This is a genomic window from Paraburkholderia sp. BL21I4N1 (genome assembly GCF_002973525.1).
Lineage (GTDB): Bacteria > Pseudomonadota > Gammaproteobacteria > Burkholderiales > Burkholderiaceae > Paraburkholderia.
Genome location: NZ_PVEN01000028.1, coordinates 1 through 57,671, shown reverse-complemented (window position 1 = coordinate 57,671; position 57,671 = coordinate 1). Strand labels below are relative to the sequence as shown.

Genomic DNA, 57,671 nt, shown 5'->3' with positions numbered 1-57,671 from the left:
AAGGCGTGGCTTGAGCTTGGCGAGACGCCGCTCGGAAATGTCGAAGGCGTACAGACGGCCGGTGGAGCGCATCGCCGCGCCCAGCGCCAGCGTCTTGCCACCCGCGCCCGCGCAGAAGTCGACGATCATCTCGCCGCGCTTGGGCGCGACCAGCGAGCACAGCAGCTGGCTGCCTTCGTCCTGCACCTCGACCCAGCCGTGCTGGAATGCGTCGAGCTTGGTGAGCGGCGGCTTGCCGACCACCCGTACGCCGAACGGCGCGAACGGCGTTTCGCCGCCCTCGATACCGGCCTTCGACAGCGCGTTCAGCACGTCTTCGCGGCTCGCCTTGATCGGATTCGCGCGCAGGTCCAGCGGCGCCGGGTAATTCAGCGCGGCGGCCAGCTGCGCCAGTTCGGCGGCCTCGAAACGCTTGGCCAGCGCCTGATAAATCCAGTCGGGAAGATTCAGGCGAATTCGCAGCGGCAGGCTTTCCGGGTCGATCTTCGACACGTGTTCGAGCCAGCTCAGCTCCTGGTCCGTCACGAACGGCTTGAGCGCGTTACGCCCCGCCGTTTGCATCAGGCCTAGCAGCGCCATGCGGCGAGCCGGGCTGCCGGCGCCGCTTTCGGCCAGATGGGCGAATTCCATCCGGCGACGCAGCACCGCGAACACCGCTTCCGCGATGACGCCGCGCTCGCCGTGCCCGAGCTTCGGATGAGCGCGGAAAAAGCGGCTGGTCGTGGCATCGGCCGGGCCAGTGAGTTTCAGGACTTCAGCCAGCAAAGTCTCAGTTTGTCCAATCAAAAAACCATGTAATCTCATGCGCCCTCTCCGGCGGTATGACCGGCAAAGAGCCATTGCGGCTCTGACGGCGTGAGCGTGACACGCAGGCCGTCGAGAGCAAGGCGCCCTTCGACGAACCAGCGCACCGCGCGTGGATAAATAATGTGTTCGATGGCCAGCACGCGTTCGGCGAGCATGGCGGGCGTGTCGCCGTTTTCCACGGGAACCGCCGCCTGCGCGACGATCGGCCCGTGGTCCAGTTGCGACGTGACGAAGTGCACCGACGCGCCGTGCAGCCGCACGCCGGCGTCCAGCGCCTGCTGGTGGGTTTTCAGGCCCGGAAAGCTCGGCAGCAGCGACGGGTGCACGTTCAGCATGCGCCCGGCGTAACGGTCGACGAAACCAGCCGTGAGCACGCGCATGAAGCCCGCGAGCACCACGAGATCCGGCGCGAAGCCGTCGATCTGCTGGGCCAGCGCCGCGTCGAAGCTGTCGCGGTCCGGATACTGGCGGTGGTCGACCACCGCCGTGGCAATACCGTGCGACGCCGCGAACGCAAGGCCCGCGGCGTCAGGACGGTTGGCAATCACGGCGGCGACTTGCGCCGGCCAAACCTCGTCCGAGCAGGCTCGAACGATGGCTTCCATGTTGCTTCCCCGCCCCGAAATCAGGATGACGAGTTTTTTCATCCGCGGATTTTATCATTCGGGGGACCCTGAAACCGCGACGCGCCGCCGTCTCGCGCGCCGAGCGTTTATAATCGTTTGTTTTGCGGCACCCCGCCCGCCCTATTCCAACGCGCTATCGTGAGAGTCTTCCGCGGTCTTCCCAATGCTGAAAGCCGTGCGCCCTGCGCACTGACCATCGGCAACTTCGACGGTGTCCACCGCGGCCATCAGGCTCTGCTCGCGCACGTGCGCGCGGCGGCCGACGCGCGCGGCCTGCCCGTCTGCGTGATGACCTTCGAGCCGCACCCGCGCGAATTCTTCAATCCGGCCGGCGCGCCGCCGCGAATCGCCATGCTGCGCGACAAGCTCGAGGCGCTGCGCACCAATGGCGTCGATCGTGTGGTGGTCGAGCATTTCAACCACACGTTCGCGAGCCAGTCGCCGGATACGTTCGTCGAACGCATCATCGTCAACGGGTTGCACGCGCGCTGGGTGATGATCGGCGACGACTTCCGCTACGGCGCCAAACGCGCCGGCGATTTCGCGTCGCTCAAGGCCGCGGGCCAGCAATACGGTTTCGAAGTCGAACAGATGGCCACCGTGGCCGATCCGTCCGGCGCGCGCATTTCCAGCTCGGGCGTGCGCGCCGCGCTGGTGGCGGGCGACCTCGATTCGGCACGGGCCGCGCTGGGCCGCGATTATCTGATCAGCGGCCATGTCGTGCACGGCATGAAGCTCGGCCGCGATCTCGGCTTCCCCACGCTGAACCTGCCGATCGCCCACAAGCGGCCGGCGCTCGCGGGCATTTTCGTGGTGCGCGTGCACGGCGTGGCGGACGAGCCGCTGCCGGGCGTCGCGAGCCTCGGGCTGCGCCCCACGGTCGACGATTCCGGCCGCGTGCTGCTCGAGGTGCATCTGCTCGACTGGCACGGCGACGCCTATGGCAAACTCGTGCGCGTCGAATTCCTGAAGAAGCTGCGTGACGAGGAAAAGTACGTCGACCTCGAAACGCTGACCGCCGCGATCGCGCGCGACGTCGCCCACGCCCGCGCCTGGTTCGCGGCCGTCGGCGCCGGCACGCCGGGCAGCCGTTCCACCGGCTTCGCCACCTCGGCCACCGACCGAATTAGATAGCCGCCGCGGTCCATGCGCGCGCACCGAACGCCGCCTGGACCCTCGCCGCGCGCATCGAAGGGCGTCCGTGGATCACGCGACATGCCTGCCGGGCGCGCCCCACGCCCACGCACAACGTGCGCATTCCGCGCCCCGCTGTGCACAGAACGAATTCACCGCGACCACATCATGAGCAACAAGAAAGCCGATTCGAAACCGCAGTCACGCTATCCGGTCAACCTGCTCGACACGCCGTTCCCGATGCGCGGCGACCTGCCCAAGCGCGAGCCGCAATGGGTCAAGGAATGGCAGGAAGGCAAGATCTACGAAAAGATCCGCGCCGCCAGCAAGGGCCGCAAGAAGTTCATCCTGCACGACGGGCCGCCGTATGCGAACGGCGACATCCACCTCGGTCACGCGGTGAACAAGATCCTCAAGGACATGATTGTCAAGGCGCGCAATCTGGCGGGCTTCGACGCGGTCTACGTGCCGGGCTGGGACTGCCACGGCATGCCGATCGAAATCCAGATCGAAAAGCAGTTCGGCAAATCGCTGCCGGCCGCCGAAGTGATGCAGAAGGCGCGCGCCTACGCGACCGAACAGATCGAGAAACAGAAGGTCGGCTTCCGTCGTCTGGGCGTGCTGGGCGACTGGGACAATCCGTACAAGACCATGAACTTCACGAACGAAGCCGGCGAAATCCGCGCGCTCGCGAAGATCCTGGAAAAGGGCTACGTGTTCCGCGGCCTGAAGCCGGTCAACTGGTGTTTCGACTGCGGCTCGGCGCTGGCTGAAGCGGAAGTCGAGTACGCGGACAAGAACGATCCGACCATCGACGTGCTGTTCAGCTTCGCCGAACCGGAAAAGACCGCGCAGGCCTTCGGCTTGGGCGCACTGCCGCGCGAAGAAGGCGGCATCGTGATCTGGACCACCACACCGTGGACCATCCCCGCCAACCAGGCGCTGAACCTGCATCCGGAAATCGTCTACGCGCTGGTGGATACGCCGCGCGGCCTGCTGATCCTCGCGCAGGAGCGCGTCGAAGCCTGCCTGAAGCAATACGGCCTGGAAGGCACGATCGTCGCCACGGCGCCGGGCGCGAAGCTCGTCAACCTGCGCTTCAATCACCCGCTCGCGGCCGCGCATCCGGCTTACAAGCGCACCGCGCCGGTCTATCTCGGCGACTACGTGACGACCGAAACCGGTACGGGTGTCGTGCACTCGTCGCCGGCGTACGGCGTGGAAGACTTCGTGTCGTGCAAGGCGCACGGCATGGCCGACTCCGACATCATCAGCCCGGTGATGGGCGACGGCCGTTACATCGAATCGCTCGCGCTGTTCGGCGGCCTGTCGATCTGGGCGGCCAATCCGCAGATCGTCGAGGCGCTGCAATCGGCCGGCTCGCTGATGCGCACCGAACGGTACACGCACAGCTACATGCACTGCTGGCGCCACAAGACGCCGATCATCTACCGCGCGACCTCGCAATGGTTCGCCGGCATGGACGTGAAGCCGAATGACAGCGACAAGACGCTGCGTGAGACCGCACTCGAAGGCATCGAAAACACCGCGTTCTATCCGGCGTGGGGCAAACAGCGTCTGTTCAGCATGATCGCCAACCGCCCGGACTGGACCCTGTCGCGTCAACGCCAATGGGGCGTGCCGATGGCGTTCTTCGTGCACAAGGAAACCGGCGAACTGCATCCTCGCACGGTGGAACTGCTCGAACAGGTCGCGCAACGCGTCGAGAAGGCCGGTATCGAAGCGTGGCAAACACTCGATCCGCGCGAATTGCTCGGCGACGAAGCCAATCTGTACGAGAAGAACCGCGACACGCTAGACGTGTGGTTCGATTCGGGCACCACGCACTGGCACGTGCTGCGCGGCTCGCATAAAGACGAACTGCAATTCCCAGCCGACCTGTATCTGGAAGGCTCGGATCAGCACCGCGGCTGGTTCCACTCGTCGCTGCTGACCGCGTCGATGCTCGACGGCCGCCCGCCGTACAACGCGCTGCTGACCCACGGCTTCACCGTCGACGGCGAAGGCCGCAAGATGAGCAAGTCGCTCGGCAACGGTATCGACCCGCATGAAGTGGCGAACCGTCTGGGCGCGGAAATCATCCGCTTGTGGATCGCGTCGACCGACTACTCGGGTGAACTGGCGATCTCGGAAGAAATCCTGAAGCGCGTCACGGAAAGCTATCGCCGGATCCGCAACACGCTGCGCTTCCTGCTGGCGAACCTGTCGGACTTCGACTTCGCGCAGCACGCGCGTCCGGTCGAAGACTGGCTCGAGATCGATCGCTACGCGGTCGCGCTGTCGGCGAATCTGCAAAACGACATCCTCACGCACTACGACAAGTACGAGTTCCATCCGGTGGTCGCCAAGCTGCAGACGTTCTGCTCGGAAGACCTCGGCGGTTTCTACCTCGACGTGCTGAAGGACCGCCTGTACACCACGGCGGCGGATTCAGTCGCGCGCCGCTCGGCGCAGACCGCGCTGTATCACATCGCACACGGCCTGCTGCGTCTGATGGCGCCGTTCATGTCGTTCACCGCCGAAGAGGCGTGGAAGGTGTTCCAGCCGAACAGCGAAACCATCTTCACCGAGACGTATCACGCGTTCCCGGCCGTGCCGCAAGCGGGCGAACTGCTCGACAAGTGGACGCTGCTGCGTGCGGCGCGCGGCGACGTGACGAAGGCACTGGAAGAAGCGCGCGGCGCGAACCTGATCGGTTCGTCGCTGCAGGCGGAAGTCGAAGTTCGTGCGAGCGGCGCGCGTTACGACGCGCTCGCGAGCCTTGGCGAAGACCTGAAATTCGTGCTGATCACGTCGGCGGCGAATGTCGTGAAGGTTAGCAGCGAAGCGGAAGAAGGCGTCGAAGTGATCGCGTCGAAGTATCTGAAATGCGAACGCTGCTGGCACTACCGCGAGGACGTCGGCGCGCACGCCGATCACCCCACGCTGTGCGGCCGCTGCTTCAGCAATCTGTTCGGCGACGGTGAAACGAGGAGCGCGGCATAATGGCACGAACCCTGTCCAAAGCATCGAGCGGCAATAGTTCGCTGGCGCCCTGGCTGGGCGTCGCGCTGATCGTGATTCTGTTCGATCAGTTGACCAAGATCGCGATCCAGAAGGTGTTCGCCTACGGTGTCCCGCATGAGATCACGCCGTTTTTCAACCTGATCCTCGTGTACAACCGCGGCGCGGCATTCAGCTTCCTCGCCATGGCCGGCGGCTGGCAGCGCTGGGCGTTCACGGCGCTCGGCGTGATCGCGGCGCTCGTGATCTGTTATCTGCTCAAGCGCCACGGCGGGCAGAAGATGTTCTGCACGGCGCTCTCGCTGATTCTCGGCGGCGCGCTCGGCAATGTGATCGACCGGCTCGCGTACGGCCACGTGATCGATTTTCTCGATTTTCACGTGCGCACCTGGCACTGGCCGGCGTTCAATCTCGCCGACAGCGCGATTACCGTCGGCGCGATCCTGCTGGTGCTCGACGAGTTGCGGCGCGTCCGCGGCGCGTCACGCTAACGCCGCACACGCCGGCGCCCGGGTTCGTCTGAATTCGCGCGCCGGGGTCCGGTTCGAAAGACGCGGCGGCCCGGGGTGCAACGCCCCACCGCGCCGCCCGCCACCACGCTTTATCGGAGGCTTCGTTGGCAACCGCAGAACTCGCAGGAAAACACCTCGTCCTCGGCATGACGGGCGGCATTGCCTGCTACAAGATCGCCGAACTCACGCGTCTCTTGACCAAGGCCGGCGCGACCGTACAGGTCGTCATGACCGAAGCGGCCACGCAGTTCATCACTCCCGTCACCATGCAGGCGCTCTCGGGCCGTCCGGTCTACACGAGCCAATGGGACGGCCGCGTGCCGAACAACATGGCGCACATCGATCTGTCGCGTGAAGCGGATGCGATCGTGATCGCGCCCGCCTCCACCGACTTCCTCGCCAAGCTCGCGCACGGCATGGCCGACGACCTGTTGTCCACGCTGTGCGTGGCGCGCGATTGTCCGCTGCTGGTCGTGCCGGCGATGAACCGGCAGATGTGGCAAAACCCCGCTACCCAGCGCAACGTCACGCAACTGCGCGCGGACGGGCTGCAGGTGCTCGGCCCCGATTCCGGCCCGCAGGCGTGCGGCGAAGTCGGCGACGGACGCATGCTCGAAGCGGCCGCCACGTATGAAGCGATCGCGTCGTTTTTCTCGCCCAAGATTCTGGCCGGCCGGCGCGTCCTGCTGACTGCCGGACCAACCTTCGAACCGCTCGATCCGGTGCGCGGCATCACCAACCGTTCGAGCGGCAAGATGGGTTTCGCGTTGGCGCGTGCCGCGCAACAGGCCGGCGCCGAGGTGCATCTGGTGGCCGGCCCCGTCGCGCTGGAAACGCCGTGGGGCGTGTTCCGCGAAGACGTGCAAACCGCGCAGCAAATGCACGATGCGGTCATGCGCTCGGTCGCGGATGCCGACATCTTTATCGGCGTGGCCGCGGTGGCCGACTGGCGTGCCGATCACGCGAGCGAGCACAAGATCAAGAAGACGGCGGAGCGCACGCTGCCTACCTTCACGTTCGTCGAAAATCCGGACATTCTGGCCACGGTCGCGAAACTGCCTCATCCGCCGTTCGCGGTCGGCTTCGCGGCGGAAAGCGGCGATCTCGAAGTGCACGGCGAAGAAAAACGTGCGCGCAAGAACGTGCCGTTGCTGATCGGCAATCTCGGCCCGCTGACTTTCGGCCTCGACGACAACGAAGTGATCCTGTTCGAAGCCAGCGGCGCGACGAAGTTGCCGCGCGCCGACAAGCAGACGCTCGCGCGCACGCTGATCGCGGAGATCGCGAAACGCTTGCCCGAACCAAGTCCGATTCGCTGAACGCCGCTCATCCAATCATCCAAGGTTGACCTCCTGGCCAATTCGCCTTCACGAGGTCAACGCCGAGCGACGTGATTCATCTGGAGCCGTGCTGACATGACGCTACTATCCGTGCTCGATCAAACGCCCGTGATCGCCGGGCACTCGGTGGCGGACGCGATCGCCGCCACCGTGGAACTCGCGCAACTCGCCGACGACCTCGGCTACACGCGCTACTGGTGCGCCGAACACCACGGCTTGCGCGGCGTATCGAATCCTTGTCCCGAAGTGATGCTGGCGCGCCTAGGCAGTGTGACCCAACGCATTCGCCTCGGCTCTGGCGGCGTGATGCTGCCTTACTACAGCCCGTTCAAGGTCGCCGAGCAATTCATGATGCTCGAGGCGCTGTTTCCGAACCGCATCGACCTCGGCGTAGGACGCGCACCGGGCGGCGACATGCGCACCGCGCAGGCAGTCGCGGCCGGCGACTACAACCGCGGCGATATCTTCCCGCAGCAGGTCGCGGATCTAGTCGGGCTGATGCATGGCACGCTGCCCGACGATCATGTCGCACAGGGCGTGCTGCTGCAGCCGCAGATCGCGACGCGTCCGCAATTGTGGATGCTCGGTTCGAGCGAATTCGGCGGCTTGCTCGCCGCACAACTCGGTATTCGCTTCGCGTTCGCGCATTTCATCAACGCGCATTTCGGGCATCAGGTGGCGCAGGCTTATCGCGAGCGCTTCAAGGCCAGTCAGGAAGCGCAACAGCCTTATCTCGCTGCCGCCGTCTTCGTGATCTGCGCGGATACCGAACAGGAAGCCGCCGATCTGGAAAAGGCCGTCGATCTGCGCCGCGTGCAAATGGCGTACGGCCTGAACGAACCCATTCCGACGATCGAACAAGGCATCGCGCAGGAGTACGGCGAGCGCGAGCAACTGGTGATCGCGCGGGAACGCCCGCGCAGCGTTGTCGGTACGCCGGAGATCGTCACTGAGCGCCTGCATGCGCTGCAGGAGCAGTTCCAGGCCGACGAGCTGATCGTGCTAACTGTGGCGGGCAGCTATCGCGCTCGTCTGCGCTCTTATGAACTCCTTGCCGATGCGTTCCAGTTGACGCATTGAGTCCTAACCTCTCCTTTCACCCTCTCCAACCTGCATGAAACTCGACCTCAAGATTCTCGATGCGCGCATGCGCGACCAACTCCCGGCCTACGCCACCACCGGCAGCGCCGGCCTCGATCTGCGCGCGTGCCTCGACGCACCGCTGACGCTCGAACCCGGCCAGACGGCGCTGGTGCCGACCGGGTTGGCGATTCACGTCGGCGATCCGGGTTATGCGGCGTTGATTCTGCCGCGTTCGGGGTTGGGACATAAGCACGGCATCGTGCTGGGCAATCTGGTCGGTCTGATCGATTCGGATTACCAAGGTCAGTTGATGATATCCACGTGGAATCGCGGCGAGACCCCGTTCGTGCTGAATCCGATGGAACGCCTCGCGCAACTCGTGATCGTGCCGGTCGTGCAAGCCGAGTTCAATATCGTCGACGACTTCGAGACGAGCGATCGCGGTGCGGGCGGCTTCGGTAGCACGGGCAAGCATTGAACGCGTAGTCGTCGATCGGAACCGAGGCCGGAGCGCACATAAAAAAACGGCGCGGGTTTAAAACCCGCGCCGTTTTTTTTACTGGCTTGGCTCAGCCGTGTAACGCCTGAAACTTACTCGACTTCAACCGCTTCCGGATTCGGATTGCGCGGCGCCGGATGCTCGTCGAAGGTCAACTGCACCTTGTCTTCCGCATCGACGTCGACCGATACGCGGCCGCCGTTCATCAGCTTGCCGAACAGCAGCTCGTCGGCCAGCGCACGACGGATCGTGTCCTGGATCAGACGCTGCATCGGCCGTGCACCCATCAACGGATCGAAACCGTGCTTGGCGAGATGCGCGCGCAACGCGTCGGTGAAGAGCGCGTCGACCTTCTTCTCGTGCAACTGATCTTCCAGTTGCATCAGGAACTTGTCGACCACACGCATGATGATTTCTTCATCGAGCGAACGGAAGCTGATCGTTGCGTCCAGACGGTTACGGAACTCCGGCGTGAACATGCGCTTGATGTCGACCATCTCGTCGCCGGTTTCCCGACGATTCGTGAAGCCGATCACCGACTTGCCCATTGCCTCGGCGCCCGCGTTCGTCGTCATGATGATGATGACGTTGCGGAAGTCCGCCTTGCGGCCGTTGTTGTCCGTCAGCGTGCCGTGGTCCATGACCTGCAGCAGCACGTTGTAGATGTCCGGATGCGCCTTCTCGATCTCGTCAAGCAGCAGCACGCAATGCGGCTTCTTCGTGACGGCTTCGGTCAGCAGACCGCCCTGATCGAAACCGACGTAGCCCGGCGGCGCGCCGATCAACCGGCTAACCGCATGACGCTCCATGTATTCCGACATGTCGAAGCGGATCAGTTCGATACCCAGCGTGAACGCCAGCTGCTTCGCCACTTCCGTCTTGCCGACGCCCGTGGGGCCGGAGAACAGGAACGCGCCGATCGGCTTGTCCAGTTTGCCGAGACCCGCACGCGCCATCTTGATCGCGGCCGACAGCGCGTCGATAGCCGGGTCTTGCCCGAACACCACGCTCTTCAGATCGCGATCCAGCGTTTGCAGCTTGCTGCGATCGTCTTGCGACACGCTTTGCGGCGGGACGCGCGCGATCTTCGAAATGATCTCTTCGATCTCGTTCTTGCCGATGGTCTTCTTCTGCTTCGACTTCGGCAGGATGCGTTGCGCGGCGCCGGCTTCGTCGATCACGTCGATTGCCTTGTCCGGCAAGTGACGATCCGTGATGAAGCGTGCCGACAACTCAGCCGCTGCCGACAGTGCGCCCGACGAATACTTCACGCCGTGATGCTCTTCGAAACGCGACTTCAGACCACGCAGAATCGCCACTGTCTGTTCGACGGTCGGCTCGGTCACGTCGACCTTCTGGAAACGACGCGACAGTGCCGCGTCTTTTTCGAAGATGCCGCGGTATTCCGTGAACGTGGTCGCGCCGATGCACTTGAGCGTGCCCGACGACAACGCCGGCTTCAGCAGATTCGACGCGTCCAGCGTGCCGCCCGATGCGGCGCCCGCGCCGATCAGCGTATGAATCTCGTCGATGAACAGGATCGCGTGCGGACGTTCCTTCAATTCCTTCAGGACCGTCTTGAGACGCTGTTCGAAGTCGCCACGATATTTGGTGCCGGCCAGCAGCGCGCCCATGTCGAGCGAGTACACCTGCGCATCCGCGAGAATGTCGGGCACTTCGCCGCGCGTAATTCGCCACGCCAGACCCTCGGCGATCGCGGTCTTACCCACGCCCGCCTCACCGACCAGCAGCGGATTATTCTTGCGCCGGCGGCACAGTACCTGGACCACACGCTCGACTTCCGACTCGCGCCCGATCAGCGGATCGATGCGGCCGTCTTTCGCCATCTGGTTCAGGTTCTGCGTGAACTGGGCGAGCGGCGTTTCCTTCTGCGCGGCGGCTTCGTCGGACTCGGCATTCGCGTCGCTCGCTTTCGCGGCGTCCGTGCTGCTCGTCTTGGCGATGCCGTGCGAGATGAAATTGACCACGTCCAGACGCGTCACGCCCTGCTGTTGCAGGTAGTACACCGCGTGCGAATCCTTCTCGCCGAAGATTGCGACCAGCACGTTCGCGCCGGTCACTTCCTTCTTGCCATTCGAGGTGGACTGCACATGCATGATCGCGCGCTGGATCACACGCTGGAAACCCAGCGTGGGCTGCGTGTCGACGTCGTCCGTGCCAGGCACGGTCGGCGTGTTGTCATGTATGAAGTTGCGCAGGTTCTGGCGCAGATCCTCGATATTGGCCGCGCATGCACGCAACACTTCCGCCGCTGTCGGATTGTCCAACAGTGCCAGCAAAAGATGTTCGACCGTTATGAACTCGTGCCGCGCCTGGCGTGCTTCCATGAACGCCATGTGCAGGCTGACTTCCAGTTCCTGGGCAATCATGCTTCCTCCATCACACACTGCAGCGGATGCCCGGCCTGCCGTGCGTGGGTAACGACTTGCTCGACTTTGGTCGACGCGATGTCCCGCGTATAGACCCCACAAACTCCCCTGCCCTCGCGATGCACCTTCAACATAACCTGTGTTGCGGTTTCACGATCTTTATTAAAGTATTCCTGCACGACCATCACGACAAATTCCATCGGCGTGAAGTCGTCATTCAGCAGCACCACTTTGTACATGGCCGGCGGCTTGAGTTTCTTCTCTTGCCGCTCCAGTACGGTGCCGTCCTGCTTGTCCGGGATAATCGCCATACACCCATTCTAAACAACTAGGACAGGCCCGCAATCCTGTCAAAACCCGGCCGACCGGCCGGTGAGCCCGTTCGCTACTGCCTGATGAGTCACCACCCACCAGGTGTGCGCCATTCGACGAGCCGTTTGCGGAGCCGGCCCCCTATCCTGATGCATCGCGGCCTTGCTGCACCGCAGTCGGATCGAGTATCGCACAACCTGCCGGAGCTGGCTGGAAGGCTCGCCCGTGCCAATCGGCGGCGGCCGATCCGCAGAACAGCATGTGAGTCGATTATGCGACTTTTCAAGACAGCCCGCTTGCGCAACCGCACATAACGAAAGCGGGAAAAACCCTGGAAAGCGCCTGTTTGCAACGGCTCGACTAGCGTCTCAAAATTTTCTTGACACCCGAATAAAGAGCCTCAACAATCAAGCTGGCACTTTTTTCACTGAGCCATAAATCGAAAAAATGCCGATGGTGAGCTTGTGAGGAGGGAGCGGCTGCTCGCGCGGTCGTCGAGCTTTTCGAGGGCTCGTGGTAGTGACATGAGTTACAGGGGAAGTTGGAATGGCAACTGGTACGGTCAAATGGTTCAATGACGCAAAAGGTTTCGGATTCATCACGCCTGATGAAGGTGGTGAGGATCTGTTTGCACACTTCTCGGCCATCCAGATGAATGGGTTCAAAACCCTCAAGGAAGGCCAAAAGGTAACCTTCGAGGTCGTGCAAGGCCCGAAAGGCAAACAGGCATCGAACATCCAGGCACCTGCCTGATACGGTTCGTTACCCGTCCTTTGAAACCCGGCTTCGTGCCGGGTTTCTTTTTTTGGGGCGCCGCATCGGTGTCACAGGCGTCCCAACTATCGGACGACTGATTGTTTTGATGCGCACTGCATCATTAGAGTGTCCCCTCTCGCCGTCACCGCATCCTCAAAAACAAAAACCCCGACGGCATATCGTGCCCATCGGGGTTTGCCAAATCGCCTCGGAGCGCGCGAGGCGCGCTCACCGCACTTACATATTCTCGATCAACACCTGACCGAAACCTGAGCACGACACCTGCGTCGCGCCCTCCATCAAACGCGCGAAGTCGTACGTGACGCGTTTTTGCAGAATGGATTTTTCCATCGACTTGATGATCAATTCCGCCGCCTCGAACCAGCCGAGGTGACGCAGCATCATTTCCGCCGAGAGAATTTCCGACCCCGGATTCACGTAGTCCTTGCCCGCGTACTTCGGCGCGGTGCCGTGCGTCGCTTCGAACATCGCGACCGAATCCGACATGTTCGCGCCCGGAGCAATGCCGATCCCGCCGACTTGCGCGGCCAGCGCATCCGAGACGTAATCGCCGTTCAGATTCAGCGTGGCGATCACGTCGTATTCGGCCGGGCGTAACAGGATCTGCTGCAGGAACGCATCCGCGATCACGTCTTTAAGGACAATATCGCCACCCGTCTTCGGATTCTTGATTTTCATCCACGGGCCGCCGTCGATCAGTTCCGCGGCGAATTCTTTCTGCGCGAGTCCATAACCGTAGTCGCGGAACGCGCCTTCGGTGAACTTCATGATGTTGCCCTTGTGCACCAGCGTGACCGAGCGGCGATCGTTGTCGATCGCGTACTGGATCGCCTTGCGCACCAGGCGCTCGGTGCCTTCGCGCGACACCGGCTTGATGCCGATCCCCGACGTGTCCGGGAAGCGGATCTTCTTCACGCCCATCTCTTCCTGCAGGAACTTGATGACTTTCTTCGCCTGCTCGGACTCGGCCGGCCATTCGATACCGGCATAGATGTCTTCCGAGTTCTCGCGGAAGATCACCATGTTGGTTTTTTCAGGCTCACGCACCGGCGAAGGCACGCCCTTGAAATACTGCACCGGCCGCAAGCACACATACAGATCCAGCTCCTGACGCAACGCGACGTTCAACGAACGGATGCCGCCGCCGACGGGCGTGGTGAGCGGCCCCTTAATCGACACGACATATTCCTTGAGCACCTGCAGTGTTTCTTCCGGCAGCCACACGTCGGGACCGTACACCTTGGTCGACTTCTCGCCGGCATAGATTTCCATCCAGTGGATTTTCTTCTTGCCTGCGTACGCTTTTTCTACCGCGGCATCCACGACCTTGATCATCACCGGCGTGATGTCGAGACCCGTGCCGTCGCCTTCGATAAACGGAATGATCGGCTGGTCGGACACGTTGAGCGAGAAATCGGCGTTGACGGTGATTTTGTCACCGTCGGTGGGGACCTTGATGTGCTGATACGGCATGATCGGACTCCAATGAAGGCTAGGCTGAAAGCTGATGGGAGACTGCGAAAATGGGCGCTTCCTCGCTACGCGCAATGCCGGACGCCTGCAAGCGGCCTTGGCCGTTATTCTAGCCCACGCGGCCGGCGCGACACGGCCGCTGCGGCTCGGGGTTTTCCAACATGACGGCATGGTGGCGAGACGTCGACGGCACGCCTGATTCGCGAAGCATAGGTCTTATGTCTTATATAAGACAATGGGCTTATCGCTGCGGATTATGCATTATCATCCCGCCATTGACTATCCGGCCAAACGCCTTGCCACGCTTAAGCGGCATGGCTCACCGCCCCCCTCGCGCCGCGTGACTTTTACCCTGCTCTCCCCATGCGTCTGCTCGCTCTGAACAAACCGTTCGGCACCATCTGCCAGTTTTCCCCTCACGAGACGCGCGCGTCGCTGGCCGACTGGGTCAAGGTGCCGGGCGTCTATCCTGCGGGCAGACTCGATTCCGATAGCGAAGGCCTGCTGCTCCTCACCGACGACGGCGCATTGCAGGCGCGTATCGCCGAACCGCGTCACAAGCTGGTCAAACGTTATTGGGCGCAAGTGGAAGGGGCGGTGGATGCCGCCACGCTGAAGAGACTCGCGCGCGGTGTCGACCTCGGCGACTACGTGACGCAGCCATGCCGCGCCGACTTCGTGGAACCGACCGACACGCTATGGACCCGCACGCCGCCGATCCGCTATCGCGCCGCGACCCCCACCACGTGGATCGAGTTGTCGATCACCGAAGGCAAGAACCGCCAGGTACGCCGCATGACGGCCGCGGTGGGATTTCCGACACTGCGTCTGGTGCGTGTGGGGATCGGTGCGCTCGACATTCTTTCACTCGGACTCCAACCGGGGCAAAGCGTCGAATTGCCGCTGAAGGCGCCATGGGAAGGCGTCGCCTGACGCATCGAACCCGCGCATCGAATCTGACTCGCACGCTGTGGATAAGCGGACTAACTCGTTGTATCCGCAAACAAATAAGCGTATGAAACTCGCATTAAAAAAGCGTGAAACAAACGCGTCCGCGACACGCTCGCGCTAGTCCATTTGCTTCAACTCAACGGCCTATCAATTTTTCAGAAAAATTACGTCAACCGCGCTGTGAGCTCACGCGTTATTCGACGCAGATGCCGCCCAAAGCTGTCCGGCATTCAGCCTTAAGGGCCTTTGCACAAGCCGTTCACACGGTCAAAGCGAGGAGTCTGAGCGCTAAGCAGACGCGTCGAAAAATTTGTTCGATGCGCTGTCAACCGAAAGGTGGATGGCACGTTTACCGACATGACTCTTACATAACCGGGTCATTTGGTTAATTAACTAAAGCTGAGGATTCTCAAAATGAACAAACTGATCGCCGCTCTGGTCGCTGGCCTCTTCGCAACGGCAGCATTCGCACAAGCATCGGCACCGGTCGCAGCAGCGTCGGCACCGGCAGCAGCTTCGTCGGCAAAGAAGACCACGAAGAAGGCAGCACACAAGAAGTCGCACAAGAAGGCAGCTGCTGCAGCAGCAGCTTCGGGCGCTTCGGAATAAGTTTGTAAAAACGCAGTCAAGAACTAGCTTTATTGCCGTTCTTACGGCGTTGAAAGGCAGATCACCGCAAGGCGATCTGCCTTTTTGTTTTTGACGCGCTCGCGTAACATTCGCGGGTTAATTTCCAGCAAGGAGTCATGCCGTGCGATTTCCCATGCGCTCGTTGATTGCGCGCTTCGCTGTTGCCGTTGCACTGCCGCTCGCCGCGCTTTCGTTCGCCGCCAGCACCGCCGCCCCTGCTCACGCGCAGGACATGCCGCCCGGTGCGAAGCAGCCCAGCGAATTTCCGCGCGCCAGGCTGACCGCCGGCATGTTCGTGATCGACGCCGCGGTCGCCGCGAACGACGCGGACCGCGAACAAGGTTTGATGTATCGCACGACCCTCGCGCCGAACGAAGGCATGCTGTTCGTCTTCAACGAACGGGCCGTGCATTGCTTCTGGATGAAGAACACGTTGATCCCGCTGTCGATCGCGTTCATGCGCGCCGACGGCACGGTCACCGACATCGACGAAATGCAGGCCGAGACCACCGACAATCACTGCCCGAAGAACAACGGCATGTACGCGTTGGAAATGAGCAAAGGCTGGTTCACGTCGAAGGGCATCAAACCGGGGATGAAGATCCAGGGTTTGCCGGCCGCGCAATAAGCCGCCGGTCGACTCCGCCGCTTCATCCCACCGCTTTCGAAAAAGCCGGTGCCTGCAAAACAGGCACCGGCTTTTTTATTCGCTACGTGTCCCCATATCGTAGCCACGCGCGCGGACGGCAAGCGCCGGAACCCCGCCGGCAGGCCGTTGAGCCGCCTGGCAAGATTCCTGCAAAAGCCGGTCCGACGCGCTATCCTAGTAATCTTAGTAAAGCAGCACCCTGCTCCCCGGGTAGCACAAGGCTGCCGCCCGGCGAGCGTTTCTGGCGCGCCATTCCAAGGAGGTTCACGTGCCCCGCAAGACTCCCATCGAGCGCTACCGGAATATCGGCATCAGCGCTCACATCGACGCCGGCAAAACCACCACCACTGAACGCATCCTGTTCTACACAGGCGTGACCCACAAGATCGGCGAGGTTCACGACGGTGCGGCAACGATGGACTGGATGGAACAGGAGCAGGAGCGCGGCATCACCATCACGTCGGCGGCGACCACCGCTTTCTGGAAGGGCATGGCCGGCAACTACCCTGAACATCGGATCAACATCATCGACACGCCGGGACACGTCGACTTCACGATTGAAGTCGAGCGTTCCATGCGCGTGCTCGACGGCGCCTGCATGGTGTACGACTCGGTCGGCGGCGTGCAGCCGCAGTCCGAAACCGTGTGGCGTCAGGCGAACAAGTACAAGGTGCCGCGCATTGCGTTCGTCAACAAGATGGACCGCGTCGGCGCGGACTTCTTCCGCGTGCAGCGGCAGATCGGCGATCGCCTGAAGGGCGTCGCGGTGCCGATCCAGATTCCGGTCGGCGCGGAAGATCACTTCCAGGGCGTGGTCGATCTGGTCAAGATGAAGGCGATCTACTGGGAAGAAGAGAACCAGGGCATCAAGTTCGAGTACCGCGATATTCCGACGGAACTCGCGGCCACCGCGAAGGAATGGCACGACAAGATGGTCGAAGCCGCGGCGGAAGCCAGCGAGGAACTGCTCGAGAAATACCTCGGCGGCGAGACGCTAACGGAAGAGGAAATCAAGTTCGGCATTCGCACCCGCTGTATCGCCAACGAAATCGTGCCGATGCTGTGCGGCAGCGCGTTCAAGAACAAGGGCGTGCAGGCCATGCTCGACGCGGTGATCGACTATCTGCCGTCGCCGGTGGATGTCCCCGCGATCACCGGTCACGACGAATACGACAAGGAAATCGAGCGTCATCCGACCGACACCGATCCGTTCTCCGCGCTCGCCTTCAAGATCATGACCGACCCGTTCGTCGGCCAGCTGATTTTCTTCCGCGTCTATTCCGGCGTGGTGAATTCGGGCGACACGGTCTACAACGCCATCAAGGAAAAGAAGGAACGCCTTGGCCGGATCCTGCAGATGCACGCCAACGAGCGCAAGGAAATCAAAGAGGTCTACGCCGGCGACATCGCCGCGGCCGTCGGCCTGAAAGAAGCAACCACGGGCGACACGCTGTGCGATCCCAACAACGTCATCATCCTTGAAAAGATGATTTTCCCGGAGCCGGTGATCTCGCAGGCCGTCGAGCCGAAGACCAAGGTCGACCAGGAAAAGATGGGCATCGCACTGAACCGTCTGGCGCAGGAAGACCCGTCGTTCCGCGTGCAGACCGACGAGGAATCCGGCCAGACCATCATCTCCGGGATGGGCGAGTTGCACCTGGAAATTCTGGTCGACCGCATGAAGCGCGAGTTCGGCGTTGAAGCCACGGTCGGCAAGCCGCAGGTCGCGTATCGCGAAACGGTGCGCAACAAGGTCGAAGACGTCGAAGGCAAGTTCGTCAAGCAGTCGGGCGGTCGCGGTCAGTACGGTCACGCGGTGGTCACGCTCGAACCGGCGGCGCAGGGCAAGGGCTATGAATTCGTCGACGCGATCAAGGGTGGCGTGATTCCGCGCGAGTACATTCCGGCGGTGGACAAGGGCATTCAGGAAACGCTGAAGGCCGGCGTGCTAGCGGGCTATCCGGTGGTCGACGTGAAAGTGACGCTGACCTTCGGTTCGTACCACGACGTCGACTCGAACGAAAACGCGTTCCGGATGGCCGGTTCGATGGCGTTCAAGGAAGCCATGCGTAAAGCCAAACCGGTGCTGCTCGAACCGATGATGGCCGTCGAAGTGGAAACGCCGGAAGACTTCATGGGCAACGTGATGGGCGATCTTTCGAGCCGTCGCGGTCTGGTGCAAGGCATGGAAGACATCGCCGGTGGCGGCGGCAAGCTGGTGCGCGCCGAAGTGCCGCTCGCGGAGATGTTCGGTTATTCCACGTCGCTGCGTTCGGCCACGCAAGGCCGCGCCACCTACACGATGGAGTTCAAGCACTACGCCGAAACGCCGAACAACGTCGCCGAAGCGGTGATCAACGCGAAGCACAAGTAAGCGTTGCGATAGCAGGCACGCCTCGTGCGCGTTAAGTTGTGTCATGCGCAAGCAGGCGGCTCATAGGCGAACGACTCGACTAAGCCCGTCCCTTGTGGACGGGCTTTTTTCTTTCACGGCCGCATGCACGGCCCCACGTTCACCTGCCGCTTTGCGAACGTGCAAAAATGCAGGACGGCGCCATGCCGATCGGCGGGACCGACGCCCACGAGGAGACGCATCATGAGCCAGGATCACGAACATCCGCATTACAAGCCCGAGCAACCCACGGCGCCAGTCGATTGGCGCGAGCACGGCGTGAAGGTCATCAAGGGCGATCAGCTCGACAGCAATACCGCGCAAACGCCGGGCATGAATCGCGCGGCCGCGATCAACGCCGCGCGGGTCGGCGCGCAGAAAATCTGGGCCGGCACCGTAACGATTCATCCGAACGCGAAGACCGGTGCGCATCATCATGGCGCGCTCGAAAGCGTGATCTACGTGGTACGCGGCCAGGCGCGCATGCGCTGGGGCGAACACCTCGAGTTCACCGCCGAAGCCGGTCCCGGCGACTTCATCTTCGTGCCGCCGTACGTGCCGCATCAGGAGATCAACGCGAGCACCGACGACCCGCTCGAATGCGTTCTGGTGCGCAGCGACAACGAGGCGGTCGTGGTCAATCTGAACATCGATGCGGTGGAAGCGCCGGAAACCGTGTTCTGGGTCGATCCGATTCACAAGCATCCGCACGACCATTGACTCGCGGCGGCCGCTGCGAGGCGGCTTCGCGGAACGTTGTGATGGCGATACACAGCAACCGTTTTATCCGCCCATCCGCAACCCGGCAGCGCGGCACGCGCGCCGAATCGCAGAGCAATCGCTTACACTGAAGCCGTTTGACGCAGCTTTTGGCTACCCCACGTACGCCGCTGCGCTTTTTTCACCGCTCAAACGTCGCCGCTCGCGCGCGTCTCGTGCGGTCCTTCAGAACCGGCAGCAGAAACGGACTGGACACTCCATCGATGAAGACTCCCGCGGACCGATTCCCCGACCTCGACCTCAATGCAGCCCGCCTCACCGCCGACGCGTACGGCCACCACGCCCTCGACGAATTCGTCGCCGGCCGCCTCACGCGCCGCGAACTGCTGCGCTATGCGAGCGTGATCGGTTTGTCGCTGGTAGGCGGCGGCGTGCTGAACGCACCGCGTGCACGCGCCCAGGGCAATGCGGCCGCGTCGAATCAGACGATCCGCGTGGCCCACCTGACGCCCGCGGGCGCGGTCGATCCGCTCACCGTGACGGACGCGGCTAGCCTTGCGCTACTGAACCAGACCGGCGAATTCCTGATCGACGACGACGGCGAGAAACTCGTGCTGAGGCCGGCGCTCGCGTTGTCGTGGAAGCCAAACGACAAGGGCGACGTGTGGACCTTCAAGCTGCGCCCCAACGTCAAATTCCACGACGGCCAGGTATTCGGCGCCAAAGACGTGGTCGCCACCTTCGACCGCCTCGCCGATCCGGCGAGCGGCTCGGCGGCGCTCTCGGTGTTGAAGGGCGTGCTGTCGAAAGGCGGCGCGAAAGTGGTCGACGATCACACGGTCGCGTTTCATCTGGATGCGCCGAACGGCAACTTCCCGTACTACGTTTCCTCGGACAATTACAACGCCGTGATCCTGCCCGCCAACTACGCGGGCGGTTATGAAAAGAGCTTCATCGGCACGGGTCCGTTCAAGCTCGAGAAGTATCAGGCCAAGGTCGGCGCGTCGTTCGTGCGCAACCCCGATTACTGGGGCGATAAAGCGTTACCGCAACGCGTACAGTTCTCCTTCTATGCCGACGAACAGGCGCAGCTGCTTGCCCTGCAAGGCCATCAGGCGGACGTGATGGGCACCTTCACCGTACAGGGCGGCGCCAGCATTCTGAACAATCCGGAATACAAGGCCGTCGGCGTGAAGTCGAGCGCGCATCGGCAGATTCACATGCGCAACGACAGTCCGCTGTTCAAGGACAAGCGCGTGCGCCAGGCGCTGGCGTTGTCGCTGGATCGCGACGTGCTGGTGCGCGGGCTCTTCAAGGGCCGCGCGCAGCTCGGCAACGACAGTCCGTTCGCGCCGGTGTTTCCGTCGTCGGATGCGGGCGTGCCGCAACGCAAGCTCGACGTCGCGAAAGCGAAGCAACTGCTCGCGCAGGCCGGCGTGCCGAACGGCTTCGACGTGACGCTGACCACCGAAAAATACATGGAGATTCCCGATCTCGCCGTCGTCGTGCAGAACGCGGCGAAGGCGATCGGCGTGCGCATCAATCTCAAGGTGGAAAGCCAGTCGCTGTATTACGGCGCCGGCACGCCGGGCAAATCGGATTGGCTCGACTCGCCGCTCGGCATCACCGACTACGGTCATCGCGGCGTGCCGAACGTGTTCCTGAATGCGCCGCTCACGAGCACCGGCACGTGGAACGCCGCTCATTTCAAGAACCCGCAATACGATCAACTGGTCGCGCAATTCGTCGCTGCGGTCGATCTCGGCACACAGAAGAAAATCTCCGGGCAGATCCAGACGCTGTTGCTCGACGAAACGCCCGTCATCATTCCGTTCTTCTACGATCAACTGATCGCGATGCGTAAGGGCGTGAACGGCGTGCGCTTCACCGCGCTCGCGCAACTCTATTTCGACCGCGCGGTGTTGAGCGCGTAAGCGCCGGCGCGTTTTCGGCAGGAGCTCACGATGTCGACCACGGTGACCCCGCCCAGTTCGCCCTCTTCCCCCGCCTCGCCCGCGCGCTCGGTCTCCGGCGGCAACGCGGCGCGCGTCGTGCGTTTTCTCGCGACGCGCGTGGGCTTGTCGCTAATCACGCTATGGCTGCTGTCGGTGATCGTGTTCGCGGGCGGCCAGTTGCTGCCCGGCGATATCGGCCGCGCGGTGCTCGGGCCGCTCGCCGACGCGCGCGCGGTCGCCGCGCTCAATCATCAGCTCGGCGCGGACCGGCCGCTGCTCACGCAATACGTCGAGTGGATTTCGCATTTCGTGCGCGGCGATATGGGGCTGTCGTACGCGTATCGTGAGCCCGTCGGGCCGTTTATCGCCGATGCGCTCGCGCATTCGGCCAGGCTCGGTTTGCTCGCCTTTATCGTGGTCGTGCCGCTCGGCATTGCGGGCGGCGTGTGGTCCGCCATGCATGCGGGGCGCTGGCTCGATCGCACGATCAGCATTACCGGTTTGTCGGCGACCGTGGTGCCGGAGTTCGTTTCGTCGATCGTGCTGATTCTGGTGTTCGGCATCTGGTTGCAATGGCTGCCGATCGAAGCCTCGTATCCTCCCGACGCAAGCGTGTTCGAACAACTGCGCCATCTGATTCTGCCGGTGCTACCGCTGGTGCTGGTGTTCTTCGGCTACATCGCGCGTATGGCGCGGGCCGGCACCGTCGAGGCGCTCGACGCCGATTACACCCGCACCGCGATTCTCAAAGGACTGCCGCGTCGTGTCGTGATCTGGCGGCATGTGCTGCGCAACGCGCTGCTGCCCACCATCACCGTGGCCGCGACGCAGCTCGGCTACATGATCGGCGGCCTGGTGGTGGTCGAGACGCTGTTCCACTACCAGGGCATCGGTTCGCTGATCTACAACGCCGCCAAGGCCAAGGACTTTCCGATGCTCGAAGCGGGTGTGCTGACCATCGGCGTGGTGTACACGGTGGCCAATCTCGTCGCCGATGCGCTGCACGTGCTGCTCAATCCGCGCCTGCGTGTGAGGAGCGCCGAATGAGCACGATCGTCCCGCCCTCGCCTTCGACCCCACGCGCGCTCGCTGAGCCGCGTTTCGATCAATTGCGCGTGCTGCTGCGTTCGCCCACCTTCGTGGTGGGCGTGGTGATCGTCACGTGGTGGATTGTCTGCGCACTCGCCGGGCAATGGATCGTGCGGATCGATCCGTATGCGTCCGATCCGCTCAATTCGCTGATGCCGCCCGATCGCACTCACTGGTTCGGCACCGACCAGCTCGGCCGCGACGTGTTCTCGCGTGTCATCGTGGGGGCGCGCGACATTCTGACCATCGCGCCGCTGGCCACGCTGCTCGGCACCGTGGCGGGCACGACCCTCGGCCTGATCGTCGGCTATTTCGAGGGCTGGGTCGACAACGTGGTGGGCCGCGCGATCGACGCCGTGCTCGCGCTGCCGCTCGTGATCGTCGCGCTGCTTGCGCTGGCCGCGGTCGGCGCGTCGAATTTCACGGTGATCCTCGTGATCGGTATCACCTTCACGCCGATCACCGCGCGCACCGTGCGCGCCGCCGTGTTCGCCGAACGCCATCTCGACTACGTGGCCGCGGCGCAACTACGCGGCGAGCGCGCGCCGTACGTCATGTTCGCGGAGATTCTGCCGAATGTGCTGCCGCCCATCATCGTCGAAGCCACCGTGCGGCTTGGCTACGCGATCTTCGCGGTCGCCACGCTGTCGTTTCTCGGCTTCGGCATTCAGCCGCCTTCCGCCGACTGGGGCCTCGCGCTCTCCGAGTCGTACACGCTGATGGCCGGCGGCGCCTGGTGGACCGTGGTGTTCGCGGCGGGCGCGATCGCCTCGCTGGTGGTCGGCGTCAATCTGATCGCCGACAGCGTGCAAGGCGTGCTCGACCGATGAACGGCCCGCCGCCCTCCTCGTTCCCCGCTTTCGATGTGTCGAAGAGCGACCGCACCGACGCGCTGACCGTCGTCGGCCTGACCGTGACGTACCGGATGCGCGGACGCGATCGTGAAGTGCTGCAGGACGTGTCGTTTCGCGTGCGGCGCGGCGAGGCGTATGGGCTCGTCGGCGAATCGGGCTGCGGCAAATCGACGGTCGCGATGGCCACGCTGCGCTACCTGCCGCGCAACGGCAAGGTGAAGGCGGGCAAGATCGTGATCGCCGGCGAAGACGTGCAGAAGCTCGACGCCGACGCGCTGCGCCAGTTGCGCGCGAATGCGATTTCGATCGTCTATCAGGATCCGGGACGCGCGCTGAATCCGTCGCTGACCATCGCACGGCAAGTCTCCGAAGCGTTCGAGGCGGCCGGCGTCGCGCGCGACGAAGCGCTGCACCGCACGCGCGAGATGCTGCAGCGCGTGCGCATCGCGGCGCCCGAGCGCGTGATGGAGAGCTATCCGCATCAGCTGTCGGGCGGCATGCAGCAGCGCGTGGTGATCGCCATGGCGCTCGCGTCGAACCCCGCACTGCTGATCCTCGACGAACCGACCACCGGCCTCGACGCCACCGTCGAAGCCGAAGTGCTCGACCTCGTCGCGCAGTTGCGCGCGGAACTCGGCACCGCCGTGCTGTTCATCAGCCACAACCTCGCCGTGATCGGGCGCATGTGCGAGCGCGTCGGCGTGCTCTACGCGGGCAAGCTGGTCGAGGAAGGCGCGACTCAGGACGTCTTCACTCGGCCGCGCCATCCTTATACGGTCGGGCTCTTGCGCTGTTTGCCGACAGCCGGGCGCAGCAAGGATAGTGAGCGGCTCGACACGATCGCGGGTAGTCTGCCGTTGCCGGGCTCGGTCACGCAGGGCTGCATCTACGTGGAACGCTGTCGTCTCGCCGACGACCGCTGCCGCCGCGAGGCGCCGCCGCCGTACCGGGTGAGCGCCGCGCATGGCGATCAGATGTCGCGCTGCCATTACCACGAACGCGCGCTTGAATTGCCGCGCGCTGGCGCCGAAGCCGCGTTGCCTGAGCGTCGTCGCGAGTCGCTCGACGTCGAAGCGCGCCCGCTCGTGCTGCGCACCGACAAACTCTCGAAAACGTTCCACGTGGGCGGCGCCCCGCTGCGCGCGGTCGACGCCGTTTCCATCGACCTCGCGAGCGGTGAGACGCTCGGCCTCGTCGGCGAATCGGGCAGCGGCAAGACGACGCTCGCCAAGCTGATGCTCGGGCTGCTCACGCCCGACGCCGGCAGCGTGCTCGAACTCGACGGCGCGCCGCTCGCCGCGCGCGTGACGCGGCGCAACGACGAACAGGTCAAGTCGCTGCAGATCGTGTTCCAGAATCCGGACTCGGCGCTCAATCGCGCGCATTCGGTCAAGCGTTTGATCGGCCGCGCGCTGTCGCGGCTCACGTCGTTGCGCGGGCCCGCGATCGACGAACGGCTCGCCACGCTGACGGCCGCCGTGCGTTTGCCGGAGCGCTATCTCGGCTCGCGTACGCGGCAACTTTCCGGCGGACTCAAACAACGCGTGGCGATTGCCCGCGCGTTTGCCGGCGAACCGCGCGTGGTGGTCTGCGATGAGCCGACCTCCGCGCTCGACGTCTCCGTCCAGGCCGCGATTCTCAACCTGCTCGCCGATTTGCAGCGCGAACGCGGCGTGAGTTACGTTTTTATCTCGCACGACCTGCACGTGGTGCGCTATCTGGCCGATCGCATCGCCGTGCTGTATCTCGGCCGACTGCTGGAAATCGGACCGGCAGCCGCGGTGTTCGACGGGCCGCATCATCCTTATACCGAGGCGTTGCTGTCCTCCGTGCCGACGCTCGATACCACCCACGACGGCCAGGAAGGCGGCGTGGGCCGTCCCGCTCGCGCGCGTATCCGGCTGTCCGGCGATCTGCCGAGCGCAGCCTCGCCGCCGTCCGGCTGCGTGTTCCACACACGCTGCCCACGCAAACTCGGCGCGATCTGCGAAGAGCAGGACCCGCCGTTCGTCGATGCCGGCGGCCTGAATGGCGGACCAGCGGCCGCGCATCGGATCCGCTGCCATATCCCCATCGATCAGTTGCGCACCCTGCAAGCCGCCTCGCGCGACGACGCAGGCACGCTCCCGGGCAACGGCGCCGACAGCGCGCCGGAAAGCGCCGGACGCAGCGAATAACTCGGCCGCGCGCGGTGCCCCCTGAGTTTCGGGGCCGCGCGTTTCATCGCCGAAACGTTTTCCGGTGTTTTTTCGACGCCGGCATCGCACACCCCTATCCGACGCCTGTCGCCGCAAGGCTTTGCGGTCAGTGGCATGGATATCGCTAAGTAGTGTCCAGACAGAGGAACGCCAGCGCGCCTAAAACCGGGCGCGGCAACCGATGGGATTCGGAAGGAACCGGCGAGCGCGTCGCGGCATGACGGCTGCGCTCGCGCGGTTCGAACGACAACGACGAGCGATTGACGAGTATCGGCAAACCCGACTCGGGGGCGCGGCGCAGCCCGCAACAGACAGGTCCGCCGCCGCGGAATCAGCATGAGAGATGGCGGCAGCGAGGCGCCGGCGTTTCCCTCGGGAGAGATGTGATGAAGACCACCAGATATAACCGGCATTACTTCGGGATCCTGCGGAATGCGGCGATCGTGGCAGGCGTCACCGCGTTGGCCACTCAACTCGCCTATCCGGCATCGACCGATGTGATCCCGAAGTGGGTCGTACTCGCCGATGCGCCGCTGCCGGCTAGCGCCACGCACGGCACGACGCGATCGGTCGCGCAAGCCGACGGCGCGATCGCGGGTGAAGCGACGACAGGCATGAGCGCCGGCGAATCGGCGACGGGCATCGCGCCCGGCGACACGACCGCCGCCGACGACGCGGCCGCGATCTTCCAGCCGCAAGGCTGCGAGAGCGTCAATGTGGCCGGCTGCGGCCATCATGGCGGCGGCAGCGGCAGCAACGGTGCGGCGAGCGGAGGCAACAGCGGTGCCGGCGCGAATGGGAGCGGCGCGGCGGGTGGCGCCGCTGGTTCGGGCAGCGGCAGCGGAAGTTCTTCGGGTGCAGGCGGCAAGGGAAGTAGCAGCGGTGGCGGTGGAAGCAGCGGCGGCGGAAGTAGCGGCGGCGGAAGCAGCGGTGGCGGAAGCAGCGGCGGCGGAAGCAGCGGTGGCGGAAGCAGCGGCGGCGGAAGCAGCGGCGGCGGAAGCAGCGGCGGTGGAAGTAGCGGCGGCGGAAGCAGCGGTGGTGGAAGCAGCGGTGGCGGAAGTAGCGGCGGTGGAAGCAGCGGCGGTGGAAGTAGTGGTGGAAGCAGCAGCGGTGGCGGCAGCAGCGGCAGCAGCGGGAGCGCAGGCTGTGGTTGCGGCGGCTCCAGCGGCGGCCCAGGCAGTGGCAAAGGCGGTGGTTTCGGTGGTGGCTTTGGCGGTGGCTTCGGTGGCGGGTTCGGCGGTGGCTTTGGCGGAGGCTTCGGCGGCGGTCACGGAGGCAAGGGCGGCAGCGGTAACGGCGGTGGCAACGGCGGAGGAAACGGGCACTAGCAATCGCCCGTTTCATGGGTAGGGGGCCCCCGCGCCCTACCTTCGCCGACGACACGGCCGGCTACCGTGCGCTGCCCGCTGGCATCGGCGGTGATGTCTCGATCCCCCGGTCGAGCATCACCGCGCGAGGCCGGCTCAATCGGACGGCACGTACCTGGAACCAAACCGCGGCGATCGCCTCATATCAAGTTCAACGTTCGATATGAGGGCACCACAACATGCAACGAAACGTCCCCCCCTTCGCAACACGCGTGGCAACTGGCCTGCTGATGGCCGCCGCGCTGGGCCTCGCATCGCTCGCTCATGCGCAAACACCGGCGCAAACACCCACGCAGCCCGCAGCCACGGCCGCGCCGCTGTCACCCACGCTGTCACAAGCCGCGCCGCCGGTCGACCCCAGCTTCTCCGCCTACTCGCTCGCGCAAACCTGCAAGCGGAAAAACGACAACGTCGCGCAGGGCCAATGCGTCGGCGCGATCCGCGGCATCATCCACGGCTATCAGTACGGCGTGCTGTTCCTCGGTCAGCGTTCCGCGTTGCCGGCCAATGAAACGCAGCGCGTGTCGCTGTGCCTGCGCAACACGCAGGTGTCCGCGATCGTCGACGATTTCATCGCCGACGCCTCGCAAGTCAGCGACGATTCGCTCAGGCACACGCCCGCGGAAGTCGCGGTGCTAGGCTCCGTGCACATGCATCACAGTTGCAATTGATGGCGAACGCGCTCACAGCATTTCGAGCGCCCGCTTGCTGCGCGGCGGTTTGAAGTAGGCGTCGAGCGCCGCGAGTTCATCGGCGCCGAGCCGCAGTTGCGAGGCGCGATGGTTGTCCCGCACGTGCTCGACGCGCCCCGCCTTCGGAATCGCGAACACGCCCGGCTCGCGCAACACCCACGCGAGCGCTACCTGAAACACCGAGACGCCGCGCGCATCGGCGATATCGTCGAGCGGCGAGCGCTTCGGCAAACGCGCGTGATCGACCGGGCTGTAGGCCATTGCCGGCATCTTGTGCGCGGCGAGCCATGGCAGCAGGTCGAACGCCGGCCCGCGACGCGCCACGTTATACAGAATCTGATTGGTCGCGCAGGCGTCGCCGCCGGGTGTCGCGACGAGTTCTTCCATATCGTCGGTGTCGAAATTGCTGACGCCCCAGTGGCGAATCTTGCCGGCCCGCCGCAGCGCCTCGAAACCTTCGACGGTTTCCGCGAGCGGCACCGAGCCGCGCCAGTGCAGCAGATACAGATCGAGCCGATCCGTCTTCAAACGCTTGAGGCTCTGTTCACAGGCCGCGATCACGCCGCGCCGGCTGGCGTTATGCGGATACACCTTGCTGACCAGAAACAGCGGGTCGCGCAAGCCGGCGAGCGCCTCGCCGAGGAGCTGTTCGGTCGCACCGTCGCCGTACATTTCCGCGGTATCGATCAGCGTCATGCCCAATTCGATCCCGCAGCGCAGCGCGGCGATTTCGGCGGCGCGCCGCGTCGGCACCTCGCCCATTTCCCACGTGCCCTGCCCCAGTTTCGGAATGCGTTCGCCGTCGGGCAGGCTCACGCTTGCGATGTCGCTCGTCATGCTGACTCCTCGAAGTGGCTCAATGGTAGGTGAAGCATGGAACGAGTTTAGCGGCTGAACGGGCATGCGATCGGGCACCAGGCAAAAGCCCGCTATAACGCAGCGCGCCGATGTCATAGAATTGCCGCTTGCCCTTCTTGCGTGAGCCCCATGAACTCTGCCTCGGAAGACCGCTGGCGCGATCTGCGCCCGGACCCGGAAAACGACACGCCGCTGTATCTGCAACTTGCCCGCAAGCTTGGCACCGCGATTCACGAAAACCGCTGGAACGCCGGCGAGGCCCTGCCCTCGGAGCGTGTGCTGTCCGAAGCGCTCGGCGTATCGCGCATCACGTCGCGCAAGGCGATCGCATTGCTGGTCGAGCAAGGCCTGATCCGGCGCACGCAGGGCGCGGGCAGTTTCATCACACCGCGCTATGAAGATCCGCTGTCGCGTCTGTCGAGCTTTAGCGAAATGCTGCGGCGCCGGGGTTTCACGCCGAGTTCGAAGTGGCTGTCGCGCGAAATCCTGCCGGCCAATCGCGACGAAGTGATTCAGCTCGGCTTGTCGCCGGCCGCAGCGGTCACGCGATTGCGGCGTTTGCGGCTGGCCGACGGCATCGTGATGGCGGTGGAGAACTCCACCTTCCCTTCCGCGGTGATCCCCGATCCGCAAGCCATCGGCGATTCGTTGTACACGTACCTCGAACAGCGCGGACTGACGATCGTGCGCGCGCTGCAGCATTTCCGCGCCGTGAATGCGAGCGACGAAATCGCGCAGCAGATGAGCATCGCGCCGAACGACGCGTTGCTGCTCATTACCCGCGTGGGCTACACCGCAGACCAGCGGGCAATCGAATTGACCGATACGTATTGCCGCAACGATTACTACGACTTCGTTGCGGAGTTGCGGAAGTAGGCAGCACGAGCGCGGGGCGAAGCCACTACCAGGTGGCCTCGTGCGCACCTAACCGGGCCGGCGGCAATGCAAAAAACGCCGGTGTTTCGTCCAGCTCTTCAGCAGGCAACACGCCCAGCACACGGCCGAATTCGGAGGCCACCGTCCCCAGACAATCGCGCACATCGCCGAGCGACACATCGGGCGCTTTCCAGCCCTCGGCAATCTGCCCGAACGACTGCAACCACCGTCCCGTTTGCGCCAGCGAGAGCCGCACGTGCCAGCTTCCGCCTTCAGTCGCGCGCCGCGCCAACGCGATCATCGCGCCGAACGCGGCGAGGTAGCCGGTCGCGTGATCTAACGCCTGACACGGCAGATGTTTCGGCTCGGTGCAGCCCGCCGCTCGCCGCTCGGTCCACGCAATGCCGCTCGCCGACTGCACCAGGCTATCGAAGCCACGCCGTTGCGACCACGGCCCTTCGTGCCCGTAGGCGGACACCGAGACATACACCATCCCCGGCCGGATCCGCGCCAGCGCCTCGGGACCAAATCCGCGCGCCGCCAGCGCGCCGGGGCGATAAGCCTGCAAGAACACGTCGGCGTCGCCGGCAAGACCGCGCAAGATGTCACACCCGGTCGCCTCGCGCAGATCGAGCAGCGCCGAGCGCTTGCCGCGTCCGTTGTCGATCAGCAGCGGCGCGATGTTCGGCAAATGCGGGCCATTGATCATCAACACGTCCGCGCCGTGCTGCGCGAGCGCTCGCCCCGCCACCGGTCCAGCGATGATGCGAGACAGATCCAGCACCCGCACTCCCGCTAACGCCCGGTTCGCATCACCGAGGCGCGGCGGTTCGGCTGGCGCGTCGCCAATGCGCTCGATCTCGAACAGCGGCAGACCCGCAATCGCCTGCGCCTGCTCGAGCGCGGCCCACTCCTCGGGCGGTCGAATCAACGCCGCGCAGAGGCCCGCATCGGCGAGCGTCTGGTCGAGCGCCGCACCGTCCCACTCGCGAATCGCGGCCGCCACCGCGGCAGGACTGTTCTCGCAGTCGAGCACCGTCAACACCCCTTGCAGGTGGTGCGGAAAATTCGTGTGCAATTGAATCCAGCGGCCGTCGCGCGTCTCGTAGAAACCCATCACCGGATCGCGCAACGCGGGCGGCGGCCCGTCGTCGATACGCAAATAGCGTTCGCTGCGAAACGACGCGAGCGCGCGCCGCATCTGCACCGCGACATGCTGCCGACGGCCGGAGCGCAAGCGATGATATTCGGCGGCCGCGAGGCCGGTCGCGGCGATAGTTGCCGACGCCAGCGTGCCGACCCGGAAGACCGACGGCAACCCCGGATCGTCACCGCTGAGGGTGACGGCGTGCAGCGCAGTCGGGTCGCAGCCCGCGAGCGTCCAGATCTGTTTGAGAGCGAGTTCAGGCGTCATGGCGTGGGTGCCGAAGCGAGGGAAAGTGAAACCGAGTCTAGAATTTCATCCCTTCTCAATCAACCTTGATTATCATAATCAATATATATTGATTTCTTCGGTTCTTATCGATTTCCATGCCCGCTTCCGCGCCCCCTCCCATGCCCGCCTCGAATTTCCTGACCGCACCGGAAGCCGCCGCCGCGCTCGGCATCAGCCTGCCCACGCTCTACGCCTACGTGAGCCGCGGCATGCTCCAGTCGACGCCGGACGCGCAAAGCAAACACCGCCTCTACGACGCCGCCCAAGTGCGGCGCCTCGCCAAACGCAAGGAAGACGGCAAGCGCGCCGGCAAGGTGGCGCAGAAGGTGCTGGACTGGGGCGTGCCGGTGCTCGAATCATCGATCACGCTGGTGGCCGACGGCCGCCTGCTGTATCGCGGGCGTGATGCGATGGAGCTGGCGGGTAACGCGTCGCTCGAGGACGTCGCCGCCTTGCTATGGGAATGCGGCGAGCGCCGCATTGCTCAGGCGCCGGCGGTGCCGTTCGCCGCCGCGCAGTGGAACGCATGGCTGAAACTGTGGGGCGACAGCACGCCGCTCGACCGCGCGCTCGTGCTGCTGCCGGCCGCGGCGGCGCAGATGCCGCGCGTGTGGGCGCTCGGCCGCGATGCGCAACTCGACACCGCGTGCGCCGTGATGCGGTTGCTGGCCGCCGCGATGATCTCGGCGGCGCCGTCGAACGAACCGCTGCATCGGCAACTCGCGTCGGCGTGGCAGGTGCGCAACCGTCAGCAGGCCGGGTTGTTGAGAGCGGCCCTGGTGGCCTGCGCGGATCATGAGCTGAATGCGTCGACGTTTACGGTGCGCTGTATTACGTCGACGGGAACCCATTTGTTCGGCGCGGTGGCGGGCGGACTCGCCGCGTTGTCGGGACCGCGACATGGCGGCGAAACCGTGCGGATCGCCGCGTTGCTCGACGAGGCGTCGCGCGCGCCCGATCTCGACCGTTATCTGGCGAACCGCTTTGCGCGCCTCGAACACGGGGCGCCTGGGCCGACGCTGTCGGGCTTCGGGCACCCGCTTTATCCAGACGGCGATCCGCGCGCGCGGCTCCTGCTGAGCCTGCTCGCCGATTGCGCGCCGGCCCGTTCGCCACTCGGCGAGGTGCTCGCGCTGGCGCGCACGGTGTACGACACGACCGGCGCGCAACCGAACGTGGACTATGCGCTGGTCGCGATCGAACGCGTGCTCGGCTTGCCCGCCGGCGCGGCATTCACGTTATTCGCGGTGGGCCGGGTGGTCGGCTGGATCGCGCACGCCATGGAACAGGCGCGCGACGGCCGCCTGATCCGGCCACGCGCGCGCTACGTTGGGGACTATTAGGCCGGCTCGGGTTATCAAGCCGCGCCCAACCAGCGCGGCAGCCAAGCGAACACGGACAGGCCCGGAACCAGCTTGGCCACCACGTGTTCCGAGCCGCTCGCCACCGCGAAACGCGCCCCGGCCTGACCGGCGCTGATCCACGCCACCGCATGCCGCGGCAACTCGACCGATTCGCCGGTGGCAAGCCAATGATCCATCGTTTCGCCTTCGACGGTCAGCCAGATCTCGCCCGAGATCACCTTGAAAATCGACGGACGCGCGACACGCCAGGCCGCCACGGGTTCGCCCTGTTCCAATTCAAATATCCGGACTTCACGCATCGCCGTTCTCCTTCAAAGATCTTTTCTGTTGTACCGATTATTGACGTAGCATCATCGAATACCCATGCACAGTTCCGAACACTTTCATCGGAACTGTTCAGTCAAAAAACCGGACAGTTGTCAGGTCGAGGCGTCAAGGCATCGTCTCGGCCAACGGTGAAGGAGAGAACCGAATGAAACTCGACATTCAGCTCGATCGGGACAACGGCGTGCCGCTGACCGAGCAGATCGTCGCCGGCGTCACCGGGTGGATCCGGGCGCGCACCGCTCACCCCGGCGCGAAGCTGCCGTCGATCCGCCAGTTCGCCACCGACTACGGCGTGAGCCGCTTTCCCGTGATCGAGGCGTATGACCGGCTGGTGTCGCTCGGCTACGTCGACTCGCGCCACGGTTCGGGCTTCTACGTCGCCGACCGGCAACCGGGAGGCACGACTTGCCAGGGCACCTCGGATCCGCGCCGCGCCGAGGAGGAAACCGACCACCTGCTGCAGCAGTTCAACCACCCGGGCGAAACGCTCAAGCTCGGCAGCGGTTTCATTCCGGAGGCGTGGCGCGACACGGACGGCATCGCGCAAGCGATCCGCCACGTCTCGCGCACCGACCCCGCAAGCATGGTCGACTACGCCACGCCGTTCGGCAACCTGACCTTGCGCGAGCATCTGCAGGCGCGCATCGGTCAGCTGGGGATTCAGGCGGACACGTCGCAGATCGTGATCACCACCGGCGCGAGCGAGGCGTTCGATCTGCTGATGCGCTACATGCTCAAAGCCGGCGACACGATCTTTGTCGAAGATCCCGGTTACTACAATCTGTACGGTCTGCTGAAGCTGCACGGCGTGAAACTGATCGGGATTCCGCGCACCCGCAACGGGCCCGACCTCGACGTCATGCAGGCGCAGTTGAAGTTGCACCGGCCCAAGCTGCTGTTCATCAATACGGTGTTCCACAATCCGACCGGCACCACGGTCTCGCCGCCGGTCGCTTTCCGGCTGCTGCAACTGGCGCGCGAACACGGCTTCAAGATCATCGAAGACGACATCTACGCCGATCTTCAAACCGATATCACCGACCGCCTCGCCACGCTCGACCAACTCGAACACGTGATTTACGTGGGCGGGCTGTCGAAGACGCTGTCGTCGTCGCTACGGATCGGCTGCGTGGTGGCGAGCCCGGCAATCATCAAGGATCTGGTGGACATCAAGATGCTGACGACGATCGGCGGCTCGCGTTTCGCCGAAGCGGTCGCGGCCACGCTACTGGAGCGCGGCGCTTACCGTAAGTATCTGGAGCGTCTGCGCCGCCGCATGCGCGAGGCGCTCGGCTCGACCATCCAGACGCTCGAGAGCGCCGGCTGGGAACTGTTCGAAAAGCCCGTGGGCGGCAAGTTCGTCTGGGCGCGTGTGCCGCATGTCGGCAATGCGCAGCGACTCGTGGAGTGCGGCGCGACGATGGGCGTGACGGTCGCCCCTGGCCATTATTTCCGGCCGGGCCTGGAGGTGAGCCCGTGGACGCGGATCCATATCGCGTTCGGCAACGACCCGCTGGCGCAGGCGTTTTTTCGCGCGGCGGCGGCGTTGCCGGCGTCGGACTGAAGCTGTATGCGGCGGAATTGCCGCTGCGCATGTCGTACTTTGGCCGGACAACCGCGCCGCACGGCCCGTATTGAGCGCATGGCGTGGCTGATGAGTGCCCTTCTCCTTGTCCACCATCGTTCGAGTCTTGCGCCGAGTTCGCGCGGCATGCACGCTGCGGCGCCGCGCGCTTTTCCCTAGAATAGCGAGTCCCTGCCCGTTCCAGCGGGTCTCCGCGTTCCCAGCCGCTCTCCATGACCACGCCGCCGACCCTGCCTACCTCCGACGCCGCCTCTTCGCCGTCCCCCCGCTCACTGACCGTGATGCTGTGGCTCGTTGCCACCGGCTTCTTCATGCAGACGCTGGACTCGACCATCGTCAACACCGCGCTACCTGCCATGGCGACGAGCCTCGGCGAATTGCCCTTACGCATGCAGTCGGTCGTGATCGCGTATTCGCTGACGATGGCGGTCATGATCCCGGTCTCAGGCTGGCTCGCGGATAAGCTCGGCACCCGGCGCGTGTTCTTCAGCGCGATCCTCGTGTTCGCGATCGGCTCGCTGCTGTGCGCGAACGCGCATACGCTGAACCAGCTCGTGATCTTCCGTATCGTGCAAGGCGTGGGCGGCGCGATGCTGTTGCCGGTCGGACGCCTGGCGGTGCTCCGCACCTTTCCGGCGGAACGCTATCTGGCGGCGTTGTCGTTCGTCGCGATTCCCGGTTTGATCGGGCCGCTGATCGGCCCGACGCTCGGCGGCTGGCTCGTCAAGATCGCCTCGTGGCACTGGATCTTTCTGATCAACGTGCCGGTGGGGATCGTGGGCTGTATCACCACGTTTATCTTCATGCCGGACAGCCGCAACGAACATGTCGGCAGATTCGACATGAAAGGCTACTTGCTGCTGGTGCTGGGCATGGTCGCGATCTCGTTCGCGCTCGACGGCCGCACCGAGTTCGGCATTCAGCACGCCACCGTGCTGGTGCTGCTGATTCTGAGTCTCGCCGCGTTCGTCGCGTATGGACTGCATGCGGTACGCGAACCCGCGCCGATCTTCTCGCTCGACCTCTTCAAGATTCACACGTTCAGTGTCGGTCTGCTCGGCAATCTGTTCGCGCGGATCGGCAGCGGCGCGATGCCTTATCTGATTCCGCTGCTGCTGCAGGTGAGTCTCGGCTACAGCGCGTTCGAGGCCGGCATGATGATGCTGCCGGTGGCGGCCGCGGGCATGGCGTCCAAACGGCTCGTGACGAAGCTGATCGTGAAATACAGCTATCGCAGCGTACTGATCGTCAACACGGTGCTGGTCGGCCTGACCATGGCGAGCTTCGCGCTCACCAGCGCGGATCAGCCGCTCTGGCTGCGGCTCGTGCAACTGGCGTTCTTCGGCGGCGTCAATTCGATGCAGTTCACCGCGATGAACACGTTGACGCTCAAAGACCTGGGCACCGGCGGCGCGAGCAGCGGCAACAGCTTGTTTTCGCTGGTCCAGATGCTGTCGATGAGCCTCGGCGTGACGGTTGCCGGCGCCCTGCTCGCGACCTTCACCGGCTTGTTGCCGCGCGTGACGGCGGCCAATTCGCTGCCCGCGTTTCACGCGACCTTTCTGTGCGTGGGGATCATCACGGCGGGCTCGTCGTGGATCTTCGCGCAACTGGCGCCGAACATTCGCACGCCCGCGAAAAAGACGGATCCTTCCGAGCGGACCTGAGGACGCGGGCCGCCGACCCGCAACAGGGCGTGCGCCGCACCAGCGAAGTGCGAATCGTGGCCTTCGCGCCCGCCCTGGCGCACAATCGCCGCTGGAGACCGTGGTAAGCGAGCACGCGCAGTGTGTTTCCGCGCGCGCATAGTTCTTGCTCGCCTATCCTGTAAACTCCCATTTAGCGCGTGCGGACTCGTGTCGAGCATGCAGGCGCACCGCCACCTCCACACGACTGACAAGATGAGCATGATCGAACTCGATCCTCCCGGCTTCCAGCCCCCTCGCCCGATGGCCGGCGACGAAGGCTCCCGGCGCACCGTTCTGTACGGCGGCTACACCGTCTTCAGCGTGTTTCAGCCCGTTTTCTCGGTGTCGCACCGGCGCGCTATTGGCTACCACGCTTCGCTGCGCGCGCACGACGAGCACGTGAAGCAAGTGCCCTCGCACGAAGTCTTTACCCAAGCCGCGCGGCGCGGCGACCTGCTGGAACTCGGGCGGCTTGCCGAATCGCTGCATCTGGGCAATTTCAACGCGTTCGACAGTCACGACGAATGGCTCTTTCTGAGCCTGCACCCGGCCGCGCTGATGGACACCAGTTACGGCGACGCACTCCTCGCCGGCCTCAAAGCGTTGGGATTGCCGCCGCAACGCGTCGTGCTGGAAGTCTCCGAACAAGCGGGCGGCGAAACTACGCGCTTTGCTGAAATCATCGACTCGCTGCGCAAATCCGGCTTCCTGATCGCGCTCGACGGCTTCGGCGCCAAGCACTCGAACATTGACCGTGTGTGGAATCTGCGGCCGGACATCGTCACGCTCGACCGCTGCATCCTCGCGCAAGCCAGCGAACATTCGCACATCGAGCGGGTGTTGCCGGGCCTCGTTTCGCTGCTGCATGAATCCGGACAACTGGTACTGATGGGCGGCCTCAGCACCGAGCGCGACGCGCTGATCGCGCTCGAATGCAACGTGGACTTCGTGCAGGGCGCGTTCTTCGCGGGCGCGAGCGTCGACCCGGTCAAGCCGCAGGCCGCGGCCGGCCTGATGGACTCGCTCTCCGCCGCGCTACGCGAACGCGTCGCGGCGCGCGAACGCGCTCAGTCGGCGCGGCTCGCCCCTTATGTCACGGCGCTGGAAACCGCCGCCGCGCAACTGGTTGCCGGCGAGTCGGTTGCGCAGGCCACGGCGCCCCTGCTCACGCTTGGCGAAACGGCGCGTTGTTTCGTGCTGGACGGCTCAGGCCGGCAGATCGGCGACAACGTGCTGCCGCCGGGTCGTGCATCGCAACGCGCGAAGCGATTCCGGCCGCTGCTGCATTCGGAAGGCGCAAGCTGGGAGCGCCGGCCTTACTTCATCCAGGCGATGCGCGCGCCCGGCCGAGTGCATCTGACGCCGCCTTATCTGTCGATTAACGAAGCCCACCTCTGCGTAACCGCCTCGATCGCCGCACACACTCCGAACGGCACGCAAGTGCTATGCGTGGACATCAACTGGGAAGTCGCGGCGCACCGCAACTGACACCACCGCTTCCCGCTGGATTCGCGCAAGCAGTTGGATGATCGCCGCGCGGCCCAGCACACGGTTGGCCGATTGCAAACGCGCGGCGCTGGTCACCGCGCGCAATGCGACGATCTTCGGCGAGTCGCTGGGTAAGCCGCCCGTGGACACGTCGATCACGCCGACGACCTCGCCTTCGCATATCAGCGCAATGCAGGTGGCGCCGCCCACCGACACGATCTCCGCATGGCGTGCATGCCGCGCCAGCGACGTGACCTTTTCCATCCAACCCGCTGCTGCCGGTTCGTGTGCTGCGAACAGCGCGGTTGAGATGGGGGTGGGCCGCGTTTGGGGTTGGGGTGCGGAAGCGGAAGCGGAAGCCGAAGCCGAAGCCGAAGCCGATGCCAACGCCTGGGCCGATTCCGATGCCGATACCAACAAAGCCCGTGCCGGCTCGAATGCGGTCAACGGCGCGTCGCTGACCACTTCCGGCGCTTCGCTGAAGAGCCGCAGCAAGCCGGCGCGATCTTGCGCCTCCAGCGCGCAGCGCAACCGCTCGACGATCCGTGCATGTGCAGCAGGATCGGGACGCTCCAACGGCGCGCCGGCACGCCGCAGACGCTCCTTCGCCCGATGGACGATCTGCCGGCAGGCACCCGGCGTGCGTTCGAGAATCTTCGCGATCTCCGCGTAGTCGCAGTCGAAGGCTTCATGCAGCACGAAGGCCGCGCGTTCGTCGGGTTTCAGCCGTTCGAGCAGTAGCATCACGCCGTACGACATCTCCGCGGCGCGCAAGGCCAGTTCCTCCGCCGACGGCGCCACCTCGTCGAGCCAAGGCTCCGGCAACCACCCGGCCGCTAGCGACACCCGCTCGCGCTGCACGTGCCGCAACCGATCGATCGCCGTGCGCGTGGTGAGCGTGGTGAGCCAGGCCGCCGGCGTCTGCACCTCTTGCGTGGCGGCCAGATGCCATTTGAGCCAGACGTCCTGGACCACGTCTTCCGCTTCCGCGCGGCTGCCGAGCATTCGGTACGCCAGCGCGAACAGGCGCGCACGCGCGGCCTGGAAGCTGGATGCCTTGTCGATTACTTGTTCCGTCATGCGTAGACCTCCGGATCGTGCTTATTGGTAAGTGCGCGGCGCCTGCCTGGCTGGCTAACTCGCCGCCTGCGGGATAGTCAGGCGCGCGCTGCAATCAGCATCCTTTTCAGCTTGACGCCCCAGCTACCCCTGATGTGACAGCGGCACGCAAAAATATTCCTGTCACGCTACCGGGTGCCTCGTCGTCATATGAGCAGAAACCGGCGCATCGGGCGCGCGGTTCGACGAATCAGCCGCCGCGCGCCACCGAACCACAGTGTCGCGCCGCCTACCACGAGGCACCCATGCAATCCAGCTACCCCTCCATTACCGGTCTCGGCCTCGTACCCACCGTCATTGAACAGTCCGGCCGCGGCGAGCGCGCTTACGACATCTATTCCCGTCTGCTGCGCGAGCGGATTGTGTTTCTGGTCGGGCCGGTGAACGAACAATCGGCCAGCCTGATCGTCGCGCAGTTGCTGTTTCTGGAATCCGAGAATCCCGACAAGGATATTTCCTTTTACATCAATTCGCCGGGCGGATCGGTATACGACGGCATGGCGATTTACGACACCATGCAATTCATCAAGCCGGAGGTCTCCACGTTGTGCACCGGCTTTGCCGCGAGCATGGGCACCTTTCTGCTGACCGCCGGGCAGCGAGGCAAGCGCTATGCGTTGCCGAACGCGCGCATCATGATTCACCAGCCGTCCGGCGGCAGTCAGGGCACGGCGGCGGACGTCGAGATTCAGGCGCGGGAGGTGCTCTATCAGCGCGGCCGGCTGAATGCCATGATGGCCGAACGCACCGGGCACAGCGTGGAGGAAATCGAGCGCGACACCGACCGTGACAACTTCATGTCGGCACATGACGCGAAGGCATATGGACTCGTCGACGAAGTATTGGAAACGCGTGCGGCGCTGGATAGTCCGGCGCGCCGTCAGGAGATGTAGCCAAGCGCCAAGACCCAAGCGGGGCTGGGCGCACTACCGGAAAAAACCGGTTCCGCAGCACTTGTCCCGTCCCGTATCGGTGCGCCACGAACACAAAAGCTGATCACCTCCGCTGGAATCGCTATCATGGTCGCGATTCGTCGCATTCGACGAATCGCTTCAATGGAGAAATACATGGCGTCATCCAACGAAACCGTCAGCATGGCGCTATTCTGCGACTTCGAAAATGTCGCGCTCGGCGTGCGCGACGCGAAGTACGACAAGTTCGATATCAAGCTGGTGCTCGAACGTCTGCTGCTCAAGGGCAGCATTGTTGTGAAAAAGGCCTATTGCGACTGGGATCGCTACAAGAGTTTCAAAGGCGCAATGCACGAAGCCAATTTCGAATTGATCGAAATTCCGCACGTGCGCCAGTCGGGTAAAAATTCCGCCGACATCCGGCTCGTGGTCGACGCGCTCGACCTTTGCTACACCAAATCGCACGTGAATACGTTCGTCATCATCAGCGGCGATTCGGATTTCTCGCCGCTGGTGTCGAAACTGCGTGAAAACGCGAAGCAGGTGATCGGCGTCGGCGTACAGCAATCCACGTCCGACCTGCTGATCGCGAATTGCGACGAGTTTTTCTTTTACGACGACCTTGTGCGCGAGAGTCAGCGTGCGGTCGCCAAGCGCGAATCGTCGCGTCCGCAACAGGCCGCCCAACCGGCAGCCAAACGCGCGCCCGACGAAGAGAAAACCCGCACCAAGGACGACCTCGAAAAACGCCGCACGAAAGCGGTCGAGATCGCAGTCCAAACGTTCGACGCGCTCGCCTCAGAACGCGGCGACAGCGGCAAGATCTGGGCGTCCGTATTGAAGAACGCGATCAAGCGTCGCAAGCCGGACTTCAACGAGACGTACTACGGTTTTCGCGCCTTCGGCAATCTGCTGGAAGAAGCCCATGCGCGCGGTCTGCTTGAATTCGGCCGCGACGAGAAATCCGGCGCATATGTCTATCGGAGCGCAGCCGCGAGCGCGGCCGGCGAAAATGCGCAGGAATCGGCTGAAGCCGTCGAATCCGTCGAGCAGTTAGATGAACAGCAGGTCACCGAAACGGCACCGGCCGAGTCGGGTGGAAAACACGAATCGCGTCGTCGAACGCGCGGCAATCGCAAGGCAGGCCGTGGTCAGCAGGAAGGCGTCCACGAAGAGCGCGCGAGCGCCGAGCGTACCGTCGCCGTGCAAGCTCAACCGGACCATGCGCATGGTACAGACGACTACGCGCCGTCCGAGGGCGAGCCTGCTTCCTTCGAGCAACCGGTATTCCCTTGGCCTGGACCGGAGAATTTTGAGCCTGCCCCGATCGCCCTGGACGACGAGGAGCAAGGGGAAAAAGAGCAGGCAACCAAGCCGATCGAGCGTCGCAAGCCACGCGCGCCGCGCAAGGCAGCCGCGAAGAAAGCGAAGAAGGGTACGCCGCGAACGATCGAAGACGTCCCGGCGATCGCCGCGCCTGCTGAAGCATCGGCAGCCCCTGCTGAACGCGTTGAGCGCGTCGAGCGCGTGGAAGAGCAAGAAGCGTCTGAAACCGCGAAACAGGCGGCGAAACCTGTCGCGAAGAAAGCCGCGCGCAAAGCGGCGCCGCGTAGTCGTCGTCCGCGAAAGGCAGCCGCGAGCGACGCCGAATAAGCGCATCGCGTTGGGTGCCGCGCATGAATACCCAACGCGCTATCCACCGTAACAAGCACGCCCAACAGGCGAGCCGCGCTAACTACGGCAACGGCGCCAACCGCGCCACAGCGTAACGGCGTCACGACCTCACAGCGCCACGGCGCCAACAAAAAAGCCCCTGCTCACGCAATGAGCAGGGGCTTTTCTCTTCCGAGCCAGCCTACGAAGCACACCACCAAACCACCAACCCACCCCCACCAGCAAGTCCGGCCACAACCCTCACAACAGCCCAAACACCACCACCCCATTCGTCGCCCCAACATAAACCTTCCCACGCGCAATCATCGGCGTGATGAACTTGTTGCCCGCGCCCCATTGATCGCGCGTCCCCGCCTGATTGCTGTTGTACAACTCGTTCGCGAGGTTACTGGCGTTGTACGCATGCAAAGCCCCCACCGTGCCGTTCTCCGCCGCCCACACGATCGCGTTGCTCGACCCATTAGCCGACACAGCCGGTGTCGCTCCGGGATAAGCAAACGTAATCGCACTCTTCGACGCCGCCGTCGTCGCGAGATACGCGCCCGTGATCGGCAATGCCTTCAGGCTATCGTTCCATCCGCCGTAGTACACCACCCCGCCGTAGTAAGCCGGCGATCCCCAGATTCCACCCGCCAGCGTCCCGACCAATTCCTGCCAGATGTTGTTAGCGGTCGGACTGAATTTGCCCATCGAATCGCGATCGAGAATATAGATGTTGTTATCCTTGCCCGCGGTCACCGCGAGGTGCTTGACGACACCCGCCGCAGTGGTCTGATCCGGTAACAGCATCACGCCGCCCGATCCGTAATCGTTGTCCACGTTCGACTCGGCTACGACGTTGTCCATCGCGAAGTAATCGGTGATTTGCAGCGTGCCCAAGGTCATCTTGATCGCCGAGTCGCCATAGTCGCCGTCCACGGGGAAGCCCTGCGCGTTCAGCGTGGTGCCGAACGTCCCATTGGCGCCCACGGCGTATAGCGACGTTCCGTCCGACGACATCCCCGAGCCGGCCATCCAGAACGAGCCCTGACTGCCGTTCGGTGTCACGTCGAGCGCGCTGGTCTGCTGCAGCGTGTCGGCGTTATACGCCATGATCCAGCCGGTGTACGCGCCCGACATGCAGTGCGAAGTCCAGCCCATATAGATGTTGCCGCCGACCAGCGTTAGCGCGGCGCGCTCCGTGTACATCGACGCGCTAAACGCGATGACGCCGTTGACACTGCCCGCACCATTGCCCGGGAAGCTCGCCGCGATCTCCGTTGGCCCGCCGAACAACTCCGCGCCGCTCGCCAGGTCGAGCGCATGCAGACGATGGTGGTAGTTGCCGCTTGCGTCTTTCGTCATCGCCACGGCATACAGCACGCCGTTCGGTCCACGGTTGCGGTCGATGACCGGCGTCGATGTGATGCCGATTTCCGGCGTGAAGTCCTGGCAACTGAAATTGTCGCTGGCGGTTTCGCCGCTCCCGGTCAGCGAGACCTGCCACAGGAGCGCGAAGGTATTGGCGTCGTACGCGTAAAGGCTATCGTGCTCGGACGCGACGTAGACCACGTCGTGCGACGTGCCTCCAATCGACAGGCTGGTGACGAAAAGCGGTTGCGCGTCGACTTTGCCGTCGGCGGCAAGAAACGCGACCTTGCCGAAGGTCGTGGCGTTGACATTGGCGGGCGTGAGCGTGGTTTCGGCGAGCATCTGGCCGGTGCGGCCGAGGTCGTTGTGATGCATCAGCACGTCGGTCGCGAAGGCAATCGTCGTGGTCGTCGAAGGTGTGGGCGTGGTGCCGGTTGAGCCGCTTCCAGTGCCGGTGCTACCGGAGCCCGAACCGGTACCGCCCGTCGTACCGCTACCGCTGCCGCTCGCCGAACCCGACGCCACCGTCGACGAACCGCCCGACCCGCCGCCGCACGAAACAAAGCAGGCCGTGACGAACACCATCGCCAGCCACGCGCGCACGCGCGACCACGCACTCGGATTAACCAGACCGGTTTGCCGTCGCCGCATATTCGCCTCGTTCGCGCGAAATCCGGCTCGCTCCGCACGAAGGGGGCGAAGTCAACAAGCTGATGTGCCGGCCGGAAAGGACTGATGGTGCTGAGCAGGCAGGGCCGTCAGACACCCGGATTGCCGCCCAGCCTCCTTTCAAACCTAGGCGTTTTGCTGGCGGCTTTGCCGCCATCCTGTCGCGCCTTTCCGCCAGACCTGACAAATCTTTGACAGCAATAAACCGGCCCGCTCCGCCGCGCGGATCCGTTGATTCGACAGCGCCGGCATGCCGGTCGAAGCGGCCGCCCGGTTTCAGTAATACGGATACGGTGCGTACATCACCGGCGGCGGTGCGTAGTAGCGCGGCGGTGGCGCGTAATAGTACGGCTGCGGTTGCACATACACCGGCTGATAGGCGGGCTGCGGCTGCGAAATGGTATTGCCCGTGGACGTCATGCATTGGGCGTAAGCGGCGTCGTAGCGTGCCTGCAATCCCGCCGCGGAATACTGCGCGCCGTTCGCGCCATTCGCACCGCCGAGCAGCAAACCGCTGCCCGCACCGATCGCCGCGCCCGCACCCGCGTTGCCGGCAGCCGCGCCGATCAGCGCGCCGACCGCGGCGCCGCCGAGCGTGCCGATTGCCGCGCTGTTCACGCTATTCGTCGTAGCGGCCTGGGAGGCCGTGCCGTTAGGGTCCGTGGACCGGTTCGCATAGTCACGGCAGGCGTAGTCGTCCTGCTGGAACTGGCCGAGCGGTTCACCGCTCCGCGGCATCGCGACCACACTCGGGCCGCTCGGCGGCATCACCGCGCATCCGCCGAGCGCAAGCGCCATGACGGCGACCGGTATCGCAATGCCAATCGATTTAGTGCTGGAGATCATCTTGGGGCGCTTCAGAAGCTATGGGAATTTAAACGTTAGGCCAATAGCTGGAACGCTTGGTTACAGGATCGTTACAGATCGTTTTTCCGCTTACAACCTCGCGACGCCTCGCACCGGCCGCGCGTAGCACGGTGGCGTGGTGCATTACACGCGTGCGGCGAAGACATATCGGGTAACGCTTGTAAGCGCATTCGCAACCTGTTTGCGACGTGAGCGGCCTAAACTGGCCTCCGCGATGGCAGAGACACACGACGCCGGCTCGACGCAACCCGTCTACGACACATCAGGAACGACACGATGAAACGGCTTGTTTTCATAGTGGCTACGGCTTGCGTGGCCTGTATTCCACCGGCCTTCGCCCAGTCGAATCCGGCGTTGCAGAACTCGGTGTTCGCGCAACCGGCCACCACCACCACGTTCTCCAGCGCCTCGGTTGCGCAGAACTTCCAGTACATCAATCATCCGCCGCCGCCCGCGCCGGCTAGTGCGGTCAAACCGAACGGCGGCGGTCGTGGCGGCCATCGGCGCCGGCAAGCGTCGACGGATGCCAGCACGGACAGCAGCGGATCAATACAACCGTAACCGGCGACGCTCGTGCGTACTCTCGGGGGGCCCGGACGCTCTCACACAGCCATCCGGGCGTCGCACCGCAGTTACCAACTGTGACAAAGCTTGCATGTCAAAGCGATCCAGACCCGACGCGAAACCCAAATGGCGCCTCTCAATACGGGCGATTAACACCAACCGTCGGCAGCGACCGCGCCTCACCACCGGCCTCGACGCCACCCACCCGCTCACGCCTGTTTCGCGCGAGACGGCGTGCCTGATCGCACCAATCCCGCCAGACTTTGACATACACCGCTTCGACGTGCTCCGCGAAGCGCGCGCCGTCCATCAGCGGTGACGCCGCGAGACGCGCCCGCAAGCCTGTGCGGATACCGTCCAAACGCGGCAGATCGCGGGCCAATCGAACGGCGATATCGACGAACTGCGCGTCGGTATCCGCAACCAGTTCGCGCAGTCCGAGGTTCGCCGACTGGCTCAAGCCCGCGCGCCCCGCGGCCGTCTCGCCGACCCGCGTGACAACCGGCACGCCCATCCAGTACGAATCGAGACTCGTCGTGTGGCCGTTATACGGAAACGTGTCGAGGCCGAGATCGATCTGGTGATACGTGCGCAGGTAGTCCGCACGCGGCCGGAACGGCGTGAAGGCGATCCGCTCCGCCGCGATGTCCTGCCGCCCGAGCCTCTCGATCAGACTCGCGCGCGCCGCTCCCTCCGGCGCCATCAGCAGCAGACGGGCGTCGGCCACTTCGCGCATCACGCTTCCCCACATCGCGAAGGTCGCGTCGCTCAGCTTGCACGGGTTGTTCAGACAGCCGAACGTCGGATAACCGTTCGATAGCGCGGGCAGCGCGTTGACCTCCGGCCTATCCGTCAGCGGGTCGTAGCACCAGAACGAATCCGGCAGGCGGATCGAGCGCTCGCTGTACATCGTGTCGGCGCCGAGCGGATCGAGCCAGGGGTCGGTCAGGCGATAGTCGATTGCGCCGATGCCGGTCGTCCCCGGATACGCGAGCCACGCAATCTGCACCGGCGCGGGTTTGCGCGCGAACAGGAGCGGTCGGCCATCCGCCATATGCATGGTCAGGTCGATCAGAATGTCGATGCGGTCGTCGCGGATGATCTGCGCGAGTTGTTCGTCATCGAGGTTGCGCACGTCGCGCCAGATATCGGCGTGAGTGGCGACGCGTTGGGTCAGATCGTCGGGCCGCGCGACGCTCGCGTAACAGAAAATCTCGAAGCGTTCGTGATCGTGATGCGACAGCAGCGGCAGCGTGAACAGCGTCTGGCAATGCTCGCGAAAGTCCGGCGACACATAACCGATACGCAAGCGACGCGACGGCGTCGGATCGTTTGAATGCGGCTGGTGCGCGCCGCGAAACGGCGCCTCATGGCGCGCCGACCAGCGGCGGCATTCGTGCAGCAGCGGCTGCGAGTGTTCCGCCTGAAACGTCAGCGCGTAGGCCAGATTGCTATGCGCGACGACATTGCAGGGATCGCAGGTCAACGCACGGCGATAGCTGTCGATGCCGTCCGCGAGACGCCCTTGGTCTTTCAGCACATTGCCGAGATTGTTGTGCGTGACGGAATGATGTGGCTCGACGGCCAGTGCGTCGCGCAGATGCGCTTCGGCATCGGCGAAGCGGCCGAGTGTGCGCACCAGCGTGGCGGCGTTGTTGAGCGCGGCGACGAAACCCGGGCGCAATTGAATCGCCGTGGCGAACGCATTGGCGGCTTCGACGCGCGATCCGGCTTCCTGATAGACGATGCCCAGATTGTTGTACGCGTCAGCATGGGCCGGCGCTTGCGCGATCGCGCGTTGATAGTGGATTACCGCTTCGCGCTTTTTGCCGAGCGCGTGCAACGCATTGGCGAGGTTATACGACGCCTCCCGGAACATGGGATCGATCTCGATCGCGCGCGTCAGCACGTCCGCCGCGCGCGCGAAATCGCCGCGCCGATGCAGCGCGACGCCAAGATTCACGAGTCCGCACGGCGACGCCGGCGCGACCTGCACCGCCGCTTCGAGCAGCACGAGCGCTTCGTCGAGACGACCGAGCGCTTCGAGCAGCGTGCCGAGATTGGTGAGCGCGTTGGCGTCGCCGGGCTGCGCGTCGAGCGCGCGCCGGTAAGTGGCTTCCGCGTGGTTCGCGTTGCCTAGTTGACGGTGACAGTTGCCGAGATTGTTGAGCGCGTCGGCGTGCGTGGCGTCGAGCGCGAGTACCGACGTGTAGGTGTCGATCGCCGCGGGGTAATCGGCGGCGGATTGCTGCGCGGCGGCCAGCGCGAACAGCACGTCGGCGCAAGCGTCGTGTTCGTGCGCCAACGCTAGCCGGTAAGCGGAAATCGCGGCCGTGAACTGTTGTGCGCCGGCCAGCACCTGGCCGCGTACGAAATGGTAACGCGCGTTGTCGGGAACCACACGCAACGCGCTATCTAGCCAGCCGAGCGCGGCTTCGTACGCGCCACACTGCATGTCGAGCACGCCGAGGCGGTACATCCAGTTCGCGTTGCCGGGTTCGATGGCGAGCCCGCTTTCGTACCACTGGCGCGCGGGACCGAACTCACCCGCGACGTGGTGTGCTGTCGCGCGTTCCAGAATCTGCTTGCTGTCCATCGTGCCCCCGGGCGTAACGCTTTTTCATCGATTGCGCGTCGACCGTTCCCGTGTTGCCTTCAGCACGACGAGACGTCGGCTGAACGAACGGGGACGAACGCTCGGGAACGATAGCGAGCCAGCTCTTACCGATGTTTACCGGTTCGTACCGGCGGGAACATTGTGAAACAGTGGGTGGGTGCAGCGAGATCGACGAAGTGCACGCGCGGCAATCGCACGGCGCGGGAGGCAGCGGCCAATCGCAAGCAAGCCAAGGCAGGCGCCGCGGACATAGCCAGCACCGCGCGAGCCCCGCTCAGCCGATGGCGCTGGAAGAAAAGAGTCTTTCGATGCTGAAACACGGGGCTTTCGGCAAGAACCGCCCCATGATGCGATCGGCTGACGAAGCTTGCCCTTTGGAAGAAATACCCGGTAATCCGTAAGTAATAGTGCGTGCGGATACTGCGTTCGCAGCGGGTCGAACTGCGGCAGGAATACGACGGAACAGCTGGCCGCCGCGTTTGCACTGACATCCGTTCAGGCAAACGAAACGCTACAAAACAAAAAAGCCCTCACGGTGGAGGGCTTTCTTTCCGACTTACTTTCGAGCGTGACTCACTCATGGCTCACGCTTCAACCGCTAATCTCACGCGAAGTTCTTCGACGCGAATTCCCAGTTAGCGATGTTCCAGAATGCTTCGACGAACTTCGGACGCGCATTGCGGTAGTCGATGTAGTACGCGTGTTCCCACACGTCGATCGTCAGCAGTGCCTTTGCGTCGGTGGTGAGCGGCGTAGCGGCGTTGCTGGTCGACACGAGGTCGAGCGAACCGTCAGCCTTCTTCACCAGCCATGCCCAACCCGAGCCGAACGTGCCGACTGCGGTCTTGGCGAACTCTTCCTTGAACTTGTCGAACGAACCCCACTTGGCGTTGATCGCGTCGGCCAATGCGCCGGTCGGTGCACCGCCACCTTGCGGCGACAGGCTGTTCCAGAAGAACGTGTGGTTCCACACTTGAGCGGCGTTGTTGAACAGACCACCCGTTGCCTTCTTGACGATCTCTTCGAGCGACAGGTTCTCGAACTCCGTGCCCTTGATCAGATTGTTCAGGTTGGTCACATAGGTCTGGTGATGCTTGCCGTAGTGGAACTCGAGCGTCTCTTCCGACATATGCGGGACGAGTGCGTTTTTCGCGAACGGCAGCGGCGGGAGCGTATGTTCCATGGTGCTTTCCTTTGTCTGTATCTGTTGTGGGGGAGTCTGCGGACTACACTTTTGAGCACTCGATTGTAGGCGAGTTGGAATAACCCCGCAAACCAACGGACTTTATGCCCGGCATCGGCGAACATGCCGCACATAGCGCGTAATTAGTGCTGTCGCATGCGTTGTGCCCGCCTTTTGCGGCGGATAAAAAAGCAATGTTCGAGGACCTTCGGCGGTGGTTCAGAAACCGTCAGTGAGGCGGGCTTGCACATCGGCGATTGCAATATCCGCAGACCCTTCCGCGAGATGCACGGTGAGGCGCCGCCCCGGCTTCAACGACGCCGGCGCGCGCACCGCACGACCGTTCTGCGCGTCGAGTACCGCCGCATAGCCGCGCTCCAGCGTGCGCTGCGGGCTCAGCACTTCGAGCCGCGCGGCCAGCGTGCCGATCTTCGCGCTTTGACGTTCATGCTGGCGTAACAATGCCGCGTCCAGACGTTGCGTGAGATTGCCCAGCTTCGTTTGATGCGCGGCGAGATCGGGACGCCAGCGCTGCCAGCGCATCTGCAACAGCGAAAACCGCGCTCGCGCATCGCGCACCGGACGCGCCCCCGCCGACGCGAGCCGCACGCTCAACTGCTGCAAATGCATGCGTTGCCGCGCCAGACGCTCGGCCGGCGACACGAGCCGGCGCGCCAGCCAGTCGAGTTGCTGGGCGCGCCGCTCCATCATCCGACCGAAGCCGCGCGCGAGCGTGGCATGCCGCTGATCGAGTTCGCGCAGCAACAGCACACGTTGCGGACTAACCAGTTCGGCGGCGCCGGTTGGGGTCGGCGCACGCACGTCGGCGGCGAAATCGGCGATCGTGAAATCGGTTTCGTGACCGACACCGCTCACCACCGGAATCGCGCTTTCGGCGATCGCGCGCGCCAGCACTTCTTCGTTGAAGGCCCAGAGGTCTTCGATCGAGCCGCCGCCGCGGCACACGATCAGCACGTCGACTTCGCGGCGCGCATTGGCGGCGTCCACCATCGCCGCGAGTTTGGCGCTAACGCCCACGCCCTGCACCGGCGCCGGATAGACGATCACCGGAATATGCGGCGCCCGGCGCGACAGCGTGGTCAGCACGTCGCGCAATGCGGCGGCCTGCAATGACGTCACAATGCCGATCGCCCGAGGATGCGACGGCAGCGCGCGTTTGCGTTCGGCGGCGAAGAGCCCTTCGGCTTCGAGCTGCGCCTTCAGACGCAGAAACGCTTCGTAGAGCCGCCCTTGTCCAGTGCGGCGTACCGCTTCGACATTCAGTTGCAACTCGCCGCGCGGCTCGTACATCGTCACGAGCGCGCGCACTTCGATGCGGTCGCCTTCGCGCGGGGTGAACTCGGCGTATTGCGCGCGGCCGCGGAACATCACGCAACGCATCTGCGCTTGCGCGTCTTTAATCGAGAAGTACCAGTGGCCGCTCGCGGCGCGCGTGAAGTTAGACACTTCGCCCGCCACCCAGACGAGCGGAAACGAGCGTTCGAGCATCGTGCCGATCGCGCGATTGAGCGCGGAGACGGGAACGACGACCTCACCGCCGGGCGCGGCGGACGAAGCAAAAGGGCTTTCGGGATTCATGCGAGGAATGTCTGTAACTGGCCGGACAGACGATAGACCGAGCGGCCATCCGCGTCCAGCGTCGCGGGTGAATTGTTAAAAGTGTCCACATGGCGGGAAACGCCTGACAAATCCCGCCAGTGCGCCCGCCAGAGCATGGAAATCCGAAGCATCCCGTTGATTTATATGGCATTTATATCTCTTTAAGGAGAATCATTACCGATGCGGAGCGCTCCGAACGGCCTTCTCCGCCGGTTGGACGGCAGGTTCTCCACAAAGTTATCCACAGGCTGCGAAGCGCGTGCGAAGGGCCGAATTCGCGTCTTTGTCAAGCCGCGCGACTTGCCGGGCTGGACGCTCGCGCGCTAGAGTGGCGGGTTCTGACGGCAAACCGTAAGCCCGGCGAAGCACGGTGTACCGCGTGGATGAGCAAGCTCTGCCACGGGTCGTCGCCCGCTGCTGCCGGACCGTTTCCGCCTCATTTTTTGATTGTCCGGAGAACCGCGTTGATGCTGACCCCGCGTAGTATGTCCGGCCTGACGTCCCGTCTTGCGGCCGACGCCTTCATGCCGCCGCGCCGGCCCGCTTCCGCGGACACCGTGCTGTTCGTCGACACCACTTGCCCATGAGCGACTTCAACGACCGTCTCGAAGCACGCCTCGCGCGCGAATGGCAGCAGCGCGGCCCACTCGCGTGGGCGTTGACGCCCTTCGCTTGCGTGTTCGGCGTGATCGCCGCCGCGCGCCGCGCCGCGTTTTCTCTCGGCTGGCTCAAATCCGTGCGCATCGGCGTGCCTGTGGTGGTGGTCGGCAATGTGACCGTCGGCGGCACCGGCAAGACGCCGACCGTGATTGCCCTGGTGGAAGCCTTGCGCGCCGCGGGCTTCACTCCCGGCGTGGTGTCGCGCGGTTACGGCGCGCGCGTGAAAGCACCGACGCCGGTCACGCCGGCTTCGGCGGCGAGCGTCGGCGGCGACGAACCGCTGCTGATCGCCCGCCGCACCGGTGCGCCGGTCTGGGTGTGCCCCGACCGAGTGGCTGCCGCGCAGGCGCTGTGCGCCGCGCATCGCGAAGTCGACGTGCTTGTCAGCGACGACGGCCTGCAGCATTACCGCCTGAAGCGCGACGCCGAACTGGTGGTGTTCGACCACCGCCTCGGCGGCAACGGTTTTCTGCTGCCGGCCGGTCCGCTGCGCGAACCGCTGTCGCGCCGCCGCGATGCGACGCTCGTCAACGATCCGTATGCACGCACCTTGCCGGCGTGGCCGAACACTTTCGCGCTGCCGCTCGCTCCCGCCGACGCCTGGCACCTGGACAATCCCGCGCTGCGCCGTCCGCTTGCGCAATTCAGCGGCGAGCGCGTGCTCGCCGCGGCCGGCATCGGCGCGCCGGAGCGTTTTTTCGCGACGTTGCGCGCCGCCGGTCTGACGCCGGCTACCCGTGCGCTGCCCGATCACTACGCGTTCGAACGCAATCCATTTACCGACGTCGACGCCGACACGATCCTGATAACCGAAAAGGATGCGGTAAAATTAGGGTCCTGGCACGACGCGCGTATCTGGGTTGTCCCGGTCGAAGCCGCGCTCGATCATCGCCTCATCGCATTAGTTGTGGAGAAAGTCCGTGGACGCTCGCCTGCTTGAAATTCTCGTCTGCCCGATCTGCAAGGGCCCGCTCAGCTACGACCGCGCCGCGCAGGAACTGATCTGCAACGCGGACAAGCTGGCTTATCCGATCCGCGACGGCATTCCCGTCATGCTGGTCGACGAAGCACGGCAAACGGTGGAAGGCACACCGGTCGACCTGAATCCGGGCTCGGTGGCGTAACACGTCTCTCTCCGAATGACTCACGCCAACGCCACTACTCCTCCGTTCATCGCCGTCGTGCCGGCCCGGCTCGCTTCGACGCGTCTGCCCAACAAGCCGCTCGCCGACATCGGCGGTAAGCCGATGGTGGTGCGGGTCGCCGAACGCGCACGCGAATCGGGCGCGCAGCAGGTGCTGATCGCATCAGACGCGCAGGCAGTGCTCGACGCGGCCCGCGAGCACGGCTTCGAAGCGGTGCTCACGCGTGCCGATCATCCGTCGGGCACGGACCGTCTCGCGGAAGTTGCCGCGCAGTTCGGCTGGCGCGACGACACGATCGTCGTCAACGTGCAAGGCGACGAACCGCTGATCGATCCGGCGCTGGTGTGCGGCGTTGCGTCGCACCTCGCGGCGAGCCACGGCTGTGCGATCGCCACCGCCGCGCATCCCATCACCGACGCCGCTGAAATCTTCAACCCGAACGTCGTCAAGGTCGTGCTCGACGCGCGCGGCGTGGCGCTGTACTTCTCGCGCGCGCCGATCCCCTGGGCGCGCGACGCTTACCAGCCGCACTGGCCGGATATCGCGTCGATGCCCGCGCCGCCGGCCCCCGCCGTCGTCTATCGGCATATCGGGCTGTATGCGTATCGCGCGCAATTCCTGCGCACCTACCCCACGCTCGCGATCTCACCGATCGAGCAGGTCGAAGCGCTCGAACAATTACGCGCGATGTGGCATGGCGAGCGCATTGCGGTGCGAGTCACCGACAACGCCCCGCTGCCAGGCGTCGACACCCCCGCCGATCTCGCACGCGTGCAGGCTTTATTCGGGTCTTGAGCAGAAAAACCCATGGCATAATCGGACGGTTGTGCGCGCCTCCCGTTACAAGCGAAAGTCAGGGTTTGCCCGGTCGCGCCGTGGTTATGTTTGCAGCGCCGTCGTCTCGACGAGCAGCGCAAAGTTCACCACGGCAGTCGGCGCGGCCCCCTCGACGCATCGTGGGATGACTGCAGCGCCGCCCCAAGAATTCACATAGATCTGGAGATATCACATGCGTTTGATCCTTTTGGGTGCGCCCGGTGCAGGCAAGGGCACTCAGGCAACCTTCATCAAGGAAAAATTCGGCATTCCGCAAATTTCCACCGGCGACATGCTGCGCGCCGCCGTCAAGGCCGGCACGCCGCTCGGCATCGAAGCCAAGCGTTTCATGGACGCGGGCGAGCTGGTCACCGACGAGCTGATCATCAATCTGGTGAAGGAACGTCTGCAGCAGGCCGACTGCGCGAACGGCTATCTGTTCGACGGTTTTCCGCGCACCATTCCGCAAGCTGAGGCCATGAAGCAGGCCGGCGTCGCGATCGACTACGTGCTGGAGATCGACGTGCCGTTCGACGAGATCATCGTGCGCATGAGCGGCCGCCGCTCGCACGCCGCGTCGGGTCGTACGTATCACGTCAAGTTCAATCCGCCGAAGGTCGAAGGTGTGGACGACGTGACCGGCGAACCGCTGATCCAGCGCGACGACGACAAGGAAGAAACGGTCAAGAAGCGTCTGGAAGTGTACGAAGCGCAGACCAAGCCGCTGATCGAGTACTACACCACGTGGGCCAATAACGGCGACGCGTCGACTTCGCTGAAGGCGCCGCAATACCGTCGCATTTCGGGCCTCGGCAGCGTCGACGAAATTCGCGGCCGCGCATTCGAAGCGCTGAAGTAAGCGCGTCTCGCACCCAGTTTGTCCAATGAAAAACCCGCCCTTGCCGGCGGGTTTTTTCGTTATGCGGCGTGACTTTCATCAAGTTCGCTTTGGGTCGCCGCGATTAGGATTAATTAGCCATCCGTAGCGGTTTTCGGTTGGAAGGCACCAGGCCAACCGACGCAGCCACTGCGCTTTCCGCAATGCAGCATAGCCGTTACAATCGATTATCGAAAAGATATTCGATCCAGATACCACTGAACAAACCGTAGCAAAGGAGAAGACATGGAGATTCGTGACAACGTATTCCTGATCACCGGCGGTGCATCGGGTCTCGGCGCGGCAACGGCGCGCCTGTTCGTCGAGAACGGCGGCAAGGTGGTTCTCGCCGACCTGAACGAAGCGGCCGGCCAGGCGCTCGCGCAGGAACTCGGTGGCGTGTTCGTGAAATGCGACGTGAGCCGCGAAGACGACGCGACACAAGCCGTCGAAGCCGCCACAAAGCTCGGCACGCTACGCGGCCTGATCAATTGCGCGGGCGTCGCGCCGGCCGTCAAAACGGTGGGCAAGGACGGGCCGCATCCGCTCGAGTCGTTCTCGCGCACCATCTCGATCAACCTGATCGGCACCTTCAACATGGTCCGCCTCGCGGCCGCGGCCATGTCGAAGAACGAGCCGAATGCGAATGGCGAGCGTGGCGTCATCGTCAACACGGCCTCCGTGGCGGCGTTCGACGGCCAGATCGGCCAGGCGGCTTACGCGGCGTCGAAGGCCGGTGTGGCCGGCATGACGCTGCCGATCGCCCGCGACCTGTCGCGCAACGCAATCCGTGTGATGACGATCGCGCCGGGCATCTTCGAAACGCCAATGCTGCTCGGCATGCCGCAGGAAGTGCAGGACGCGCTCGGCGCGATGGTGCCGTTCCCCCCGCGTCTCGGCAAACCGATCGAATACGCGATGCTGGCCAAGCAGATTTTCGACAATCCAATGCTGAATGGCGAAGTGATTCGTCTGGACGGCGCGATCCGGATGCAGCCGAAGTAGTTTGATGCGCCGCCGTGCGCCGCCGAATTCGATCGGGCGGCGCGCGCCAATGCAAAAACGCCTGCGCATGATTCATGCACAGGCGTTTTCTATTGCGTTTGCTTGGGATGGGTGAGGCTAATCGCCGTCGTTGTGCTGCGTGCGTTGCCGCAACTCATGCAATTGCGATTCCACGACGGTTGCGTCCTCGGCATCCGGACAATCGCCGAGATAGCGCTCGAGGTCTTCAAGCGCGGGACGCAAATAATCGAGCCGCGCATATGCGAAGCCGCGATCCCGCACCTCTTCGATACTGTTCGGCAGCAGAATCACCAAACGCTGCTGCACCGCCAGCAGACGCTGCCAACGTTCCGTCTGAAGATAGGTGGACTTCAGAGTTCGCAGTATTCGCGCGATGATCTCGCGCCGCGTGGCCGGTTGCAGCAGCATGCGCAACGCGCGACTCACCGAGTCGCTCGCCGATGCCACATACGGCTCCAGCATCTCCACCATCTGCGACTCGGACAGCGAATGTCCGTCGGTCGGGTCGAGCATCACGTCGCCGTCGGGCGTGGTGACGCGCAGCAGGAAATGCCCCGGAAACGACACGCCACGCGCCGGAATACCGATCTGTTCGGCCATTTCCAGATACAGCACCGCGAGCGAAATCGGAATGCCGCGGCGACGCTTGAGCACCGCGTTCAGATGGCTGTTGTCGGGATCTTCGTAATCGTTGAGGTTGCGGGCGAAACCCAGCTCGCGGAAGAAAAAGCGATTCAGAATGCCGACCTTCTGGCGGATGTCGGCGTCGTCAGGCATGCGGCGCTGCAGGCGCACCACCAGTTCGTCGATCTCGGCCAGCGTGCCTTGCAGATCGAGGTCCGGATAAGCGTCCTGCGCTAGCGAGAGCACCGCCTCGGTGAGCGGCAGGCTGTCGTCTTCGGCGACGAGCGTGCTGAAATAGTCGAGAACTCGCGTCATCGTGATCACTTCACTCGTCTTTTGAAATACGCGTACTTGAAGCCCATCAGCCAAAGCATACCGAAATATAACGCGGCGAACAGAACGAGGCACGCCGCCAGCAGCGCGATCCGATCGACCGGACGGTCATGCATGCCGATCCAGTCGAAACTGATGGCCAGCCAGTGCATTGCGCCCGCCAGCACCAGACAGGCGCCCAGCAATTGCACGAAAAACTTGAGCCAGCCGCTCGACGGCATATAGATGCCGCGCTTACGCAAACCCAGAAACAGCAGCAGCGCATTGCCGCACGCGCCGAGCCCGACGCTCAGCGTGAGGCCGGCGTGCGCAAAAATCGGCACGAACACATAGTTGCTCAGCTGCGTCAGCACCAGCACGACCACGCCGATCTTCACCGGCGTTTTGATGTCCTGCTTCGCGTAGAAACCCGGCGCGAGAATCTTGATCAGAATCAGTCCGATCAGACCGACACCGTATGCGGCGAGCGCGCGGCTCACCATGACGACCGAATTGCCGTCGAACTTACCGTAGTGAAACAGCACGGCGGTCAGCGGCTCGGCGAAGAAAAACAGCGCGATCGCGCTCGGCGCGGCCAGCAGGAAGGTGACGCGCAGGCCCCAGTCGAGCAGCGACGAATACTCGTGCGGATCGGCATCGACGTGCGCCTTCGACAGGCTCGGCAGCAAAATCGTGCCGAGCGCGACGCCCAGCAGCGCGGTCGGAAACTCCATCAGCCGGTCGGCGTAGTTAATCCACGACACGGCGCCCGGGCCGATGCGCGACGCGATGTTCGTGTTGATGATGAGACTGATCTGCGCGACCGAAACGGCGAACATGGCGGGCACCATCTTCGCCAGCACGCGTTTCACGCCGCGATGCGCGAGCGCCTTCAGCGGATTCAGGCCGATGCGCGGGATCATGTCGATCTTCTTCAGCCCCGGCAGTTGTACGATGAACTGCAACACCCCGCCGACGATCACCGCCCACGCGAGCGCATAGACCGGCGTTTGCATGCGCGGCGCGACGAACACCGCCGCGGCGATGAACGCGACGTTCAGCAGCACCGGCGCGAATGCGGGCAGCGAGAAGTTCTTGTACGTGTTCAGCACGCCCGACGCCAGCGACGTCAGCGAGATGAAGATGATGTACGGGAACATGATGCGGGTCATGGTGACCGCGAGCGAGTAGGCATGGCCTTCGTGCGCCAGACCCGACGCGACGACGAACACCACGCCGGACGCGAACACCACGCCGAGAATCGACATGACCGCCAACGCCCACGCCAGCACCGTCGACGTGGCGTCGACCAGCGCCTTGGTGGCGTCGTGCCCCTGGCTGTTCTTGAACTCGGCGAGGATCGGCACGAACGCTTGCGAGAACGCGCCTTCGGCCGAAATACGGCGCAGCAGGTTCGGAATGCGGAAGGCGACGTAGAACGCGTCAGTGTATTGACTGGCACCGAACGCGCGTGCGATCAGCGTTTCGCGGGCCAGACCGGTCACGCGCGACAGCAGCGTGAAGCCGCTGACCGTCAGCAGGGCTCGGAATAGATTCATGGGGCGCTTATTATACGGGTGCCGCAAGAGCGGACGACGAGCCGGGGCGCGAATTGGATCGCGCAGACCGCGAATCGGACAGATTTGTCGCGCGGACGTTCGATCCGATCTCAATCTATCTCAATCTAATAGGCATTCCGGGCAAGCGGCCCGAACGCGACGACACATTCCCCGTTGCCACGTGCCTGATTTTGTTGCTATAATCGCCGGTTTCGAAGCTCGCTCAACTTTCGGACGGGGTTCAGGTCGGCGCCACGCCACCTGCTCAAAGCCTCAAATACTCCGGAACACGGCCCGCCTTCGCGTCGTACGATCGAATTTTTTCGACACTTTTGCGCTCTTGGGCAATCGCTTCCAGGAGTTCGGATTAAAAGCAGCACCTCACCATTTGAAGGTCGGGTACTGGAAACAGGAACAGGATAAGGAACCGTCATGGCTAATACCGCACAAGCACGTAAGCGCGCCCGCCAGGCCGCCAAGGCAAACTCGCACAATTCGGCACTGCGCTCGAAGTTCCGCACCGCCATCAAGGCTGTCCGCAAGGCGATCGACGCCGGCGACAAGGCTAAGGCCGCTGAAATCTTCCAAGCGTCGTCGAAGACCATCGACATCATCGCCGACAAGAAAATCGTTCACAAGAACAAGGCTGCTCGCCACAAGAGCCGTCTCGCTGCAGCCATCAAGGGTCTGCAAGCGTCCGCAGCGCAGTAATTCCGGTCAGCCCGCTTCGGTGGGCTACCTCCTGTTTCCGCTGCACAAGAAAGCTCGCTTTGGCGGGCTTTTTTGCTTGGGGTGACCCGTCCTGAAATAAGTTGACACCTGATCCTGCGGGAAGAAGGAGAGTCAAATTGGAAACGGGTTCGAAGCGAACGCAGCGTGATTACACGCTGGCTTTTAAACTGTCGGTGGTCGAGCAGGTAGAAAAAGGCGAACTGAGCTACAAGGATGCCCAGCGTCGTTACGGGATACAGGGACGTTCGACC

General features: G+C 63.9%; 48 protein-coding genes and 1 pseudogene (1 of these 49 running past the window's edge). 33 read left to right on the top strand and 16 right to left on the bottom strand.

Annotated features, from left to right (window positions below):
• Together B0G83_RS36240 and purN are read right to left on the bottom strand one after the other, a co-directional pair.
• On the bottom strand, positions 1 to 804 hold the 5' portion of the coding sequence (locus tag B0G83_RS36240; protein WP_105512088.1) for an RsmB/NOP family class I SAM-dependent RNA methyltransferase. It extends 456 nt beyond the left edge of the window; 804 of the gene's 1,260 nt are visible here — the first part of the coding sequence; it begins with the start codon at positions 802 to 804; its stop codon lies off the left edge, out of view.
• Positions 801 to 1,454 (bottom strand): phosphoribosylglycinamide formyltransferase, encoded by a 654-nt coding sequence (gene purN / locus B0G83_RS36235; protein WP_105512087.1) that lies wholly within the window; start codon positions 1,452 to 1,454, stop codon positions 801 to 803. The genes B0G83_RS36240 and purN overlap by 4 nt, the downstream gene beginning before the upstream one ends.
• 117 nt (positions 1,455 to 1,571) lie before the next feature.
• Between purN and B0G83_RS36230 the strand changes: the two genes are divergently transcribed.
• The 6 genes from B0G83_RS36230 to dut all read left to right on the top strand — a co-directional run bounded on the left by B0G83_RS36230 (position 1,572) and on the right by dut (position 9,004).
• Positions 1,572 to 2,567 carry a bifunctional riboflavin kinase/FAD synthetase gene (locus tag B0G83_RS36230; RefSeq protein ID WP_105512086.1) on the top strand — a complete coding sequence of 332 codons (996 nt, stop codon included), beginning with the start codon at positions 1,572 to 1,574 and terminating at the stop codon, positions 2,565 to 2,567.
• A 168-nt stretch (positions 2,568 to 2,735) separates the two neighbouring features.
• Complete coding sequence (ileS, locus tag B0G83_RS36225; protein ID WP_105512085.1) at positions 2,736 to 5,573, top strand: isoleucine--tRNA ligase; 2,838 nt, start codon at positions 2,736 to 2,738, stop codon at positions 5,571 to 5,573.
• Complete coding sequence (lspA, locus tag B0G83_RS36220) at positions 5,573 to 6,082, top strand: signal peptidase II (RefSeq protein WP_105512084.1); 510 nt, start codon at positions 5,573 to 5,575, stop codon at positions 6,080 to 6,082. The genes ileS and lspA overlap by 1 nt, the downstream gene beginning before the upstream one ends.
• 125 nt (positions 6,083 to 6,207) lie before the next feature.
• Complete coding sequence (gene coaBC, locus B0G83_RS36215) at positions 6,208 to 7,422, top strand: bifunctional phosphopantothenoylcysteine decarboxylase/phosphopantothenate--cysteine ligase CoaBC (protein ID WP_105512083.1); 1,215 nt, start codon at positions 6,208 to 6,210, stop codon at positions 7,420 to 7,422.
• Between the two features lie 96 nt (positions 7,423 to 7,518).
• Positions 7,519 to 8,523 carry an LLM class flavin-dependent oxidoreductase gene (locus tag B0G83_RS36210; RefSeq protein ID WP_105512082.1) on the top strand — a complete coding sequence of 335 codons (1,005 nt, stop codon included), beginning with the start codon at positions 7,519 to 7,521 and terminating at the stop codon, positions 8,521 to 8,523.
• Positions 8,524 to 8,557: 34 nt separating this feature from the next.
• Positions 8,558 to 9,004: a dUTP diphosphatase gene (gene dut, locus B0G83_RS36205; protein ID WP_105512081.1), complete on the top strand. Its 447-nt coding sequence runs from the start codon at positions 8,558 to 8,560 to the stop codon at positions 9,002 to 9,004.
• A gap of 113 nt (positions 9,005 to 9,117) precedes the next feature.
• Here dut and clpA read toward each other — a convergent pair whose 3' ends face one another.
• Both clpA and clpS read right to left on the bottom strand, forming a co-directional pair.
• Positions 9,118 to 11,415: an ATP-dependent Clp protease ATP-binding subunit ClpA gene (gene clpA / locus B0G83_RS36200; protein ID WP_035548100.1), complete on the bottom strand. Its 2,298-nt coding sequence runs from the start codon at positions 11,413 to 11,415 to the stop codon at positions 9,118 to 9,120.
• Complete coding sequence (clpS, locus tag B0G83_RS36195) at positions 11,412 to 11,726, bottom strand: ATP-dependent Clp protease adapter ClpS (protein WP_105512080.1); 315 nt, start codon at positions 11,724 to 11,726, stop codon at positions 11,412 to 11,414. Before clpS ends, clpA begins: the two co-directional genes overlap by 4 nt.
• Before the next feature lie 547 nt (positions 11,727 to 12,273).
• On the opposite strand from clpS, the gene B0G83_RS36190 reads away from it, so the two are divergent.
• A complete protein-coding gene (locus B0G83_RS36190) occupies positions 12,274 to 12,480 on the top strand; it encodes a cold-shock protein (RefSeq protein ID WP_007180614.1) in 207 nt (68 codons plus the stop codon).
• Positions 12,481 to 12,720: 240 nt separating this feature from the next.
• On the opposite strand, the gene icd is transcribed toward B0G83_RS36190, so the two are convergent.
• Complete coding sequence (gene icd / locus B0G83_RS36185; RefSeq protein WP_105512079.1) at positions 12,721 to 13,977, bottom strand: NADP-dependent isocitrate dehydrogenase; 1,257 nt, start codon at positions 13,975 to 13,977, stop codon at positions 12,721 to 12,723.
• A gap of 363 nt (positions 13,978 to 14,340) precedes the next feature.
• Here icd and B0G83_RS36180 point away from each other — a divergent pair, with 363 nt between their 5' ends.
• The 11 genes from B0G83_RS36180 to B0G83_RS36125 all read left to right on the top strand — a co-directional run bounded on the left by B0G83_RS36180 (position 14,341) and on the right by B0G83_RS36125 (position 27,453).
• Positions 14,341 to 14,910 carry a pseudouridine synthase gene (locus tag B0G83_RS36180; RefSeq protein WP_105512078.1) on the top strand — a complete coding sequence of 190 codons (570 nt, stop codon included), beginning with the start codon at positions 14,341 to 14,343 and terminating at the stop codon, positions 14,908 to 14,910.
• Between the two features lie 432 nt (positions 14,911 to 15,342).
• Positions 15,343 to 15,537, top strand: coding sequence for a hypothetical protein (locus tag B0G83_RS36175; protein ID WP_081935744.1), 195 nt, complete (start codon positions 15,343 to 15,345; stop codon positions 15,535 to 15,537).
• Between the two features lie 142 nt (positions 15,538 to 15,679).
• Positions 15,680 to 16,186, top strand: a complete 507-nt coding sequence (locus B0G83_RS36170) for a DUF192 domain-containing protein (RefSeq protein WP_105512077.1) — start codon at positions 15,680 to 15,682, stop codon at positions 16,184 to 16,186.
• 289 nt (positions 16,187 to 16,475) lie between these two features.
• Complete coding sequence (fusA, locus tag B0G83_RS36165; RefSeq protein ID WP_105512076.1) at positions 16,476 to 18,581, top strand: elongation factor G; 2,106 nt, start codon at positions 16,476 to 16,478, stop codon at positions 18,579 to 18,581.
• A 222-nt stretch (positions 18,582 to 18,803) separates the two neighbouring features.
• The gene (locus B0G83_RS36160) at positions 18,804 to 19,319 is read left to right on the top strand and encodes a cupin domain-containing protein (protein WP_105512075.1); all 516 of its coding nucleotides are present in this window, start codon (positions 18,804 to 18,806) and stop codon (positions 19,317 to 19,319) included.
• 263 nt (positions 19,320 to 19,582) lie between these two features.
• Positions 19,583 to 21,253, top strand: a complete 1,671-nt coding sequence (locus B0G83_RS36155) for an ABC transporter substrate-binding protein (RefSeq protein WP_105512074.1) — start codon at positions 19,583 to 19,585, stop codon at positions 21,251 to 21,253.
• A 30-nt stretch (positions 21,254 to 21,283) separates the two neighbouring features.
• Positions 21,284 to 22,321, top strand: a complete 1,038-nt coding sequence (locus tag B0G83_RS36150; protein ID WP_181157177.1) for an ABC transporter permease — start codon at positions 21,284 to 21,286, stop codon at positions 22,319 to 22,321.
• On the top strand, positions 22,318 to 23,193 hold the full coding sequence (locus B0G83_RS36145) for an ABC transporter permease (RefSeq protein WP_105512073.1): 876 nt from the start codon (positions 22,318 to 22,320) through the stop codon (positions 23,191 to 23,193). The genes B0G83_RS36150 and B0G83_RS36145 overlap by 4 nt, the downstream gene beginning before the upstream one ends.
• Positions 23,190 to 25,394 (top strand): ABC transporter ATP-binding protein, encoded by a 2,205-nt coding sequence (locus tag B0G83_RS36140; RefSeq protein ID WP_105512072.1) that lies wholly within the window; start codon positions 23,190 to 23,192, stop codon positions 25,392 to 25,394. Before B0G83_RS36145 ends, B0G83_RS36140 begins: the two co-directional genes overlap by 4 nt.
• 407 nt (positions 25,395 to 25,801) lie before the next feature.
• On the top strand, positions 25,802 to 26,743 hold the full coding sequence (locus B0G83_RS38835) for a hypothetical protein (RefSeq protein ID WP_181157176.1): 942 nt from the start codon (positions 25,802 to 25,804) through the stop codon (positions 26,741 to 26,743).
• A gap of 218 nt (positions 26,744 to 26,961) precedes the next feature.
• Positions 26,962 to 27,453, top strand: coding sequence for a hypothetical protein (locus B0G83_RS36125; protein WP_105512070.1), 492 nt, complete (start codon positions 26,962 to 26,964; stop codon positions 27,451 to 27,453).
• A 12-nt stretch (positions 27,454 to 27,465) separates the two neighbouring features.
• Here B0G83_RS36125 and B0G83_RS36120 read toward each other — a convergent pair whose 3' ends face one another.
• Positions 27,466 to 28,311, bottom strand: coding sequence for an aldo/keto reductase (locus tag B0G83_RS36120; RefSeq protein WP_105512069.1), 846 nt, complete (start codon positions 28,309 to 28,311; stop codon positions 27,466 to 27,468).
• Between the two features lie 150 nt (positions 28,312 to 28,461).
• Here B0G83_RS36120 and B0G83_RS36115 point away from each other — a divergent pair, with 150 nt between their 5' ends.
• Positions 28,462 to 29,208 carry a GntR family transcriptional regulator gene (locus tag B0G83_RS36115; protein ID WP_035548140.1) on the top strand — a complete coding sequence of 249 codons (747 nt, stop codon included), beginning with the start codon at positions 28,462 to 28,464 and terminating at the stop codon, positions 29,206 to 29,208.
• A gap of 25 nt (positions 29,209 to 29,233) precedes the next feature.
• Here B0G83_RS36115 and B0G83_RS36110 read toward each other — a convergent pair whose 3' ends face one another.
• Entirely contained in the window at positions 29,234 to 30,622 is a 1,389-nt protein-coding gene (locus B0G83_RS36110; RefSeq protein WP_105512068.1) for a CoA transferase, read from the bottom strand.
• A 140-nt stretch (positions 30,623 to 30,762) separates the two neighbouring features.
• Here B0G83_RS36110 and B0G83_RS36105 point away from each other — a divergent pair, with 140 nt between their 5' ends.
• The gene (locus B0G83_RS36105; protein WP_105512067.1) at positions 30,763 to 31,986 is read left to right on the top strand and encodes a citrate/2-methylcitrate synthase; all 1,224 of its coding nucleotides are present in this window, start codon (positions 30,763 to 30,765) and stop codon (positions 31,984 to 31,986) included.
• 14 nt (positions 31,987 to 32,000) lie between these two features.
• Here the strand turns inward: B0G83_RS36105 and B0G83_RS36100 are convergent, their stop codons facing one another.
• Positions 32,001 to 32,306 carry a DUF2917 domain-containing protein gene (locus tag B0G83_RS36100; protein WP_105512066.1) on the bottom strand — a complete coding sequence of 102 codons (306 nt, stop codon included), beginning with the start codon at positions 32,304 to 32,306 and terminating at the stop codon, positions 32,001 to 32,003.
• A gap of 173 nt (positions 32,307 to 32,479) precedes the next feature.
• Here B0G83_RS36100 and B0G83_RS36095 point away from each other — a divergent pair, with 173 nt between their 5' ends.
• The 3 genes from B0G83_RS36095 (at position 32,480) to B0G83_RS36085 (ending at position 37,095) form a co-directional block, all read left to right on the top strand.
• Complete coding sequence (locus tag B0G83_RS36095) at positions 32,480 to 33,898, top strand: PLP-dependent aminotransferase family protein (RefSeq protein ID WP_105512065.1); 1,419 nt, start codon at positions 32,480 to 32,482, stop codon at positions 33,896 to 33,898.
• Between the two features lie 233 nt (positions 33,899 to 34,131).
• A complete protein-coding gene (gene mdtD, locus B0G83_RS36090; protein ID WP_105512064.1) occupies positions 34,132 to 35,586 on the top strand; it encodes a multidrug transporter subunit MdtD in 1,455 nt (484 codons plus the stop codon).
• 234 nt (positions 35,587 to 35,820) lie between these two features.
• On the top strand, positions 35,821 to 37,095 hold the full coding sequence (locus B0G83_RS36085; RefSeq protein WP_105512095.1) for an EAL domain-containing protein: 1,275 nt from the start codon (positions 35,821 to 35,823) through the stop codon (positions 37,093 to 37,095).
• Here B0G83_RS36085 and B0G83_RS36080 read toward each other — a convergent pair.
• Positions 37,051 to 38,175, bottom strand: coding sequence for a sigma-70 family RNA polymerase sigma factor (locus B0G83_RS36080; RefSeq protein WP_105512063.1), 1,125 nt, complete (start codon positions 38,173 to 38,175; stop codon positions 37,051 to 37,053). The genes B0G83_RS36085 and B0G83_RS36080 overlap by 45 nt on opposite strands.
• Before the next feature lie 284 nt (positions 38,176 to 38,459).
• Between B0G83_RS36080 and clpP the strand changes: the two genes are divergently transcribed.
• Both clpP and B0G83_RS36070 read left to right on the top strand, forming a co-directional pair.
• The gene (clpP, locus tag B0G83_RS36075) at positions 38,460 to 39,107 is read left to right on the top strand and encodes an ATP-dependent Clp endopeptidase proteolytic subunit ClpP (RefSeq protein ID WP_105512094.1); all 648 of its coding nucleotides are present in this window, start codon (positions 38,460 to 38,462) and stop codon (positions 39,105 to 39,107) included.
• A gap of 174 nt (positions 39,108 to 39,281) precedes the next feature.
• Positions 39,282 to 40,778 (top strand): NYN domain-containing protein, encoded by a 1,497-nt coding sequence (locus B0G83_RS36070; protein WP_105512093.1) that lies wholly within the window; start codon positions 39,282 to 39,284, stop codon positions 40,776 to 40,778.
• Between the two features lie 261 nt (positions 40,779 to 41,039).
• Here the strand turns inward: B0G83_RS36070 and B0G83_RS36065 are convergent, their stop codons facing one another.
• Together B0G83_RS36065 and B0G83_RS36060 are read right to left on the bottom strand one after the other, a co-directional pair.
• Positions 41,040 to 42,800, bottom strand: a complete 1,761-nt coding sequence (locus tag B0G83_RS36065) for a PQQ-binding-like beta-propeller repeat protein (RefSeq protein ID WP_105512062.1) — start codon at positions 42,798 to 42,800, stop codon at positions 41,040 to 41,042.
• A gap of 294 nt (positions 42,801 to 43,094) precedes the next feature.
• The gene (locus B0G83_RS36060; RefSeq protein WP_105512061.1) at positions 43,095 to 43,664 is read right to left on the bottom strand and encodes a glycine zipper family protein; all 570 of its coding nucleotides are present in this window, start codon (positions 43,662 to 43,664) and stop codon (positions 43,095 to 43,097) included.
• 297 nt (positions 43,665 to 43,961) lie between these two features.
• Here B0G83_RS36060 and B0G83_RS36055 point away from each other — a divergent pair, with 297 nt between their 5' ends.
• The gene (locus B0G83_RS36055; protein WP_146120359.1) at positions 43,962 to 44,246 is read left to right on the top strand and encodes a hypothetical protein; all 285 of its coding nucleotides are present in this window, start codon (positions 43,962 to 43,964) and stop codon (positions 44,244 to 44,246) included.
• Between the two features lie 139 nt (positions 44,247 to 44,385).
• On the opposite strand, the gene B0G83_RS36050 is transcribed toward B0G83_RS36055, so the two are convergent.
• The 3 genes from B0G83_RS36050 to xseA form a co-directional block, all read right to left on the bottom strand.
• Positions 44,386 to 46,845, bottom strand: a complete 2,460-nt coding sequence (locus B0G83_RS36050) for a tetratricopeptide repeat protein (protein ID WP_105512059.1) — start codon at positions 46,843 to 46,845, stop codon at positions 44,386 to 44,388.
• 625 nt (positions 46,846 to 47,470) lie between these two features.
• Complete coding sequence (sodB, locus tag B0G83_RS36045) at positions 47,471 to 48,049, bottom strand: superoxide dismutase [Fe] (protein WP_035548176.1); 579 nt, start codon at positions 48,047 to 48,049, stop codon at positions 47,471 to 47,473.
• 219 nt (positions 48,050 to 48,268) lie between these two features.
• The gene (gene xseA, locus B0G83_RS36040; protein WP_105512058.1) at positions 48,269 to 49,648 is read right to left on the bottom strand and encodes an exodeoxyribonuclease VII large subunit; all 1,380 of its coding nucleotides are present in this window, start codon (positions 49,646 to 49,648) and stop codon (positions 48,269 to 48,271) included.
• A gap of 604 nt (positions 49,649 to 50,252) precedes the next feature.
• On the opposite strand from xseA, the gene lpxK reads away from it, so the two are divergent.
• The 5 genes from lpxK (at position 50,253) to B0G83_RS36015 (ending at position 54,172) form a co-directional block, all read left to right on the top strand.
• Positions 50,253 to 51,269, top strand: coding sequence for a tetraacyldisaccharide 4'-kinase (gene lpxK, locus B0G83_RS36035; RefSeq protein ID WP_105512057.1), 1,017 nt, complete (start codon positions 50,253 to 50,255; stop codon positions 51,267 to 51,269).
• Complete coding sequence (locus tag B0G83_RS36030) at positions 51,250 to 51,453, top strand: Trm112 family protein (RefSeq protein WP_007180583.1); 204 nt, start codon at positions 51,250 to 51,252, stop codon at positions 51,451 to 51,453. The genes lpxK and B0G83_RS36030 overlap by 20 nt, the downstream gene beginning before the upstream one ends.
• A gap of 15 nt (positions 51,454 to 51,468) precedes the next feature.
• Positions 51,469 to 52,269 carry a 3-deoxy-manno-octulosonate cytidylyltransferase gene (kdsB, locus tag B0G83_RS36025; RefSeq protein WP_105512056.1) on the top strand — a complete coding sequence of 267 codons (801 nt, stop codon included), beginning with the start codon at positions 51,469 to 51,471 and terminating at the stop codon, positions 52,267 to 52,269.
• Positions 52,270 to 52,483: 214 nt separating this feature from the next.
• Positions 52,484 to 53,149 carry an adenylate kinase gene (gene adk / locus B0G83_RS36020; protein ID WP_105512055.1) on the top strand — a complete coding sequence of 222 codons (666 nt, stop codon included), beginning with the start codon at positions 52,484 to 52,486 and terminating at the stop codon, positions 53,147 to 53,149.
• 264 nt (positions 53,150 to 53,413) lie between these two features.
• Positions 53,414 to 54,172, top strand: coding sequence for a 3-hydroxyacyl-CoA dehydrogenase (locus B0G83_RS36015; protein WP_105512054.1), 759 nt, complete (start codon positions 53,414 to 53,416; stop codon positions 54,170 to 54,172).
• A gap of 117 nt (positions 54,173 to 54,289) precedes the next feature.
• On the opposite strand, the gene B0G83_RS36010 is transcribed toward B0G83_RS36015, so the two are convergent.
• Positions 54,290 to 55,132, bottom strand: a complete 843-nt coding sequence (locus B0G83_RS36010) for a SirB1 family protein (protein WP_105512092.1) — start codon at positions 55,130 to 55,132, stop codon at positions 54,290 to 54,292.
• Positions 55,133 to 55,137: 5 nt separating this feature from the next.
• Positions 55,138 to 56,763: a murein biosynthesis integral membrane protein MurJ gene (murJ, locus tag B0G83_RS36005; RefSeq protein WP_374954976.1), complete on the bottom strand. Its 1,626-nt coding sequence runs from the start codon at positions 56,761 to 56,763 to the stop codon at positions 55,138 to 55,140.
• Positions 56,764 to 57,120: 357 nt separating this feature from the next.
• On the opposite strand from murJ, the gene rpsT reads away from it, so the two are divergent.
• Both rpsT and B0G83_RS35995 read left to right on the top strand, forming a co-directional pair.
• Positions 57,121 to 57,399, top strand: a complete 279-nt coding sequence (gene rpsT / locus B0G83_RS36000) for a 30S ribosomal protein S20 (RefSeq protein WP_105512052.1) — start codon at positions 57,121 to 57,123, stop codon at positions 57,397 to 57,399.
• Between the two features lie 137 nt (positions 57,400 to 57,536).
• Positions 57,537 to 57,671: pseudogene (locus B0G83_RS35995) on the top strand (IS3 family transposase); the annotation flags it as partial.

Excerpts from the sequence above, each read along its gene's own strand:
- purN (WP_105512087.1), bottom strand. The coding sequence starts at position 1,454 with ATGAAAAAACTCGTCATCCTGATTTCGGGGCGGGGAAGCAACATGGAA.
- ileS (WP_105512085.1), top strand. The coding sequence starts at position 2,736 with ATGAGCAACAAGAAAGCCGATTCGAAACCGCAGTCACGCTATCCGGTC.
- lspA (WP_105512084.1), top strand. The coding sequence starts at position 5,573 with ATGGCACGAACCCTGTCCAAAGCATCGAGCGGCAATAGTTCGCTGGCG.
- B0G83_RS36210 (WP_105512082.1), top strand. The coding sequence starts at position 7,519 with ATGACGCTACTATCCGTGCTCGATCAAACGCCCGTGATCGCCGGGCAC.
- dut (WP_105512081.1), top strand. The coding sequence starts at position 8,558 with ATGAAACTCGACCTCAAGATTCTCGATGCGCGCATGCGCGACCAACTC.
- clpA (WP_035548100.1), bottom strand. The coding sequence starts at position 11,415 with ATGATTGCCCAGGAACTGGAAGTCAGCCTGCACATGGCGTTCATGGAA.
- clpS (WP_105512080.1), bottom strand. The coding sequence starts at position 11,726 with ATGGCGATTATCCCGGACAAGCAGGACGGCACCGTACTGGAGCGGCAA.
- B0G83_RS36190 (WP_007180614.1), top strand. The coding sequence starts at position 12,274 with ATGGCAACTGGTACGGTCAAATGGTTCAATGACGCAAAAGGTTTCGGA.
- icd (WP_105512079.1), bottom strand. The coding sequence starts at position 13,977 with ATGCCGTATCAGCACATCAAGGTCCCCACCGACGGTGACAAAATCACC.
- B0G83_RS36180 (WP_105512078.1), top strand. The coding sequence starts at position 14,341 with ATGCGTCTGCTCGCTCTGAACAAACCGTTCGGCACCATCTGCCAGTTT.
- B0G83_RS36175 (WP_081935744.1), top strand. The coding sequence starts at position 15,343 with ATGAACAAACTGATCGCCGCTCTGGTCGCTGGCCTCTTCGCAACGGCA.
- B0G83_RS36160 (WP_105512075.1), top strand. The coding sequence starts at position 18,804 with ATGAGCCAGGATCACGAACATCCGCATTACAAGCCCGAGCAACCCACG.
- B0G83_RS36155 (WP_105512074.1), top strand. The coding sequence starts at position 19,583 with ATGAAGACTCCCGCGGACCGATTCCCCGACCTCGACCTCAATGCAGCC.
- B0G83_RS36150 (WP_181157177.1), top strand. The coding sequence starts at position 21,284 with ATGTCGACCACGGTGACCCCGCCCAGTTCGCCCTCTTCCCCCGCCTCG.
- B0G83_RS36145 (WP_105512073.1), top strand. The coding sequence starts at position 22,318 with ATGAGCACGATCGTCCCGCCCTCGCCTTCGACCCCACGCGCGCTCGCT.
- B0G83_RS36140 (WP_105512072.1), top strand. The coding sequence starts at position 23,190 with ATGAACGGCCCGCCGCCCTCCTCGTTCCCCGCTTTCGATGTGTCGAAG.
- B0G83_RS38835 (WP_181157176.1), top strand. The coding sequence starts at position 25,802 with ATGAAGACCACCAGATATAACCGGCATTACTTCGGGATCCTGCGGAAT.
- B0G83_RS36125 (WP_105512070.1), top strand. The coding sequence starts at position 26,962 with ATGCAACGAAACGTCCCCCCCTTCGCAACACGCGTGGCAACTGGCCTG.
- B0G83_RS36120 (WP_105512069.1), bottom strand. The coding sequence starts at position 28,311 with ATGACGAGCGACATCGCAAGCGTGAGCCTGCCCGACGGCGAACGCATT.
- B0G83_RS36115 (WP_035548140.1), top strand. The coding sequence starts at position 28,462 with ATGAACTCTGCCTCGGAAGACCGCTGGCGCGATCTGCGCCCGGACCCG.
- B0G83_RS36110 (WP_105512068.1), bottom strand. The coding sequence starts at position 30,622 with ATGACGCCTGAACTCGCTCTCAAACAGATCTGGACGCTCGCGGGCTGC.
- B0G83_RS36105 (WP_105512067.1), top strand. The coding sequence starts at position 30,763 with ATGCCCGCCTCGAATTTCCTGACCGCACCGGAAGCCGCCGCCGCGCTC.
- B0G83_RS36100 (WP_105512066.1), bottom strand. The coding sequence starts at position 32,306 with ATGCGTGAAGTCCGGATATTTGAATTGGAACAGGGCGAACCCGTGGCG.
- B0G83_RS36095 (WP_105512065.1), top strand. The coding sequence starts at position 32,480 with ATGAAACTCGACATTCAGCTCGATCGGGACAACGGCGTGCCGCTGACC.
- mdtD (WP_105512064.1), top strand. The coding sequence starts at position 34,132 with ATGACCACGCCGCCGACCCTGCCTACCTCCGACGCCGCCTCTTCGCCG.
- B0G83_RS36085 (WP_105512095.1), top strand. The coding sequence starts at position 35,821 with ATGAGCATGATCGAACTCGATCCTCCCGGCTTCCAGCCCCCTCGCCCG.
- B0G83_RS36080 (WP_105512063.1), bottom strand. The coding sequence starts at position 38,175 with ATGACGGAACAAGTAATCGACAAGGCATCCAGCTTCCAGGCCGCGCGT.
- clpP (WP_105512094.1), top strand. The coding sequence starts at position 38,460 with ATGCAATCCAGCTACCCCTCCATTACCGGTCTCGGCCTCGTACCCACC.
- B0G83_RS36070 (WP_105512093.1), top strand. The coding sequence starts at position 39,282 with ATGGCGTCATCCAACGAAACCGTCAGCATGGCGCTATTCTGCGACTTC.
- B0G83_RS36065 (WP_105512062.1), bottom strand. The coding sequence starts at position 42,800 with ATGCGGCGACGGCAAACCGGTCTGGTTAATCCGAGTGCGTGGTCGCGC.
- B0G83_RS36060 (WP_105512061.1), bottom strand. The coding sequence starts at position 43,664 with ATGATCTCCAGCACTAAATCGATTGGCATTGCGATACCGGTCGCCGTC.
- B0G83_RS36055 (WP_146120359.1), top strand. The coding sequence starts at position 43,962 with ATGAAACGGCTTGTTTTCATAGTGGCTACGGCTTGCGTGGCCTGTATT.
- B0G83_RS36050 (WP_105512059.1), bottom strand. The coding sequence starts at position 46,845 with ATGGACAGCAAGCAGATTCTGGAACGCGCGACAGCACACCACGTCGCG.
- sodB (WP_035548176.1), bottom strand. The coding sequence starts at position 48,049 with ATGGAACATACGCTCCCGCCGCTGCCGTTCGCGAAAAACGCACTCGTC.
- xseA (WP_105512058.1), bottom strand. The coding sequence starts at position 49,648 with ATGAATCCCGAAAGCCCTTTTGCTTCGTCCGCCGCGCCCGGCGGTGAG.
- lpxK (WP_105512057.1), top strand. The coding sequence starts at position 50,253 with ATGAGCGACTTCAACGACCGTCTCGAAGCACGCCTCGCGCGCGAATGG.
- kdsB (WP_105512056.1), top strand. The coding sequence starts at position 51,469 with ATGACTCACGCCAACGCCACTACTCCTCCGTTCATCGCCGTCGTGCCG.
- adk (WP_105512055.1), top strand. The coding sequence starts at position 52,484 with ATGCGTTTGATCCTTTTGGGTGCGCCCGGTGCAGGCAAGGGCACTCAG.
- B0G83_RS36015 (WP_105512054.1), top strand. The coding sequence starts at position 53,414 with ATGGAGATTCGTGACAACGTATTCCTGATCACCGGCGGTGCATCGGGT.
- B0G83_RS36010 (WP_105512092.1), bottom strand. The coding sequence starts at position 55,132 with ATGACGCGAGTTCTCGACTATTTCAGCACGCTCGTCGCCGAAGACGAC.
- rpsT (WP_105512052.1), top strand. The coding sequence starts at position 57,121 with ATGGCTAATACCGCACAAGCACGTAAGCGCGCCCGCCAGGCCGCCAAG.